Source organism: Sorangium sp. So ce145 (genome assembly GCF_051525985.1).
Classification (GTDB): domain Bacteria; phylum Myxococcota_A; class Polyangia; order Polyangiales; family Polyangiaceae; genus Sorangium; species Sorangium cellulosum_B.
The window spans coordinates 5,222,972-5,280,642 of sequence record NZ_CP150315.1; the positions used below are offsets into that span (position 1 = coordinate 5,222,972).

The 57,671-nt window shown below is 70.9% G+C and carries 47 protein-coding genes and 2 tRNA genes (1 of these 49 cut by a window edge); 31 read left to right on the top strand and 18 right to left on the bottom strand.

What is annotated here, in order from left to right:
* The first annotated feature begins 57 nt into the window (after positions 1-57).
* From WMF34_RS19355 to WMF34_RS19375, 5 genes are all read left to right on the top strand, one after another.
* Complete coding sequence (locus WMF34_RS19355; protein WP_012236375.1) at positions 58-804, top strand: nucleotidyltransferase family protein; 747 nt, start codon at positions 58-60, stop codon at positions 802-804.
* A complete protein-coding gene (locus tag WMF34_RS19360) occupies positions 801-1,796 on the top strand; it encodes a GHMP family kinase ATP-binding protein (protein WP_012236376.1) in 996 nt (331 codons plus the stop codon). Before WMF34_RS19355 ends, WMF34_RS19360 begins: the two co-directional genes overlap by 4 nt.
* A 65-nt stretch (positions 1,797-1,861) precedes the next feature.
* Entirely contained in the window at positions 1,862-2,482 is a 621-nt protein-coding gene (locus WMF34_RS19365) for a D-sedoheptulose-7-phosphate isomerase (RefSeq protein ID WP_012236377.1), read from the top strand.
* A gap of 7 nt (positions 2,483-2,489) precedes the next feature.
* On the top strand, positions 2,490-3,101 hold the full coding sequence (locus WMF34_RS19370; RefSeq protein ID WP_044965260.1) for an HAD-IIIA family hydrolase: 612 nt from the start codon (positions 2,490-2,492) through the stop codon (positions 3,099-3,101).
* Positions 3,102-3,179: 78 nt separating this feature from the next.
* The gene (locus WMF34_RS19375) at positions 3,180-4,181 is read left to right on the top strand and encodes an AAA family ATPase (RefSeq protein WP_012236379.1); all 1,002 of its coding nucleotides are present in this window, start codon (positions 3,180-3,182) and stop codon (positions 4,179-4,181) included.
* Here WMF34_RS19375 and dnaE read toward each other — a convergent pair.
* Positions 4,174-7,812, bottom strand: a complete 3,639-nt coding sequence (gene dnaE, locus WMF34_RS19380) for a DNA polymerase III subunit alpha (protein ID WP_437994152.1) — start codon at positions 7,810-7,812, stop codon at positions 4,174-4,176. The genes WMF34_RS19375 and dnaE overlap by 8 nt on opposite strands.
* A gap of 244 nt (positions 7,813-8,056) precedes the next feature.
* On the opposite strand from dnaE, the gene WMF34_RS19385 reads away from it, so the two are divergent.
* From WMF34_RS19385 to WMF34_RS19410, 6 genes are all read left to right on the top strand, one after another.
* Complete coding sequence (locus WMF34_RS19385) at positions 8,057-9,130, top strand: hypothetical protein (RefSeq protein WP_437994153.1); 1,074 nt, start codon at positions 8,057-8,059, stop codon at positions 9,128-9,130.
* A gap of 466 nt (positions 9,131-9,596) precedes the next feature.
* A complete protein-coding gene (locus tag WMF34_RS19390) occupies positions 9,597-10,220 on the top strand; it encodes an OmpA family protein (protein ID WP_012236382.1) in 624 nt (207 codons plus the stop codon).
* A gap of 183 nt (positions 10,221-10,403) precedes the next feature.
* Positions 10,404-10,847, top strand: a complete 444-nt coding sequence (locus tag WMF34_RS19395) for a c-type cytochrome (protein ID WP_012236383.1) — start codon at positions 10,404-10,406, stop codon at positions 10,845-10,847.
* A gap of 6 nt (positions 10,848-10,853) precedes the next feature.
* Entirely contained in the window at positions 10,854-11,303 is a 450-nt protein-coding gene (locus tag WMF34_RS19400) for a hypothetical protein (RefSeq protein ID WP_437994154.1), read from the top strand.
* 507 nt (positions 11,304-11,810) lie between these two features.
* Positions 11,811-11,990: a hypothetical protein gene (locus WMF34_RS19405; RefSeq protein WP_012236385.1), complete on the top strand. Its 180-nt coding sequence runs from the start codon at positions 11,811-11,813 to the stop codon at positions 11,988-11,990.
* A 93-nt stretch (positions 11,991-12,083) separates the two neighbouring features.
* Positions 12,084-13,175, top strand: a complete 1,092-nt coding sequence (locus WMF34_RS19410; RefSeq protein WP_012236386.1) for a TIGR04552 family protein — start codon at positions 12,084-12,086, stop codon at positions 13,173-13,175.
* Between the two features lie 213 nt (positions 13,176-13,388).
* Here WMF34_RS19410 and WMF34_RS19415 read toward each other — a convergent pair whose 3' ends face one another.
* Positions 13,389-14,129 (bottom strand): Crp/Fnr family transcriptional regulator, encoded by a 741-nt coding sequence (locus tag WMF34_RS19415; RefSeq protein WP_231864933.1) that lies wholly within the window; start codon positions 14,127-14,129, stop codon positions 13,389-13,391.
* A gap of 233 nt (positions 14,130-14,362) precedes the next feature.
* On the opposite strand from WMF34_RS19415, the gene WMF34_RS19420 reads away from it, so the two are divergent.
* From WMF34_RS19420 to WMF34_RS19465, 10 genes are all read left to right on the top strand, one after another.
* Positions 14,363-14,875, top strand: coding sequence for a DUF507 family protein (locus WMF34_RS19420; protein ID WP_012236388.1), 513 nt, complete (start codon positions 14,363-14,365; stop codon positions 14,873-14,875).
* 208 nt (positions 14,876-15,083) lie between these two features.
* Positions 15,084-15,401 carry a hypothetical protein gene (locus WMF34_RS19425; RefSeq protein ID WP_012236389.1) on the top strand — a complete coding sequence of 106 codons (318 nt, stop codon included), beginning with the start codon at positions 15,084-15,086 and terminating at the stop codon, positions 15,399-15,401.
* Positions 15,402-15,424: 23 nt separating this feature from the next.
* Positions 15,425-16,471 (top strand): SDR family oxidoreductase, encoded by a 1,047-nt coding sequence (locus WMF34_RS19430; protein ID WP_012236390.1) that lies wholly within the window; start codon positions 15,425-15,427, stop codon positions 16,469-16,471.
* Positions 16,472-16,498: 27 nt separating this feature from the next.
* Positions 16,499-17,368: a YicC/YloC family endoribonuclease gene (locus tag WMF34_RS19435; protein ID WP_231865047.1), complete on the top strand. Its 870-nt coding sequence runs from the start codon at positions 16,499-16,501 to the stop codon at positions 17,366-17,368.
* Between the two features lie 9 nt (positions 17,369-17,377).
* A complete protein-coding gene (gene gmk / locus WMF34_RS19440; protein WP_012236392.1) occupies positions 17,378-18,016 on the top strand; it encodes a guanylate kinase in 639 nt (212 codons plus the stop codon).
* On the top strand, positions 18,013-18,900 hold the full coding sequence (mtnP, locus tag WMF34_RS19445) for an S-methyl-5'-thioadenosine phosphorylase (RefSeq protein WP_437994155.1): 888 nt from the start codon (positions 18,013-18,015) through the stop codon (positions 18,898-18,900). Before gmk ends, mtnP begins: the two co-directional genes overlap by 4 nt.
* Positions 18,901-19,075: 175 nt before the next feature.
* Entirely contained in the window at positions 19,076-20,002 is a 927-nt protein-coding gene (locus WMF34_RS19450; protein ID WP_437994156.1) for a PfkB family carbohydrate kinase, read from the top strand.
* 133 nt (positions 20,003-20,135) lie between these two features.
* Positions 20,136-20,747 carry a hypothetical protein gene (locus tag WMF34_RS19455; protein ID WP_437994157.1) on the top strand — a complete coding sequence of 204 codons (612 nt, stop codon included), beginning with the start codon at positions 20,136-20,138 and terminating at the stop codon, positions 20,745-20,747.
* A gap of 138 nt (positions 20,748-20,885) precedes the next feature.
* Positions 20,886-22,529 carry a serine/threonine protein kinase gene (locus WMF34_RS19460; protein ID WP_437994158.1) on the top strand — a complete coding sequence of 548 codons (1,644 nt, stop codon included), beginning with the start codon at positions 20,886-20,888 and terminating at the stop codon, positions 22,527-22,529.
* A 359-nt stretch (positions 22,530-22,888) separates the two neighbouring features.
* Complete coding sequence (locus tag WMF34_RS19465) at positions 22,889-23,569, top strand: hypothetical protein (protein ID WP_437994159.1); 681 nt, start codon at positions 22,889-22,891, stop codon at positions 23,567-23,569.
* 88 nt (positions 23,570-23,657) lie between these two features.
* Here WMF34_RS19465 and proS read toward each other — a convergent pair whose 3' ends face one another.
* Positions 23,658-25,214, bottom strand: coding sequence for a proline--tRNA ligase (gene proS, locus WMF34_RS19470; RefSeq protein WP_012236398.1), 1,557 nt, complete (start codon positions 25,212-25,214; stop codon positions 23,658-23,660).
* Positions 25,215-25,483: 269 nt separating this feature from the next.
* On the opposite strand from proS, the gene WMF34_RS19475 reads away from it, so the two are divergent.
* Positions 25,484-26,380, top strand: coding sequence for an isoaspartyl peptidase/L-asparaginase (locus WMF34_RS19475; protein WP_044965262.1), 897 nt, complete (start codon positions 25,484-25,486; stop codon positions 26,378-26,380).
* A gap of 16 nt (positions 26,381-26,396) precedes the next feature.
* Positions 26,397-27,911, top strand: a complete 1,515-nt coding sequence (locus WMF34_RS19480; protein ID WP_437994160.1) for a phytoene desaturase family protein — start codon at positions 26,397-26,399, stop codon at positions 27,909-27,911.
* Between the two features lie 9 nt (positions 27,912-27,920).
* On the opposite strand, the gene WMF34_RS19485 is transcribed toward WMF34_RS19480, so the two are convergent.
* The gene (locus tag WMF34_RS19485) at positions 27,921-29,621 is read right to left on the bottom strand and encodes a sigma-54-dependent Fis family transcriptional regulator (RefSeq protein WP_012236401.1); all 1,701 of its coding nucleotides are present in this window, start codon (positions 29,619-29,621) and stop codon (positions 27,921-27,923) included.
* Between the two features lie 346 nt (positions 29,622-29,967).
* Positions 29,968-30,894, bottom strand: coding sequence for a hypothetical protein (locus tag WMF34_RS19490; protein ID WP_437994161.1), 927 nt, complete (start codon positions 30,892-30,894; stop codon positions 29,968-29,970).
* Between the two features lie 461 nt (positions 30,895-31,355).
* On the opposite strand from WMF34_RS19490, the gene WMF34_RS19495 reads away from it, so the two are divergent.
* The gene (locus WMF34_RS19495; protein ID WP_437994162.1) at positions 31,356-32,888 is read left to right on the top strand and encodes an alkaline phosphatase family protein; all 1,533 of its coding nucleotides are present in this window, start codon (positions 31,356-31,358) and stop codon (positions 32,886-32,888) included.
* 60 nt (positions 32,889-32,948) lie between these two features.
* Positions 32,949-34,604, top strand: a complete 1,656-nt coding sequence (gene murJ, locus WMF34_RS19500; protein ID WP_437994163.1) for a murein biosynthesis integral membrane protein MurJ — start codon at positions 32,949-32,951, stop codon at positions 34,602-34,604.
* On the opposite strand, the gene WMF34_RS19505 is transcribed toward murJ, so the two are convergent.
* Positions 34,573-35,169 carry a protein-tyrosine phosphatase family protein gene (locus WMF34_RS19505; protein WP_437994164.1) on the bottom strand — a complete coding sequence of 199 codons (597 nt, stop codon included), beginning with the start codon at positions 35,167-35,169 and terminating at the stop codon, positions 34,573-34,575. The two genes, murJ and WMF34_RS19505, sit on opposite strands and share 32 nt — an antisense overlap.
* A gap of 327 nt (positions 35,170-35,496) precedes the next feature.
* On the opposite strand from WMF34_RS19505, the gene WMF34_RS19510 reads away from it, so the two are divergent.
* Positions 35,497-37,056, top strand: a complete 1,560-nt coding sequence (locus WMF34_RS19510) for a L,D-transpeptidase (RefSeq protein ID WP_437994165.1) — start codon at positions 35,497-35,499, stop codon at positions 37,054-37,056.
* 59 nt (positions 37,057-37,115) lie between these two features.
* Here WMF34_RS19510 and WMF34_RS19515 read toward each other — a convergent pair.
* The 10 genes from WMF34_RS19515 to WMF34_RS19560 form a co-directional block, all read right to left on the bottom strand.
* Positions 37,116-37,192: transfer RNA gene (locus WMF34_RS19515), tRNA-Met, on the bottom strand.
* Between the two features lie 149 nt (positions 37,193-37,341).
* Positions 37,342-38,730, bottom strand: a complete 1,389-nt coding sequence (locus tag WMF34_RS19520) for a TonB family protein (protein ID WP_437994166.1) — start codon at positions 38,728-38,730, stop codon at positions 37,342-37,344.
* 67 nt (positions 38,731-38,797) lie between these two features.
* Positions 38,798-39,592: a TatD family hydrolase gene (locus WMF34_RS19525; RefSeq protein ID WP_012236408.1), complete on the bottom strand. Its 795-nt coding sequence runs from the start codon at positions 39,590-39,592 to the stop codon at positions 38,798-38,800.
* 8 nt (positions 39,593-39,600) lie between these two features.
* On the bottom strand, positions 39,601-42,003 hold the full coding sequence (locus WMF34_RS19530) for a PrkA family serine protein kinase (RefSeq protein WP_012236409.1): 2,403 nt from the start codon (positions 42,001-42,003) through the stop codon (positions 39,601-39,603).
* Positions 42,004-42,027: 24 nt separating this feature from the next.
* Entirely contained in the window at positions 42,028-42,549 is a 522-nt protein-coding gene (locus WMF34_RS19535) for a hypothetical protein (RefSeq protein ID WP_012236410.1), read from the bottom strand.
* A 162-nt stretch (positions 42,550-42,711) separates the two neighbouring features.
* The gene (locus WMF34_RS19540; protein ID WP_012236411.1) at positions 42,712-43,983 is read right to left on the bottom strand and encodes a serine/threonine-protein kinase; all 1,272 of its coding nucleotides are present in this window, start codon (positions 43,981-43,983) and stop codon (positions 42,712-42,714) included.
* Between the two features lie 13 nt (positions 43,984-43,996).
* Positions 43,997-44,752, bottom strand: coding sequence for a zinc ribbon domain-containing protein (locus tag WMF34_RS19545; RefSeq protein WP_012236412.1), 756 nt, complete (start codon positions 44,750-44,752; stop codon positions 43,997-43,999).
* A 35-nt stretch (positions 44,753-44,787) separates the two neighbouring features.
* A tRNA-Ile gene (locus WMF34_RS19550) sits at positions 44,788-44,861 on the bottom strand.
* A 302-nt stretch (positions 44,862-45,163) separates the two neighbouring features.
* On the bottom strand, positions 45,164-46,147 hold the full coding sequence (locus WMF34_RS19555; protein WP_437994167.1) for a formylglycine-generating enzyme family protein: 984 nt from the start codon (positions 46,145-46,147) through the stop codon (positions 45,164-45,166).
* Position 46,148: 1 nt separating this feature from the next.
* Complete coding sequence (locus WMF34_RS19560; protein ID WP_437994168.1) at positions 46,149-47,207, bottom strand: formylglycine-generating enzyme family protein; 1,059 nt, start codon at positions 47,205-47,207, stop codon at positions 46,149-46,151.
* 257 nt (positions 47,208-47,464) lie between these two features.
* Here WMF34_RS19560 and uvrA point away from each other — a divergent pair, with 257 nt between their 5' ends.
* The gene (uvrA, locus tag WMF34_RS19565) at positions 47,465-50,458 is read left to right on the top strand and encodes an excinuclease ABC subunit UvrA (protein WP_437994169.1); all 2,994 of its coding nucleotides are present in this window, start codon (positions 47,465-47,467) and stop codon (positions 50,456-50,458) included.
* Between the two features lie 126 nt (positions 50,459-50,584).
* Here uvrA and WMF34_RS19570 read toward each other — a convergent pair whose 3' ends face one another.
* The gene (locus tag WMF34_RS19570) at positions 50,585-50,947 is read right to left on the bottom strand and encodes a TraR/DksA family transcriptional regulator (protein ID WP_012236416.1); all 363 of its coding nucleotides are present in this window, start codon (positions 50,945-50,947) and stop codon (positions 50,585-50,587) included.
* Positions 50,948-51,409: 462 nt separating this feature from the next.
* On the opposite strand from WMF34_RS19570, the gene WMF34_RS19575 reads away from it, so the two are divergent.
* Both WMF34_RS19575 and WMF34_RS19580 read left to right on the top strand, forming a co-directional pair.
* On the top strand, positions 51,410-52,402 hold the full coding sequence (locus tag WMF34_RS19575) for an NUDIX hydrolase (protein WP_437994170.1): 993 nt from the start codon (positions 51,410-51,412) through the stop codon (positions 52,400-52,402).
* A 3-nt stretch (positions 52,403-52,405) separates the two neighbouring features.
* The gene (locus WMF34_RS19580; RefSeq protein ID WP_012236418.1) at positions 52,406-52,993 is read left to right on the top strand and encodes a response regulator; all 588 of its coding nucleotides are present in this window, start codon (positions 52,406-52,408) and stop codon (positions 52,991-52,993) included.
* A 40-nt stretch (positions 52,994-53,033) separates the two neighbouring features.
* On the opposite strand, the gene WMF34_RS19585 is transcribed toward WMF34_RS19580, so the two are convergent.
* The gene (locus WMF34_RS19585) at positions 53,034-54,845 is read right to left on the bottom strand and encodes an N-acetylmuramoyl-L-alanine amidase (protein ID WP_437994171.1); all 1,812 of its coding nucleotides are present in this window, start codon (positions 54,843-54,845) and stop codon (positions 53,034-53,036) included.
* Between the two features lie 213 nt (positions 54,846-55,058).
* Here WMF34_RS19585 and WMF34_RS19590 point away from each other — a divergent pair, with 213 nt between their 5' ends.
* Together WMF34_RS19590 and WMF34_RS19595 are read left to right on the top strand one after the other, a co-directional pair.
* A complete protein-coding gene (locus tag WMF34_RS19590) occupies positions 55,059-55,475 on the top strand; it encodes a YbjN domain-containing protein (RefSeq protein ID WP_437994172.1) in 417 nt (138 codons plus the stop codon).
* A 1,519-nt stretch (positions 55,476-56,994) separates the two neighbouring features.
* Positions 56,995-57,671, top strand: partial view of a hypothetical protein gene (locus WMF34_RS19595; RefSeq protein ID WP_437994173.1) — the beginning only. It continues 691 nt past the right edge of the window; 677 of the gene's 1,368 nt are visible here — the first part of the coding sequence; it begins with the start codon at positions 56,995-56,997; its stop codon lies beyond the right edge, outside the window.

The window sequence follows — 57,671 nt, forward strand, 5'->3', positions numbered from 1 at the left end:
TGCGGAGAGCGCTGGAGACGCCCCGAAGGCGACCGTCGTCTATGGTAGGTCCTCCCCGTGCGCGCCGACGCCTCACCTCCTCAAGCCGTGATCCTCGCCGGCGGACTCGGCACCCGGATGCGCCCCCGGACGGAGCGCACCCCGAAATTCCTGCTGCCCGTGGCCGGACGGCCGTTCGGGGCGTGGCTCCTGGAGCGGCTCGCCGCAGCGGGCTTTGGTGAGGTGGTCCTCTGCGTGGGCCACCTCGGCGACGCCGTTCGACGGGCGATGGGTGATCGGTTCGCGGGCCTGCCGCTCCATTATGCCGATGACGGCCCCGATCTCCTGGGCACGGCCGGCGCGCTGCGCCGCGCGCTGCCCCAGCTGGCTCCCATGTTCCTCATGACCTACGGCGACTCCTACCTCCCCTTCGACTACCTGGCCCCGCTCCGGGACCTCCGCACACACCCCGGCGCGCTCGGCACGATGGCCGTGTACCGGAACGAGGGTCGGTTCGATGCGTCGAACGCCGCGGTCTCGGGCGACCTGGTGGTGCGTTACGAGAAGCGGCGCTCGGGCGCGCCGCCCGACCCTGCGCTCGACCACATCGATTACGGCGCCACCGCGCTCCGCCGCGAGGTCGTCGAGGCGCTGCCAGCCGACGCGCCGCTCGGCTTCGAGGTCGTGCAGCGCGACCTCGCGGCGCGCGGCCTCCTCCGGGCCTTCGCGGTCGCGGCGCGCTTCCACGAGATCGGCTCGGAGCAGGGCCTCCGCGATCTCGAGGCCGCCCTCACGACCGCGGCCGCGACGGAGGAGCGGGGATGATCGTCTCTCGCGCCCCGGTCCGCTTCTCCCTCGGCGGCGGCGGGACCGATCTGCCCGCGTACTCCGGCCGCTTCGGCGGCTACCTCGTGTCGGCCGCCATCGACAAGTACATCTACGTGACGGCCAACAAGCGCTTCCACCGGGACATCCGCCTCGCGTACTCCAAGACCGAGATCGTCCCCTCGGTCGACGCGATCGAGCACCCGATCTTCCGGGAAGCGCTCCGGATGCTGGGAATCGAGCACTCGATCGAGCTCACGAGCGTCGCGGATCTCCCCGCGAACTCGGGGCTCGGCTCGTCGAGCTCGTTCACGGTCGCCCTCCTCAACGCCCTGCACACGTACAAGCGCGACTTCGTGTCGTCCGAGCAGCTCGCTCGCGAGGCCTGCTCCATCGAGATCGAGCGCCTCGGAGAGCCGATCGGCAAGCAGGACCAGTACATCGCCGCTTACGGCAACGTCACGGCGTTCACGTTCTCTCCGGACGGCTCGGTGCACGTCGAGCCCGTCCCCGTCCGCGACGAGGTGCTGGACGAGCTCGAGAGCAACCTGCTCATCGTGTGGAGCGGCGTCGAAAGGCCGGCCAGGATCGTGCTCTCGGAGCAGGGCCGGCGGCTGCAAGACCTGGAGCCCGCGGTGGTCGAGCGGATGCACCGCATCAAGGAGATCGGCCGCGACGTGCACCGCATCCTCGTCACGGGCAGGCTCGACGACTACGGCGAGCTCCTCCATGCCCACTGGACCCAGAAGCGTAAGCTCGCGTCCAAGATGACCGACGAGGTCCTCGACGAGATCTACGAGATCGCTCGAGGCGCGGGGGCGCTCGGCGGCAAGCTGATGGGGGCCGGCGGCGGAGGCTTCTTCATGTTCTACGTCCGGCCGGCGGAGCGGCGCCGGGTGCTGGAGGCGCTCGCCGCGAAGGGCCTGCGCGTCCTGCGCTTCCGCTTCGATCTCGACGGCGCGCGCATCGTCGCGAACCTGCACCGATCGTGAGCGGGCGCGCCGGCGCACCCCTCCTGCTGGGCATTTCAGCGGGACTCTGGCTATAGATCGGCCATATGCCTCAGAGCACGCACGACTTCGTCGAAAAGTACCTCCGCGAGACGTCCGAGATCGCCCTCGCGACGAGCCCCGACGACATGGCTCGCGTCATCGAGATCCTCTTCGATGCGTACCGGAGCGATCGCACCATCTACACGTGCGGCAACGGCGGCTCGGCGGCCAACGCGAGCCACCTCGCCTGCGACATCGCCAAGTTCACGTGGGTCGATGGCAAGCGGCGCTTCAAGTGCACCTCGCTCTGCGACAACGCAGCGCTCCTCAGCGCCCTCACCAACGACGTCGGCTTCAACCGGATCTTCCTCGAGCAGCTCGACGGCCGCATGGTCGCGGGCGACGTGCTCGTGTGCCTGAGCGTGCACGGCGGCTCGGGCGCCGATCGCGCCGGCCCATGGTCGCAGAACCTCGTCGCCGCCGCGGATTTCGCGAAGAAGACGGGGGCCAAGGTGGTCGCGCTCGTCGGCTACGACGGCGGCGCCCTGCGCCAGATGGCCGACGCCAGCGTGATCGTGCCGAGGACGCGGGCGGGCTACACGTCGACGCCGCACGTGGAGGGCTTCCACGAGGTCTACCACCACCTCATCTGCGAGCGGCTCCTCCAGCTCGTGGCCGAGAGCTGAGCGCCGCGTGGCGAGGCGCGGGATCCTGCTCGACCGCGACGGCACGCTCATCGACGTGGTGCGCGATCACGAGCTCGGCGTCGTCGTGACCGCGTTTCATCCGGATCAGATCCGCCTCCTCCCCGGCGCGATCGAGGGCCTGCGGCGCCTCGCGGACGCGGGGTACCTGCTGGCGATCGCGACCAACCAGCCGGGCGCGGCGAAGGGCCAGGTCCCGTGGGGGGCGATCGAGCGCACGAACCGCGCGCTCGTCGATCGGCTCCGCGAGGCCGGCGTCGCGATCGCGGCGCTCGCGGTGTGCCCGCACCACCCCGAGGGAGGGCCGGGCGGCGATCCGGCGCTCATCGGCCCGTGCGATTGCAGGAAGCCGCGGCCGGGCATGCTCACGGCGCTCGCGCGCGACCTCGATCTCGACGTCGCGGCGAGCTGGATGATCGGCGACGCGCCGAGCGACGTGGCGGCCGCGCGCGCGGCGGGCATGCGGGCGGGCCTCGTCATGGATGGACGCCGCTGCGAGCTGTGCCCGCTCCGCGGCGAGGCCGTTCTCCCCTGCCCCGATCGCGCGGCGCCGCGCCTCGATCTCCTCGCCGCCGAGATCCTCGCCGAGCCGCGCGGCTAGCGGGCTCTGGCGCGCCGCGCCGTGCCGCGCCGCGCCGCGACGCCCGATAGCCCGCGCGCGGCGTGCTACCGTCCCGCCGTGACGCCTCCTCCGGATCACGACGGCGGCGCGCTCGACGATCGGGGCGCCCGCGACGACACCCCGGCTACCGCGGCCGAGCTCGACGCCCGCCTCTCGGCGGCCCGCTACATCTCCGATCCGGCGACCTCGCTCGCGCTCTGGCTCGCCCTGCGGATGGAGCGGCCGCTGCTGCTCGAGGGGCCGGCCGGCGTCGGCAAGACCGATCTCGCCCGCGCCGCCGCCGAGGCGCTCGGCCGAGGGCTCATCCGGCTCCAGTGCTACGAGGGCCTCGACGAGGCGAAGGCGCTCTACGAGTGGGATTACGCGAAGCAGATGCTCTACACGCAGCTGCTGCGCGACGCCGTCGCGAAGGAGATCGCCGGCGCGGCGAGCCTCGCCGCGGCCGCGCGCGCGATCGCGGGGAGCGAGGCGTCGTTCTTCAGCGAGCACTTCCTGATCGCGCGCCCGCTCCTCGCGGCGCTGCGGAGCGCCGCGCCGGTCGTGCTCCTCATCGACGAGGTCGATCGCGCGGACCCTGAGTTCGAGGCGTTCCTGCTCGAGGTGCTCTCCGACATGCAGGTCACGATCCCCGAGCTCGGCACGATACGCGCCGCGCACCCGCCGCTCGTCCTGCTGACGACGAACGCGACGCGCGAGATGACCGAGGCGCTGCGCCGCCGGTGCCTGCACGCGTTCCTGGACTACCCGCCTCCGTCGCGCGAGGTCGCCATCCTGAAGGTCGCCCTCCCGGGGATCGAGCCCCGCCTCGCGGCGCAGATCGTGGCGTTCGTCGGCGCTCTGCGGTCGATGGATCTGCGGAAATCTCCCGCGATCAGCGAGACGATCGACTGGGCCCGCGCGCTGCTCCTGCTCGGCAAGCGCGCGGTGACGCCGGAGCTCGCGCGCGACACGCTCGGCGTCCTGCTCAAGCACCAGAGCGACCGCGGCGACGCGGAGGCGAAGCTCGGCGCCCTCGTGCGTGCCGCCGAGCACGCGGGCGCGGACGAGCCGGCTACCTGAGCTCGGCCACCTTCTCGCCGAACAGCTTCTCGAGCCGCCCGAGCATGGCGTCGTTCGGCTCGACGCGCAGATCACGCCCCAGCGACAGCACCGCCTCTGCGCCGTCGTCGAGCTGGATCACGAGCTGCACCGGGCACACCCCGGGGCTCGCCCGCAGGAGCGCCCCGAGCCGATCGATGTGCTCGCGCCTGGCGCTGCGCGACTTCAGCGTGATCGCCACGCTCCGGGTCTGCGCGAGGATGGCGTCGGCGAGCGGCTGCACCTCGTCGAGCAGCAGGGTCGGCTCGCGCGGCGCGGCCTCGGCCTCCTCGGCCCCCTCGTCCACCATCGGGAAGCTGATCTTCCCCGAGATCAGGACCGGCTCCCCCCGGTTCAAGAGGTCCGCATAGCTCTCGATCTGCTTCTCGCGCACCTTGACCTCGACCCGGCCCGTCGTGTCCTCGAGCACGAAGAACGCGATCTTGCCGCCGCCCCCCTTGAAGATGCGCTCTCGGTAGCCCTCGACCATCCCGCCGACGCGCACCCTGGCCCAGGCATCCATGCCGGCCAGCGCGCTCACCGCGGTCACGTCGAAGCGGTTCAGATCCACGCCGTACCGATCGAGCGGGTGCCCCGAGACGTAGAACCCGAGCGACTGCTTCTCGCGCGAGAGCGTCTCGCGCAGATCCCAGTCCTCGGCCGTCGGGTAATCGTCCAGCCTCACCTCGCTCTTGGACGCCACCGCCGCGAACAGGCCGATCTGCGCGCTGTTCCGCTCCTTGCTCGCGGAGCGCGAGCGCTCGAGCGCCCTGTCGATGCCGGCGAACGCCCGCGCCCGCGAGATGCCCCGCGCGTGGAGGCTCGCGTCGAACGCGCCGCACTGCACGAGCGCCTCGAACACGCCCTTGTTGACCCGCCGCGGATCGACCCGCTCGGCGAAGTCGAACAGATCCGCGAACGCGCCGCCCGCGTCCCGCGCCTCGAGGATCGCCTCGAGCGCCGACTCGCCGACGCCGCGGATCGCGCCCATTCCGAAGCGGATCTTCGGATCGTACGGGTCCCTCACCCGCGAGCCTCCGCGCCGGGTGCCGGCCACGCGCTTGCCGTTCGTCGCCGGCTTTGCGCTGTAGACGACGGTGAAGTCGGTCTTCGACTCGTTGATCTCGGGCGGGAGGATCTCGACCCCCCACGCGCGCCCCTCCGCGATGATCCGCACGACCTTCTCTATCTTGTCGCGGTCGGCCGTCATCAGCGCGCAGAGGAACTCGACCGGGTAATGCGCCTTGAGGTAGGCCGTCTGGTAGGTGAGCAGCGCGTACGCCGCCGAGTGGCTCTTGTTGAAGCCGTAGCCCGCGAAGTACTCGAGGAGTCCGAAGATGCGTTCGGCGTCCTCGGCCTTCACCCCGTTCTTGAGCGAGCCGTCGACGAACGTCGCCTTCTGCTTCGCCATCTCCTCGGGCTTCTTCTTGCCCATGGCGCGCCGGAGCAGATCGGCGCCGCCGAGCGTGTAGCCCGCGAGCTTCTGCGCGATCTGCATGACCTGCTCCTGGTAGACGATGACGCCGTACGTCGGCTGGAGGAGCTCGTCGACGAGCGGGTGCATCTTCTCGATCGGCTTGCGGCCGTGCTTGCAGTCGACGAAGTCCTTCACCATGCCGGTGCCGAGCGGCCCGGGCCGGTAGAGCGCCACGGCGGCGACGATGTCCTCGAAGGCGTCCGGCTTGAGGTCCTTGAAGAGCTGCTGCATGCCGCTCGACTCGAGCTGGAACACGCCGGTGGTCTCGCCCGACTGGAGGAGCGCGTAGGTGGCGGTGTCGTCGAGCGGCACCGTGTTCACGTCGAAGCGCTTTCCCTCCTTGGCCGCGAGGTCGGGCCGCGCGTTCACGAGCCGCACCGCGATGTCGATGACGGTGAGCGTCTTCAGCCCGAGGAAGTCGAACTTCACGAGCCCGGCCAGCTCGGCGTCGTCCTTGTAGTACTGCGTGACGAGCTGCTCGCCGTTCTTGAAGCAGGGGACGTGATCCCAGAGCGGCCCCTCGCTGATCACGACGCCAGCGGCGTGCATGCCCGCGTGCCGCGTCAGGCCCTCGAGCTTCTGCGCCTGCTTCAGGAGCTCCGCGACCGTGGGGTCGCTCTCCTTGAGGGCCTTGAGCTTCGGCTCGATCTCGAGCGCCTCGGGGATCGTGTACATGATCCCCGGGCTCTTCTGCGGGATGAGGCTCGCGATCTTCTGCGCCTCGTTCGCGGGGAACGCCATCGCCCGCGCGACGTCCTTGATCACGCTCCGCGCCTTGAGCTCGTGGAACGTCGCGATCTGCCCGACGGAGGGTTTGTCGGCCTCCTTGCTGTACTTCTTGGTGACGTAGGAGATGACCTCGTCGCGTCGGTCCATGCAGAAGTCGACGTCGAAGTCGGGCATGCTCACGCGCTCCGGGTTCAGGAAGCGCTCGAACAGCAGGTTGTACGGGAGCGGATCGAGATCGGTGATCTCCATCGCATAGGCGACGAGCGAGCCCGCGCCCGATCCGCGGCCCGGCCCGACCGGGATGCCGTGGTCCTTGGCGTACTTGATGAAGTCCCAGACGATGAGGAAGTAGCCCGGGAAGTCCATCTGGACGATGACGTTGAGCTCGACGTCGAGCCGCGCGCGGTAGGTCGCCTCGTCCACCTTCCTGCCCGTCTGCGCGATCTGGGCGAGCCGCTTCGTGAGGCCGTCGTGCGCCACGTGCCGGAAGTACGACGCCGAGTCCGCGAACCCGCTCGGCAGCGGGAACGTCGGGAGCATCGGCTTGCCGAGCTTGAGCTTCAGCGTCGAGCACCGCTCGGCGATCTCGAGCGTCGACCGCACCGCCTGCGGGTGGTCGCGGAACAGGTGCATCATCTCGTCGGCGGGCTTGAGGAACATCTCGAAGCTGCCGTGGTGCGCGGCGCTCGCCTCGGCGAACGTGCGGTTGGCCGCGATGCACGACAGGTAGAGCTGCCCTTCGCCGTCCTCGCGCGCGCCGAAGTGCGCGTCGTTGGTCGCGACGAGCGGAAGCCCCAGGTCGCCCGCCGCCCGCGCCAGGATGCCGTTGAGCACCGACTGCTCGACAAGCCCGTGGTCCTGCAGCTCGACGTAGAGGCTCCCCGGCTGGAAGCAGTCCCTGAGCCGGCTGAGCGCCTCGCGCCCCTCCCCCTCGCCCTGCTCGAGGATCCGCTGGGCGACGACGCCGCCCATGCAGCCCGTCAAGCCGATGAGCCCCGCGTTGTGCTGCGCCACCGTGTCGAGCCGCACGCTCGGCGCGAGCCCGCTCGCGGGATCGACGTGCCCCTGGGAGACGATGCGGACGAGGTTCTTGTAGCCCTCCTCGGACGCGGCGAGCAGCACGAGGTGATCGACGGGCGTCTCGTCCACGCCCGAGCGCGACACCTGCCCCGCGGCCGTGCCCCAGCTGCGGGCGACGTTGACCTCGCAGCCGATGATCGCGCCGATGCCCTGGTCCTTGCAGGCCTTGTAGTGCTGAATCGCCCCGAACATGTTCCCGTGGTCGGTCAGGGCGACCGCGCGCATTCCCAGCGATTTGGCGCGCGCGGCCAGGTCCTTGACGCGCAGCGAGCCGTCGAGGAGCGAGTACTGCGAATGCACGTGGAGGTGGATGAACTCAGCGGTCACAGCAGGCTTCCAGGGGGCTTCTCATCGTGGTGGTAGTCGGGAAAGACCGGTAATCGGGGAGAGTGCGCGGAGAGCGAGTTCGGGAGGCGCAGGGACAATCCACCAGCGCTCGCCGGCGAGCTCACATATAGCGCATTGCGCAGCGGGGATCGCCCTTGATGAGCCGCGCAGGCCGGCGCTAGCATGTGCGCCCGTCTGAGAGCACTTGCCTGATCCGGGGTGGGGTTTCCAGAAAGTGAGGTCGATGATGCGTCAATCCCGTATCGCCGTCGCGGTGTATTTGACGACCGCGCTCGTATCCGCTGCCGGTTGTGGCTCCGAGGCCACGGCGCCTGTCGTTCAAGACGTCGACCTCGGTCAACCGCCCGCGCCGGGGCCGGAGCAGGCGGGGGATGGCGAGGGCGTCGCGTTCGCGATCGACCGGCTCTTCCTCGGCGATACGGATCGCGACGGGAAGAAGGTGGCCGGCAGCTGGAAGCAGTACGGATTCAACCTCGACGGCAAGGTGTCCAGCACCGTATCACAGGACCTGTGCAAGCCGGTGGATGACACCACCCCTTCGGAGGTCTATCCGGACGGCGCCGACGGGATCGACAACGCCTTTGGCAGCAAGCTCGTCGGCCTCATCTCCAACCTCCTGACCGAGCCGTCGACCCGGGTCAGCGACGCCATCGGCAAGGGCGATTTCACGGTGATCTTCAAGGTCGACGGGCTCGGCGAGCGGTCGTCCTACAACCCCCTCACCGCGAAGCTCTACGGCGGCGCCACGCTGGGCGCGGCGCCCACCTGGGATGGCGCCGACCGGTGGCCTGTCGTACCGGAGCTCCTCGACGACGCTCAGGACGTCGAGAGCGCCAAGGTGGTGTTCCCGGCCAGCTACGTCGTCGACGACACATGGGTTTCGGGCCCGGATTCACAGGTCACGTTCCGGCTGAACCTGACGGTCTCGGACACCATCATCGGTCTCACGATCCGCAACGTGAGGATCGCGATGGATCTCGCGCCCGATCACAGATCGGTGGTCAAAGGGACCATCGCGGGCGTGCTCGAGACGGCTGTCCTCGTCGAGGAGCTCCGCGGCGTCATCGGCGCCGTACAGCCGAATTTCTGCGAAGGCCCCGCGCTGGAGACGATCCTCGACCAGGTCCGCCGCGCCTCGGACATCATGAAGGATGGCAGCCAGGACCCGAGCAAGGAGTGCGACGCCATCTCCATCGGCATCGGGTTCACCGCGAAGGCGGTCCAGCTGGGCGAGATCGCGCCGCCTGCCGAGACGACCGGCGTGCCGTGCCAGCCGGCGCCCGCAGACGAAGGCTGATCGCCGCGCGACTCCCATCCGCCGGCGGCCGCCGCGTCGCGCACGCCTCCCGAGATCCGCAGGCACCTCCCGGGTGCCCGCGCCCGCCGGAATCCCCACAGCCTGCGACGTGCAGCCTGCTCCGCTGGCTCCGACGACCCGCGAAGATCGTGCTCGCGCTTGAGCCGTCGCGCCCCCCGCGAGCGTCTCAAGGAGCGACCCCACCCGTCCAGGGTACGCGCTGAGGCAAGGGAGGTCTTGCCAGCGCGCTCTCTCGGTCCGCCCGCTGGTGGGCGGGCCGAGAGGCGCCCTCTTCCTGGTTTCGTTCGTCCTGACTTTTCGCTAGAAGTCGGCATCGCTTCGAGCGTCCACCACGCAAGTACCCGATGGCGGTGAAGATTCATGGCGAGCTCCCGTCCAAGGGCGTCCGCCCGGCGGGTCGCCGATGCGAGCTCTGGCTCGTGCCCCTCAGAGGAGAACAAGGTCCATGCGTAGATACGTCGCTTCCGTTCTGTGCGCCGTGATGATGATTGGCGCTGCCGCCGCGACGGCGGGTTGCACGGCCAGCGCCTCGTTCAACACCGGCAAGGAGCCGGTGGCCGAGCCCCCGCCCCCGCCCCCGCCGGAGCCGAAGCCCGAGCCGAAGGAGGAGAAGAAGCCCCGCCCGCGCTTCAAGCTGACGTTCAAGCTCAAGGGCAACGAGGTCTCTCTCCCCGGCCCGGTGGTCTTCGAGACGAACAGCGACAAGCTCCTGCCCGAGAGCGACGAGGTCCTCAACCTCGTCGACGAGTTCCTGAAGCAGCGGGAGGACGTCAGCCTGCTCCGCGTCGAGGGCCATACCGACTCGGACGGTGAGGACGCCGCGAACCAGACGCTGTCCGAGAAGCGCGCGATGGCGGTCGCTCGCTGGCTCGTCGCGAAGGGGAACGACTGCAAGCGCTTCATCGCCGTCGGGTTCGGCGAGACCAAGCCGGTCGCCGACAACAACACGCCCGAGGGCAAGGCCCAGAACCGCCGCACCGGGTTCTTCATCGCGGCCATCAAGGGCAAGGCGGTCGACAAGCAGCCCGTGGACGGCGGCGGCAAGGTCGCCGGCGACGCCTGCAAGTGACGCCGCTGCGCCCGGGCGCGCTTCGTGCCGCGCGCCGCGCTCACCGCGGGCCCGGGCACGCCGGGGCGCTCCCCTTCTGCTGACGGCGAAGCCCCGTGGCCGGCGCGCGCCGGCGGCCGACGCCCTGCGATCCTTCTTTTCTTGCCTCCCCCACCAGCTTCACTATCGGTACGTCTCCACGACATGCGGAGACGTCACGACAGGTCCCTGGGTCGCCTCCTTTCCATCGCCCTCCTCGCGGTCGGCCTCTTCGGCTGCACCTCCGGGGCGGGCGACGTCCGCCCGTGGACGCGGGACGACCACGATCCGCCGAACCCCGGCGAGGGGCAGGGCGGCAAGGTAGCCGCTCGGCCGGTCGCGTCCGATCAGACCGATCCAGGGCTGATCGAGCTCGCCTGGCAGCGAAACTGCTCCACCTGCCACGGCAGGGCCGGGCGAGGCGACGGCCCGCAAGGCCCGATGGTCCGCGCCCCGGACCTCACCGACGCGGCATGGCAGGATCGGGTGACCGACGCCCAGATGGCCGACACGATCAGGAAGGGCAAGAACAAGATGCCCGCGTTCGACCTGCCGCAGCCGGTGATCGAGGGCCTCGTGAAGCGCGTCCGCACCAACCGAGCGCGCTGAAGCTCGATGAGCTCGACCCCGCAGCACGATCTCGATGAAGCACCGGAGGAGAGGCCGGCGGAGCCGAAGGGCCGGCCGCCGTGGCTCCGGCGTCTCGCGCCAGCGATCCTCCTGCTGGGTGCGCTGGTTGCGGGGAGCATCCTCTTCAAGCGCCTGCCCGAAGAGCGGGAGGTCGAGCTGCGGCTCGACGACGCAGCGACGGTCGTGCAGCTCGACGTGACGTGGACGGATTCTTCTTCGGGTTCGGGCGACCGCGCGGATGACACGGCGGCGGTCATCGACAGCTCATGGCGATTCGCCGAGGGCACGGCCCCCCGGGCTGTCCTCACGAAGGTGTCGCTCCCGGACGGCCTCTACCAGGTGGAGATCACGGTCGGCAGGAAGGACGGGCGCGACGTGACGAGCCGGACCATCACGCTCGCGGACGAGTCCCGGATCACGCTGTTCGTGCACTGAACGGCGCCCCGCGCGTTCCCGCCGGCCCCACGGAGCGCGCTTCGGCCGGCGCTCCTGGAGCGAGCCCGACAGCATCCGGATGCGGCGGAGACCTGCCGCCGTTCGTTGCGGCCGCCCGGCGCACGAGACCGTTGACGCCCGGAAACCGACAAGCAAGGCAGCGCCGTGAGTTGGACGCGTGTCTCTGAGGTACCACCTCGCGTCCGGCAAGCCGCACGCAGCCCTTGACGAAAAACCTTCGCCCTTAATTATAAGTCATTGTTATTGCTTATATTTTCTTGCTTCCAGTGGCAACGTTTCGGGTGGGAATGGAATGTGAGAACGAATTCCCTTGATGCGTTCCCCCCGAAACCGCTACTTCTTGGCCCGCGGAAGCAGGGCGTGGCACCTTATCCTACAACAACTTACACGCTCTGACTGGGACGACCGTGGTGCATCGTGGTGCCCCCCCGGAGGGAGCGACCATGCGGCCTGTACAGTGCCGCTGGAGGCGGAGAAGGAGAACCGATGAGGATCACCCCGTGGTATCTGGCTGCGCTCGCCCCGTTCGCCGCCATTGGTTGCAGTGGCGCGTACCTCGGCCACGCCGCTGTCGTCGCATTGACGATCGGCATCTTCCTCGGGACCCTTTCGCTCGGCCGCACCCCGAGCTCGAGCCCCGCCCCGCCGAACGCCCCTGTCTCCTGACTTTCTCGCCCAGCTGCCGCCTGCTGCACCTCGACGCGAGGGTTTCCCGAGCGCGCGACAGCGCTGGCGCTTACGCTCGGAAAGCGTGAGGTCATGACGCAAGACGCCTCGGTCGGCCGGCTCAAGCGGCTCGAAGAGTTCACGCTCATGGACCTGGAGTCCGTGCACCTCATCCTGCGCGGCGACTCGGTCATCGACTGGAGGAGGCTCAACCTTCAGGGCGAGCAGGCGGCGCGGGATCTCTTGCTGGCGCAGGAGTTCCGCCCGGACGAGCCGGGGGATCGCGCCCACCTCGAGAGCGTCAAGAACGAGGCGATCGCGTACCTGCGCCGCCATTTCGAGTTCCCGATCCCGAGCCCGGTCGCGCGCGCCTCGGTCGAGGAGATCCTGCTGCTCGCCTCGGGCAAGGGGCACCGCCAGCTCTGCGCCTGCACGATCCTCAAGGCGATGCACATCATCCATCACCTGGCCGGGCGCGAGCTGCTCTTCTCGATCCCCATGTCGGACCAGGACGTCTTCCACCTCGTCGAGGAGAAGGTGTACCGGGTGATCGGCGGCATGCTCGCGGCGGGCTTCCCGATCACCGAGTTCATCGGCGGGCGGAAGAACAAGGACTCGCTCTACACGAAGCTCCTGTCGAAGACCGACACGACAGCGGCGGCCATCTACGACAAGCTCCGCTTCCGCATCGTCTGCCGCACCGTGGACGATCTGCTGCCGGTGCTCCTGTACCTGTCCGAGCGGCTGTTCCCGTTCAATTACGTCGTGCCAGGCGAGAGTACCAACACGATCCTGCGGTTCCGGAGCTACTGCGAGACGCGGCCCTTCCTTCAGCCGATGCTCGACGCGCTGCAGACCGACGTCGACGACGGGCTCACGGCAGGCGACAACAGCTTCAGCGATCGGAGCTACCGCGTGATCCATTTCGTCGTCGATCTGCCGGTGCGGCTCCCCGCCGAGATCCTCGACATGGCGCCGCCCGCGGCCTGGGCGCTCGGGCCGATCATCTTCGTCCTGTGCGAGTTCCAGCTGATCGACCGCGAGACCGAGGCGGCGAACGAGGTCGGCGAGGCGAGCCACGCCAGGTACAAGGAACGGCAGAAGCAGGCCGTCATGCGCAGGCTCAAGCTCGGGGTCCGCTCCACCCGCGACCCGGCGAGCGGCGGACCCAAGCGAGATCGCTAGGCGCCGCGGTCGGCGTGCGTCGCCGTCCAGACGCCGTAAAGACGAGGCCGCTTGACGAGCGGCACGCGTGAGCAGGGCGGCGAACGCCTGCGACGCCGGGAGCAGTCGGGCTATCGGAGCAGAGGCCGCCGAGCGAACAGCCTGGACGGTGGCCGACGGCGCTCGATCGAGGAGGCCTTCCGGCTCCTCAATGAGACCGCCGGACGAGCGGGCTCAGATGCGGCCCTTCAGCGCGTCGCGATCGAGGACGACGATCCGGCGGCGATCGATCTCGATCACCCCCTTGCGACGGAGATCGCCCAGGGTGAGCGTGACGGTCTCGCGCGTGGAGCCGATCATGCTCGCCATCTCCTGATGGGTGAACGGCGCGGAGATGAGCACCCCGCGCGGATCGGGGATGCCCCAGCGCGTCGCGGCCTTGAGCAGGAACTCACAGAGGCGGGCCTCCACGTTGCGGAAGAGCATGGACGCCAGGCGCTCCTCGGTGTCCGTGTGCCGCTCGACCAGCGTGGTCACGATGGCGGCGGCGAAGTTGGCGTCGGTCGCCATCAGGTTGCGCACCGTCGCGAGGGGGACGAGGAGCGCCTCGACGTCCTCCGTGGCGATCGCGCTCTCCCGGTGGGCCGTGACGCCCCCGAGCGCAGCCTCGCCTAGCACGTCGCCGGCCCCTCTGTAGCCGAGCGACAGGCTGCGCCCGTCGCTCATCCCACGCACCAGCCGGACTCGGCCGAGGCTGAGCATGGCAAGCGCGGTCGCTGCGTCGCCCTGCGTCACCAGGTGACGCCCTTTCGCGACGCGTTGGATCGTCCCTCCGTCCGCCAGCGCCGACTGCGTGGCCGGGGAGGCCGCGTTGCCGATCGCGCCGCGCCGGACAACCCGCCGTTTGCGGGAGTCCAGGTCGAGTCCGCCGTCGTTCCCGAGCGCGCCAGGCTGGACCCTGACGCTCCGTGCCATCGCATCCTTACCCATCATCATCGCGGCTGCTCCTGCGGTTTGCGGTGTCGCGGTCCTACTGTTCCGGGGGGCCCCCACCGGCTGGGGGGGGCCCGACTTGTGCCGGAACCTCCCACTTGCGTTGACATCCTGGATACCCGGCCCGTACCTTTCGGTTCGAGCCGGGCACGCCCCGTGAATGAACCCCTGCACGGGGGAGCCAGTTCGACCGCTCCTCCAGCTACGGACGTTGGATGCGCCTCTTTAGCGGCAAAATTACTCCCCTCACAGAAGAACTCGTCCGCGCGCTCGTGGACAACCGCGATATCGAGTGCGAATCGAAGAAAGAGGTCGCGCTCGACGTCGAGTCGGTCTTCACGAGCTACCTGCACGCAGAGCGGGAAGCGACCGAGCGGGCGAAAGAGATCCTCCAGGCACGCGGACTGCCTCAGGGCGAGTTCAACCGGGTCAAGCGCCTGGCCGCGGAGCAGAAAGGGATCAAGACCGGCGAGGAAACCATGGATTATCTCCTCGACCAGCTGCTCGAGATGCTGATGCACTCGAACAACGTCGAGGAGGTGTTCGTCGAGGACCACGACCTGCGCCGCCGGATAAGGCCCATCCTTCGGAAGTACCTCGAGATGGACGAGGCGCTCGACACCGAGGTGCGCGGCAAGCTCCGCCACGTGCAGGAGGGCTCCCGCACCTGGGAAATCGAATACCAGCGGGTCATGGGCGAGATCCAGCGGCGCAAGGGGCTGCTGTAATCGCCGCCGCCAGACAGGCGGGCTCTCAGCCGAGCAAGCAAACCGTCTGCGGCGTTTGCCGGTCCAGCGAGACGCCGTCCGCCCATGGCCTCGGTGCCCGATCCGCAGGGACATCGCCTGTGGGATAAACGCGCACCATCTGCGACCATGCCCGCGGCGGAGCGTTCCTTCTGCCAGATCGGGCTTCGTCGTGGTACCGGAGGACATCATGAGCTGGATTCCGAAGGTCGAGGCGAAGCGCCACTTCTGTCATAAATGCAAGAACGAGCTCATCTTCGAGGTGAAGCTCCAGCGCGCGGACACCTGTCCCCACTGCGGTGTCGACCTCCACTGCTGCAGGAACTGCGAGAACTGGGACCCGGCCGCGCACAACCAGTGCAAGGAGCACATCGCCGAGTACATCCCGGATCGGGAGAGAGCGAATTATTGTACTTTCTTCACGTTCAAGAACGGCGTACCGGAAGACAACTCGAAGCGCATCGCGGATTCTCGCTCCAAGCTCGACAACCTTTTCAAGAAGAAGTAGGCGCCCGCCGGGGGAGCACGCACATGTCCACGCCTCGCTACTTGATCACCGGCGGTGCCGGGTTCATCGGAAGCAACCTCGTCGCGGCGCTGACCGCCGCCGGCGAGCGGGTCCGCGTCCTCGACAACCTCGCGACTGGCCGATGGGAGAACCTCGACGGGCTCCCCCACCAGTCGCTGATCGAGCGCATCACCGGGGACATCCGGGACGCGGCGGCGGTCGCGACGGCGGCCAAGGGGGTCGAGGTCATCCTCCACCAGGCGGCGCTCGGCTCGGTCCCGCGCAGCGTCGAGTCGCCCATCGAGTCGAACTCCGTCAACGTCGGCGGCACGGTCACGGTGCTCGACGTGGCGCGCCGCCAGGGCGTGCGCCGGGTGCTCTTCGCCGCGTCGTCCAGCGCGTACGGCGAGACGCCCGTCCTCCCGAAGCACGAGGGCATGGAGCCGATGCCGCTGTCGCCGTACGCGGTCACGAAGCTCGCCTGCGAGCACTACATGAAGGTCTTCGCGGGCATCTACGGCATCGAGACCCTGAGCCTGCGTTACTTCAACGTCTTCGGGCCGAACCAGACGCCGGACGGCGCCTACGCCGCGGCGATCCCGCGGTTCGTCGACGCCGCCCTGCAGAACCGGCCGATCCCGATCTTCGGCGACGGCGAGCAGACGCGCGACTTCTGCTTCATCGAGAACACCGTCCTCGCGAACCTCCTCGGCGCGACGTCGTCGAAGAAGTTCAAGGGTGAGGTCATCAACATCGCCGGCGGACGCAGGATCGGGCTGAATGAGCTCTGCAAGGAGATCTCGCGGGCCCTCGGGCGGGACGTCGCCGTCGAGCACCTCCCCGCCCGCGCCGGGGACATCCGCCACTCGCTCGCCGACATCTCGCGCGCGGCCGAGCTCATCGGGTACGAGCCCCGCGTACGCTGGGAGGACGGCATCGTCCCCACGGTCACGTACCTGCGGACGCTCCGTGAGAAGGGCCCGGCGGCCGCGTCGGCCACGGTGACCTGTGGCAAGGTTCCGTTGCCCAAGGCCGAAGGGGCCTCGGACAGCGGACAAAAGGCGAGCTAGGTAGAGCGGGGGCGGCTCGTGCGGAGCATGACCGGCTTCGGGCTCGGTGACGCTTCGCTCACCGATGGGCGCGTCGTCGCCGAGATCCGCTCGGTGAACCAGCGCTTCCTCGACGTGCGCGCGCGGCTCCCGCGCGAGCTCGTCGATCTGACGATGTTCGCCGAGCAGGTGGCGCGCGAGCGCCTGCGGCGGGGGCGCATCGAGATCATCGTGCGCACCGAGGGCGCGGTGCTGGCCCCGAGCACGCTCGACAAATCGAAGGCGCGCGCGGCGTTCCGCGCCCTGGCGGAGCTCCGCGACGAGCTCGCGCCGGGCGCCGACGTGCCGCTCTCGCTGCTCTGCGCCGTGCCGGACCTCTTCGCGCCCGCCGGCGGCCACGAGATCGCGGCCGTCCGCGCGGCGCTCAAGCTGGCCATCGAGCGCGCGATCGACGCGATGGAGGGCATGTGCCTGCGCGAAGGCGAGGCGCTCGCCAGCGACATGCGCGGGCGGGTGGCCACGTTGCGCGCGCTCGCGTCCGAGGTCGTCGCGCGCGCGGACGAGGCGCGCGAGGCGCTTAGGCGCCGCCTGCGCGAGCGGGTCGAGCGCCTTCTCCAGGGGGTCGAGGCCGGCTTCGAGGCGACGCGGATCGAGGCGGAGGTGATGCTGCTCGCCGAGCGCAGCGACATCACCGAGGAGGTCACCCGCCTCCGGAGCCACCTCGACCAGTTCGGCGGCGCGCTCGCGGCCCCGAGCGGCGACCCTTGCGGAAGGAGGCTCGACTTTCTGCTTCAGGAGATGGTACGCGAGGCGAACACGCTGGGCTCCAAGGCGCAGGACGCCGCCATCTCCCATCACGTCGTGGCGATGAAGGTGGAGCTCGAACGCCTGCGGGAGCAGGTCCAGAACATCGAGTGACAGGAGAGCATGTCGACCGAAGCACTCAGTGACGACTTCCTCCTCCTCATCGTGTCGTCCCCGTCCGGCGCGGGGAAGACGACGCTCTGCGGGAGGCTGCGCAGCGAGTTCCCCGACCTGCGCTTCTCGGTCTCCCACACGACCCGGCGCCCGCGCCCGAACGAGGTCGACGGCCGGGAGTACCACTTCGTCGACCCGAACACGTTCGAGCAGATGATCCGCATCGGCGCGTTCGCCGAGTGGGCCAGGGTGCACGATCACCTCTACGGCACGAGCCTGAAGGAGATCGAGATCGCCCGCGCCACCGCGCGCGGGGTCCTCTTCGACATCGACCACCAGGGCGCGCGGCAGATCAAGGCGAGCCTGCCCGAGGCGGTCGCCGTGTTCATCCTCCCCCCGTCGCTCGCCGAGCTCGAGCGGCGCCTGCGCGGGCGCGGCACCGAGGACGAGCCCACGACGCTCCGCCGCCTCCGCAACGCGAAGGGCGAGATCGAGCATTACGGCTTCTTCGACTACGTGATCGTGAACGACGAGATCAACCGCGCCTACGAGCAGCTGCGGTCGCTCGTCTTCGCCGAGCGGTGCCGCCGCCAGCGGCGCGCGGCCCTCTGCGAGCGGCTGCTCTCGGAGCGGAGGTTCGAGCGATGAGCGCCGGCGCGACGCGCGACGTGCTCGCGATCATCGGCGGCAGCGGCGTCTACGAGATGGGGTGGCTGGAGGACGTCGAGGAGGTCTCGGTCTCCACCCCCTTCGGGCTGCCGAGCGACGTGGTGCTGCGCGGGCAGGTCAAGGGCGGCGACGCGACGGTGCTCTTCCTGCCGCGCCACGGCCGCGGGCACCGCTTCTCGCCGTCGACGATCAACTACCGCGCGAACATCTGCGCGCTGAAGATGCTCGGCGCCACGCACGTGCTCAGCGTGAGCGCCGTCGGCTCCCTGCGCGAGGACATCGCGCCTGGCGACCTCGTCGTCGTCGACCAGTTCATCGATTTCACGAAGCGGCGGATCTCGACGTTCTTCGACGAGGGCCTCGTCGCCCATGTGCCGTTCGCCGATCCGGTGTGCCCGATCCTGGCGAGCGCCGTCCACGACGCGGCGCTCGCCACCGGCGCGCGCGTCCACCGCGGCGGCACCTATGTCTGCATCGAGGGCCCTCAGTTCTCGACGCGGGCCGAAAGCCGCATGTTCCGTACCTTTGGCGCGCATGTCATCGGGATGACCAACTTGCCCGAGGCGAAGCTCGCCCGCGAGGCGGAGCTCCCCTACGCCACGCTCGCGCTCACCACCGACTTCGATTGCTGGCACGTCGGCGAGGAGGCGGTGAGCGTCGAGGCGGTCATCGCCGTGCTCAACCGCAATATCGGGTATGCGCGGGACGTCGCGAAGTCCCTTGCCCGCAAGCTCCCCGACGTGTCGCAGAGCCCGGCCCGTCACGCGCTGGAGAAGTGCATCATGACCGCGGCCGGCGCGTCATCGCCCGACGCAGAGGCGCGGCTCGAGTGGCTCATCGGCCCTCGGCGCAAGGCCGACTGAGCTGACCTCAGCGCCCGTCGGAGCTGCGCCTGCTCCTCCGCGCAGCGGGTGGGAGGGGGCGCGGGGGGCAAGGCGGGCTCTGCTGGCGTCGGGTGCGGCCGCGGCCCAGCGGCGCCGTCGCAGAAACGAAACGCGCGGCTAGCGGCTACGCACAAACCTGGCTAAGAGGCGTCCTGTGACGACCTCATCCGCGATCCTCATCATCGGCTCGATGGCGTTCGACGACCTCGAGCTCCCCTCCGGCAACGAAAGAGACGTCGTCGGTGGCTCGGCCACCTACTCGGCGTTCGCTGCCTCGTGCTTCGCTCCGGTGCGCACCGTGGCCGTGGTGGGCGATGATTTCCCCGAGGAGACCCTCGTGGCGATGCGAGCCCGAGGGATCTCGATCGAGGGCGTCGAGCGCGCTCCTGGGAAGACGTTCCGCTGGGCCGGGCGCTACGACGTGGATCTCATCCATCGCACGACGCTGGACACGCAGCTCAACGTGTTCGCGTCGTTCGCGCCGAAGCTGCCGGAGACCTACCGCGACACGCCCTTCCTGCTGCTCGGCAACATCCATCCCGCGCTCCAGCTCGACGTCCTCGAGCAGGTCCGCGCGCCGCGCTTCGTCCTCGCCGACACGATGAATTTCTGGATCGAGGGGGAGCCGAAGGCGGTCGCGGCGATGCTGCGCCGCATCGACACGCTCGTGGTCAACGACGAGGAGGCGCGCCAGCTCTCGGGCAAGTACAACATCCGCCGCGCGGCGAAGGAGATCCTGTCCCGTGGTCCGCGCCGGCTGATCATCAAGCGCGGAGAGCACGGCGCGCTGCTCTTCGACGAGGAGGGCGTGTTCGCCGCGCCCGGCTTCCCGCTCGAGGACGTCATCGACCCCACGGGCGCCGGCGACGCCTTCGCCGGCGGGCTCATCGGTTACCTGGCGTGCCAGCCGGAGATCACGCCGCTCGCGCTCCGGCGCGGCATGCTCCATGCGACGGCGACGGCGTCGTTCTGCGTCGAGGCGGTCGGCACGCGGCGGATCGCGACGGTGACTCGAGCCGACATCGCGGCGCGACTGACCGAGATCCGGGCGCTGTACGAGTTCGGCGCAAGCACCATGTGAGGCCCGCCCGGGGCCGGCGCTGGCGCGAGCGCCTGCCGTGTGCGGTCGCTGTTCACCTTCCGGCGCATAGCCGTGCTAGACGACCGTCAAAGTGAACATGAACCTCACCACCCGTACATTCGCAGGCATTGCCTTGCTGGCCCCCCTCGTCTTCGGCTGCGCGGCCCGTACGGCGCCGTTCGACGAGATGGACAAGGCGCAGATCACGGTCCTCCGCCTCCAGGGGCAGGAGCTGGCCCCGACGCCCGTGGCGACGACCGGAGCCCCCACCCTCATCCCGGGCATCCCGCCCGAGCTCCAGCAGATGGGGCAGGCCGCCCTGCAGGGGCTGCAGCAGGCGCTGCCCGGGCTCATCCCGCCCAACCTCATTCCGGGGCAGACAGCCAGCACGCCGGTCCTGCCCGCGCAGCCGCGCTTCAAGAACTTCGTCATCCTCCAGCAGCGTCAGCTCACGACCAGCGACGCCGACGAGGAGCTCAAGGACCAGATCCTCGACGTCTTCGGCGACGAGGACAGCTTCACCGCGGACCGCGGCAACTGCTTCTATCCCGGCCTGGGCATCTCGATGGTGCGGCCGAACAACCCCACGCCGGTCGACCTGCTCGTCTCCTTCTCGTGCAACCAGGCCATGGGAGACGGCTTCCGCTGGCCTTACGCGACCAACGGCTTCTCGGCCGAGACCCACCAGAAGCTGAGCGAGATCTACCAGCAGCTCTGGGGACAGGCGGTCCCGCCCGGCGCGTGATCCCCTGCCGCGGCGAGGAGCTCCGCTGGTCTAATTTGTAATCAGCACCACACATCGTGACCACAGGGTCCGGATGGCTAGACTTGATCGAGCTTCCGAGGTCCCCGCGTATCGGTCAGGAGCGCGCCGCACGACGTCATGAACCCCCAACCCCAGCTGCTGCCGGGAAAGGAGCTCGGGCACTACGAGCTCCTCCTGCCCATCGCGCAGGGGGGTATGGCCACGGTGTGGGCCGCGCGCCACAAGGGTCGTCGTGGCTTCCAGAAGACGGTCGCCATCAAGACGATGCTGCCGTCGCTCTCGGATGATCCCCAGTTCGAGAAGATGTTCCTCGAGGAGGCGCGGCTCGCCTCGGGGATCCATCACCCGAACGTCGCCGAGATCCTCGACCTCGGCGAGCAGGACGACGTCCTCTACATCGTGATGGAGTGGGTCGACGGCGAGGCGCTGTCGGTCATCGCGAAGGCGGCAAGCAAGAGCGGCGTGGCCATCCCGCTGCGCATCGCGCTCCGCGTCCTCGGCCGCGCTTGCCTCGGCTTGCACGCCGCACACGAGCTCCGGGACCCGCAGAACGAGGACCTGCTGCTCGGGCTCGTCCACCGCGACGTGTCACCCCAGAACATCCTCGTGACGTACGACGGCCACGTGAAGCTCGTGGACTTCGGGGTCGCCAAGGCCACCAACCGCACGCACAACGACACGACCGCGGGCCAGCTCAAGGGCAAGGTGCCGTACATGTCCCCGGAGCAGGCGCGAGGCGAGCGGGTCGATCGGCGCACCGACGTCTTCGCGATGGGGATCGTGCTCTACAAGTTGACGACGGGAGAGCACCCCTTCGCCGCAGAGAACGATCTCCTCACGCTCAAGTACATCACCTCGCGACCGGCGCCCTCGCCTCGCCTGAAGAACCCGGATTTCCCGCCCGAGCTGGACCAGGTCCTCATGAAGTGCCTGCAAAAGGAGCCGGAGCGGCGATACCAGACGATGCTCGAGCTGGAGAGCGCCCTGGAGGCCGTGCTGGCCAAGGAGCCGACGGTGACGGACCACGACGTCGGGGCGTTCGTGCGCAGGCTCCTGGGAGAGCGCAACCAGCGCCGGCGCGCAGCGCTGCGCGACACGGTCCGCATGCTCGACGAGCGCGCCTCCCACCCGCCCGAGGTGATGCTCGTTCGCGACAGCATCAGCGAGCTCTTCTTCACGCAGCTCCCTCCTGGTCACCCGAGCGCCCAGCTCCCCGCGCCTCGCCGGAGCACCCCGGCGCCCTCGCGACAGGCGCTGCCATCGTTGCCATCCGAGTCGCTGATCCCGAGCTCGCCTGGCCAGGACACTCAGCTGGGCCCGATCGAGGTCCCGGCGGCGCGCCGCCGCTCGGGGACGCGGGTGGCAGCCGCTGCGCTCGCGCTCATCACGTTGCTGGGCGCAGGGGTGATGTGGTTCCGGCGGCCCGCGCCGCAGCAGAGCACGTCCGAGGAGCTCACGGTGCACGCCCACGGCGCTGGCCCGGCGGCGACCGCAGCCACGACGGGCGCAACGCCAAGGCCGGACGGCGCGCCCACGCTCCTGGACGACCACGGCGGCGTGGGTGCTCGGTCCGCCCCCGAGGCGAGCGCCCCGGAGGGGCGCGGGGCGAGCGCTCCGGACCCGACGGCCAAAGGCACGACGGCCGCCGCGACGCCGAGCGCGACGGCTGCTGGATCGAGCGCCACAAGCGCGCGCAGAACAACCCCGGGCAAGCGTCCCTCGACGAAGTGGGTACCGACCGTGACCAACCCCGGGTTCTGAGCGGCCGCAGGGCGCGGCAGCTCCGCGACGCGCTCCTCCTGGCAGCAAGCCTGGGCGTCGTAGGCGGCGCCCTGCTGTTGCGGCGGAGCCGAGCGTCCAGCGCCTCGCCAGCCCCGGCGCATGCGAGCGCGTCCGCGGAACCGTCGCCCCTGCCCAGGGGCGGTGAGCCCGAGCGCGCGGCGCTTGTTCAGCACGAAGCGCAAGCGGGGTGCGGCTTTGCCGACCAAGGGTTCGGCGTCTATGAGCGATGGCGCCCGCTTCCGCTCGGAAGGCTCCTCGTCCCGCCGGCGCACGCGATTCGCTCGGATGGCGGCTACGATCTTCTGATCCACTTCCACGGCGCCGAGCCTGTCCGGAAGGTGCTGGCTCCCAGGGGCATGGATCTGGTCATCGCCGGGGTCGACGTGGGGACCCGCTCGAGCGAATACGCGCGCGCGCTCGAGGGCGGCAGCTGGGACGCGCTGCTCCAGGCGATCGACCGCGAGGTCGAGAGCGCATCCGGGAGCGCGGGCGCGCGCATGCGCCGCCTGGTGCTGTCGTCCTGGAGCGCTGGGTCCGGCGCGATCGGCAGGATCATCGAGCGCGGGAGCAGCCACGTGGATGCGCTGATCCTGCTCGACTCCCTCTATGGCTCCTACATGCCGGGGCAGACGTCGCTCGCGCAGGGGCAGCTCGCCCCCTACGTCGCGCTGGCCAGCGCCGCCGCGCGCGGCGCGCCGGTCTTCTACCTGACGCACACCGAGATCCCGACCAGCGGCTACGCGTCCACGAAAGAGGCGGCCACGTTCCTTCTTCGCGAGCTCGGAGCCACGCCCATCGCGGTGACCTCGAGCGGGGACGAGGCCCCCTCCGCCGCGCCCGGCGCGCCGGGCGATGGCGCAGCGGAGGCAGGAGACGCGCTGCGGCTCACCCGGATGTACGACGGCGGCAGCCTCTACGTGCGCGGCTACGCCGGAGCAGGCCCCGGGGAGCACTGCGCGCAGCTGCGGCTGCTCCCCGCGATCCTGGCGGAGCACGTGCTCCCGGCCCTTCGCCGTTGAGGCACCGCTGCTTCGAGGAAGCGCGCGGCGTCTTTTCGGTGCGGAGACGCGCCGACGCGCCGGCGCGCGCCCTGCGAACCGCCGCGGCTCAGTACGACTTCGCGAACACCACGCGCCGCGGGCTGGGCTTGCCGGTGAAGATGCACTGCCCTTCACCGGTCAGCGCGTCGGCCCACGGCGCCCCTTCGAACCCCCCGGTCGGGATGCAGCGGATGGTCACCTTGTGCGCATCCTTCACCGCCGTCTCGATCTCCGGATCGCCGGACCAGTGCGCCAGCGCGAACCCGCCTTGCGCCTCCTTGCCCCCGGTCGACGCGAAGAACGCGTCGAAATCTGCGCGGCTGTTGATCACGTGCGTGTTGCCGTCGCGCACGGCGAGCGCGCGCGCGTAGAGGGTCGCCTGAATGTCGCCAAGGATCTCCGTGACGCGGCCCACGAGCTCCCCGCGCGCCATGCTCGACTTGTCCTTCGGCGAGCGGTCCCTGCGCATCACCATGGCCACGCCGGCGTCGACGTCGCGCGGCCCGATCTCGATACGCAGGGGGACGCCCTTCTTCACCCACTCCCACTGCTTGTCGCCGCCGCGGATGTCCCGCCGATCGATCTCGACCTCGACGCGGCGCTCGCCGAAGCGCTGCGCCCGGAGCTCCTTCGCGAGCCCGTCGATGTACTCGTCGATCTTGGCGCGCGTGTCGTCGCCCCGGTAAACGGGCAGGATCACGACGTGCGCGGGCGCGAGGCGCGGCGGGAGCACCAGGCCGTCGTCGTCGCTGTGGGTCATGATCAGCCCGCCGACGAGGCGCGTCGATACGCCCCAGGACGTCGTCCAGGCGTGCTCTTCGGTCTCCTCCTTGGTCTGGAACTTGATGCCGCTCGCCTTCGCGAAGTTCTGCCCCAGGAAGTGGCTCGTCCCGGCCTGCAGGGCCTTCCGGTCCTGCATCATCGCCTCGATCGCATAGGTGTCGACCGCCCCGGGGAAGCGCTCGCTCGCCGTCTTCGGCCCCTCGAGGACGGGCATCGCCATGAAGTCGCGCGCAAACGTCGCGTAGACCCCGAGCATGCGCAGCGTCTCCTCGCGCGCCTCGGCCTCGCTCGCGTGCGCCGTGTGCCCCTCCTGCCACAGGAACTCCGCCGTCCGCAGGAACAGGCGCGTCCGGAGCTCCCAGCGCACGACGTTCGCCCACTGGTTGATCAACAAGGGGAGATCCCGGTAGCTCTGCACCCAGCTCGCGAACGCCGCGCCGATGATCGTCTCGGACGTGGGGCGCACGATGAGCGGCTCCTCCAGTCGGGCCTGAGGGTCGGGAATGAGCCCGCCGCCAGGGCCGGGGACGAGCCGGTGGTGGGTGACCACGGCGCACTCCTTCGCGAACCCCTCGACGTGCTCCGCTTCCTTTTCAAGGAACGACTTCGGGATGAACAGCGGGAAGTAGGCGTTCTTGTGCCCGGTCGCCTTGAACATGCTGTCGAGCTCGCGCTGGATGTTCTCCCAGATCGCGTAGCCCCACGGCTTGATGACCATGCAGCCGCGGACCGGGGAGCTCTCCGCGAGGTCGGCCGCGCGCACGACCTGCTGGTACCACTCCGGGTAGTCCTCGTTGCGGGTGGGCGTAATGGCGGTCTTCGGCGCTTCGTTCTTGGCCACGGTCTCTGCTCTCCTCGATGGGCGGCTTGGGCGGCGGCCTTCGACCGGGCCGCCTTCGTCCCGCTGCGGACGGTCGGCTGGCGCCGGCCCCGCTCCGGGCTGAGCGCGCGACGTATCAGGAGCGCGGCAGGGTGTCGAGCGCAGCGGTCCCAGCGCCGGAGCCACGCCGCCCTCCCGCTGGCCGGAGCGATGCCGCTCGCCCCACCGGCCGCCGCGCGCCAGGCTGCCTTCGCGGCGGCGCGCCGTCGTGGTACGCGCAGGAGAACGACGTGAACTACGTCATCCTCACGCACGGCGGGGTGACCGCGCCGCAAAGCGGCTCGGAGAGCTGCGCCAGGGCCGCCGACGAGGCGCGCCGCGCGCTGGACGAGGGCGGAGAGGCGCTCGCGGCGGCGATCGGCGCGACCGTGCGCCTCGAGGACGACCCGCGCTTCAACGCCGGGACGGGCTCGAACCTCCGCCTCGACGGGCGGACGGTCGAGATGGACGCGGCCGTGATGGCCAGCGACGGGCGGTTCGGCGCAGTGGCGTGCATCGAGCGGGTGAAGAACCCCGTCCTGGTCGCCGCGAAGGTGATGGAGACGCCGCACCTGCTCCTCGCCGGCGCCGGCGCGACGGCGTTCGCTCGCCGGCTGGGGTTCGCCGAGCATGAGCCGATCACCGAGGAGGCGCGCTCGAAGCACGCCCGCGCCCTCGCAGCGCTGCGCGGCGAGGGCGGAGACGACGAGACCACGAACGACGCGGCGCGCTTCCGCGCGCTCACGGCGACGCGGTTCTGGAACTTCGACGCCGAGCCGATCGAGTGCGACACCGTCGGGGCCGTCGTGCGCGACACGCACGGCCGGTTCGCCGCCGCGGCGTCGACGGGCGGGTCGACCTACTCGCTGCGCGGCCGCGTCGGGGACGTGCCGCTCCTGGGCGCGGGGATCTACGCTGGCCCGCACGGCGCCGTGGCGGCGACCGGCGTCGGCGAGGAGATCGCGCGCCGCTTCCTCGCGCGGACCGTCTATGACTGGCTCGCCGACGGCGTCGCGCCCGCGCGCGCCGCGCAGCGCGGCGTCGCGATGTTCCCCGACGTGCTCGCCGTCGGCGTGCTCGTGGTGGGGCGGAGCGGTCAGGCGATCGCCTCGAACCGCGCCATGGCGAGCGCGCAGCTCGTGGGCTGAGGAGCAGCAGACGACGATGCAGAGTGGAGACCCTGATGCGATCGTGGTGGGCGCGGGACCGAACGGCCTCACGGCGGCGGCGTACCTCGCCCGCGCGGGCTTCTCGGTGCTCGTGCTGGAAGCCGAGCGAGAGCCGGGCGGCGCGGTCCGCACGCGCGAGGTGACCCTCCCCGGGTTCCGCCACGATCTCGGCGCGGCGTTCTTCCCCTTCGGGCAGACGAGCCCCGCGCTGGTGCCGCTCGATTTGCCGGGGGCCGGCCTCGTGTGGCGCCACGCGCCGATCGACAGCGCTCACCCGGCGCCCGACGGGACGTGCGCCTCGATCGCGCGGGACGTCGAGGCGACGGCGCGCTCGCTCGGCGAAGATGGCCCCGCGTGGCGCCGGATCGCCGGCTGGCACGCGGCCACCCGCGAGCGGCTGCTGAACGCGCTCCTGTCCACGCCGCCCGCCCTCGGGCCGCTGCTCCGGCTCGGGCCCCTCAACCTGCTCCGCCTCGCGCAGGTGGCCCTCTCGAGCGGACGTGGCTTCGCGACGCGCACCTTCCGGACAGAGGCGGCCCGGCGCGTTGTCCCCGGGCTCGCGCTCCACACCGACGTGGGCCCGGACGATCCCTGCGGAGCGATCGTCGGCTTCATGCTCACCGTGCTCGCCTCGAGCGGCGGCTTCGCGGTGCCCGAGGGCGGCGCCGGCGCGATCACGAGCGCCTTGCTCAGGCGCGTCGAGGAGCGCGGGGGCGCCCTCCGCTGCGGCGCCCGCGTCGACCAGATCATCGCCCGGGAGGGACGGGCGGTCGCGGTCCGGCTCGAGGACGGCCAGGAGCTCCGCGCCCGCCGTGCGATCGTCGCCGACCTCGCCGCGCCGACGCTCTACCTCCGCCTGCTCGCCTCAGAGCTGGTTCCCGAGCGGGTGCAGCGCGCCATGCGCCGGTTCCGCCAGGGGTTCGGCACCTTCAAGATGGACTGGGCGCTCGACGGTCCGACGCCGTGGTCCCACGAGGACGCCACGCGCGCGGCGGTCGTGCACGCGGGCGACAGCCTCGACGACCTCTCGGCCTTCACGCGGCAGGTGCGCGCCGGGGCGCTCCCCGAGCACCCCTATCTCGTGATCGGGCAGCAGTCGCTGGTCGATCCGACGCGCGCGCCGGCCGGCCGCCACACCCTGTGGGCCTACTCCCGCGTCCCCTCCTCCATCGAGGGCGGCTGGGCGGGCTCGCGCGAGCGCTTCGCCGATCGCATCGAGGCGCGGATCGAGGAGCTCGCCCCTGGCTTCCGGCAGAGGATCATCGCCCGGACGATCTGGGCGCCGGACGATCTCGAGGCGATGGATGCAAACCTCATCGGCGGCGATCTCGGCGGAGGCTCGGCCGACATCCGGCACCAGCTCATCTTCCGGCCGGTGTTCCCCTATTTCCGCTACCGCACGCCGCTCCGCGGCCTGTATCTGGGCTCGTCCTACGCGCACCCCGGCGCCGGCGTCCACGGCGCGTGCGGGCGCAATGCAGCCCTGGCGGTGCTGCAGGACGAAGGCTAGCGCGCTTCGCTACTTCGACCGCGACGGCGGGCCGTCCCGGTAGTCGGAGCGCTTCAGGCCGTGGCTCGCGATCTTCTCCTGGAGCGTGCGCAGCGGCATCCTGAGCCGCCGAGCGGCCATCGCCAGGTTGCCGTTGGTGCCGCGGAGGGCATCGAGGATGATCTCCGTCTCCAGACGGTCCATCTGCGCCTTGAGCCCGATCGTCGGCGCGGAGCTGGGCGGCCCCGCGAGCTCGACGGGAGTCCGATCGGGCGGCGGCGTGGAGCGTTTGGGCGCCGAGAGGGAGTGGATGCTCTCCGGCAGGTCGAGCGGGGTGATGACATGCCCCCGCGCGATGACGACGGCGCGCTCGATGGCGCTGCGCAGCTCGCGTACGTTGCCTGGCCAGGGGTACTGCTCCAGGAGCGCGAGCGTCTCCGGATCGAGCGAGCGCACGTTCCTGCGGTGCACCTCGCTCGCCTGCCGGAGGAAGCGCTGCGCGAGCGGTCCGATGTCCTCCCGCCGCTCGCAGAGCGGCGGGATGCGCAGCGGCGCCGCGTTGAGCCGGTAGAGCAGATCCGAACGGAACGTGCCCGCCTCGCACATCGCCTCGAGATCGCGGTACGTGGTCGCGACGATCCGCACGTCCACCTCGATCTCCTTGGTCGAGCCGACGCGGACCATGCGACCGGTGTCGAGGACGTGCAGCAGCGCGGCCTGGCAGGAGGGCGGGAGGTCGCCGACCTCATCGAGCACCACGGTGCCGCCCGCGCACGTCTCGAAGACGCCCTCTTGCGCGTGGACCGCGCCGGGGAAGGCGTCGGCCTCGTGGCCGAAGAGCGTGCTCTCGAGCAGCTGGGCGGGCACGCCGCTGCATCCGACGCGGATCATCTGCATCTTGTGGCGGGGGCCAGCCTCGTGGATCAGCCGCGCGAGCACGTCCTTGCCGGTCCCCGTCTCGCCCTGGAGCAGCACGGGCGCGGACGAGCGCGCGAGGCGCATCGCGGTCTCGAGCACCGGGCGCATCGCGGGGCTGCGCATCACGAGCCCCTCATCGCCGACCGTGCGCAGCCCGCCCACCGGCGTGGGTCCGCCCACCAGGTTCTCGATGCTCGGCATCTTTCTCCGCTCGGAGGCGCCACGACGCCCGTCGAGCGCGTCGAGGTTCAGCACCGGCAGCTCGGCGCTCGCGATCACGCGCAGCGACGCCGTGATCTCCCCGAGCATCACCTCGTCGCCGGGCTTCAAGACGCCGTGCTCGACGCGCTGCCCGCTCAGGAAGGTGCCGTTCGTGGAGCCGAGATCCTGGATGAGCACGTCGCCGCGCTGGAACGTGAAGCGCGCGTGGCGTCGCGACAGGCTGCGCTCGGGGATCGCGACGTCGGCGCTGGGATCGCGGCCGATGACGACGCCGACCCCCTCGAGCAGCCGCACCGTCTCGGCGCCTTGCCGGTGGTAGATGATGAGCAGCACGTGCGGCTGCGTCCCGCGCTCGCGGCTCAGCTGCGTCAACGCATCACGGACCTGCGACATGGCGATCGGGTCCGTCACGCCCAGCTGCGACTCGACCTGGACCTCCTGTGCTCCGAGGTCGTCGTGCAGCATGGATGGCCGTGCGACCTTGGGCTCCACGGGCAAGTCGACGCCAGCGTGGCCTTCCTCGGACGCGCCCGGCTCGCGGACGTCCGGCGAAGACAGACTCGTCGGAGCGGCCGGACGCGAGTGATTCATGCGTTCTCTCTCATGCGTGCCCGAGGAGCCTCCGGCTCCAAATGTTGGCCCGCGAGCCCTGCTCGCGCTCGTCCCGTTATCCTATGACCATAAGCCAGAGGTTGCCCGGCGCGCAAGGCGCGAGCAGCACTTCGTCGGCGCTGCAGCGGTAAGCTTTGGTTTCTCTGCTTCCCCTGCTTCCTCCGCTACCTCCGCTACCTCCGCTTCCCCTGCCTCCCCCGCTTCCTCCTCTCCCTTGCAGCCTCGCTGCCTTTGCCTGTGCTGCCTCTACATCCCAGTTCTTTCTCTTTCGTTTCTGCAGTGTAGCCCTCGGACGCATCCTCTGCAGGCCACCTCGGCGCTCCGCTCAGATCTGACGCACAACGCGCTCGCCAGAGGCGAGCGATCGCGCGGATGGCTCCTCGACGCTGCCGTGTGCGCTGAAGCGAGAGCACGGGAGGTCCTCGAGCGATGGGAGCTCCGCATAGCCGCGGGGACCGGCGATCTCGTTGAAGCAGCGCCCGAGCCAGCCCGGAATGACGAGCGCATAGGTGCGCGCAAGCCGTCGAGGATCGTCCAGTGTGCGCAGCATCGCAAGGTAGGTCACTTCTCCATAGGTCGCCTTGAAGGCAGCCGCCTGCTCAGGGCGCGCCAACCAGCTCATGACGCCGGCGCGATCCGCCTCTGGGTGGAACTGGACCGCCTCGACGCCGGGCGCGACCTGCAACCCGAGGATCGCCCGCCCCTTGGAGATGCCGTCACGGCTCTCACGAGCGAGGAGCTGGCCGCCGAGGGAGCTCAGCTGGCGCTCGTCGAGGTTCACCGCCTCCCAGTTGCGGTGCTCGAACGCGAAGAGCCGGTCCCCAAACGGCGCCAGCAGCGGGTGTTGCTGGCCGACGGGGGTCGTGTAGATCGGCATGACGCCGAACTTGCGATCGGCGCGGGGCACGACGTCGGCCAGCTTGTAGTGATGGACGACGAGCTCGAACGAGTAGCAGATCGCGAAGAGCGCACGCCGGTGCGCGCCCCCCTGGATCGCCGACTCGACGACGCCGTCCACGAAGCGCGCAAAATCCCGCGTCCAGGGCTCGCCCTCCCCATCAAAGGGAGAGCCGGGCCCCCCTGACGCGAGGTACAGATCGCAGTCCGTAGGGATGGGTGCGTTGGTGTCTCTGGGAGACACCTCGACGACCTCGCAGGATAGGCCCGGATTGCGCGCCTGAACGCGTTCGAAGAACCCCGCGGCGAGCCCGCGTAGACAGCGCATCGCCTGGTTCACGTGGCCATTGTTCATGTCCACGATGCACAACCGCAGCGGCCGGCCGTTCGCGACGGTAGCTTGCCGGCCGGGAGTAGGTGGAAGTGGATTGGCGCTCATCGGAAGGTGGCAGTTTGCAGACGTAGACCCCCGCGTTTTCTACCCATACCACCCCGCCGACCTCGCGAAAAGAATGGATTTCTCCGGTACGCCGGTTACGCCGGTTACGTCGGCTGCTCCCGCTACTTCAACTTCATCGACTGATCCCTTTACGTTTTTACGTTCACGTCGGCCACATCCGTCACATCCGTCATGTCTGTCACATCCGTTGTGCTTGTTGCGTCCATCACACCAGGTATGTCCATTACAGCGGTTACACCAGCTTCAGTTACGTCCGCTACACCCGCTTCATCGATCACGCAGCGGACGACTCGTCGCCTCCTGGAGGAAACCAAAACTCCTTCCTCGGACCCGCGTTCGTGGGAATCCTGTGCGTGATGAACAAACGGAATGGTTCGACCCGTGATCCTCTGACCCGGCGCCATGTGCTGACCGGGCTCGGCGCTGCGCTCGGCGCCTCGGCCTTCGGATGCAGCACCCCAGAGGGCGCGATGTTGCTCGGCAACGCCCCGCCAAGCGCGGGCAGCGCCGACGAGAGCGGCGGAGCCGGCGGTGCGGGTGGCTCAGAAGGAGCGGTCGGCTCAGAAGGAGCGGTCGGCTCAGGACGGCCGGAAGGTGGCGAGGCCGGCGGCGCTCCGGATCGCTGCGCGGAGACGGGAGGTCTGAGCCCGGCGGAGCTGCTGGCGCCCATCAACACCATCGTCGTTCTCTGCATGGAGAACCGCTCCTTCGACCACTATCTCGGCTCGCTGCTGCTCAAAGAGGGCCGGCAGATCGACGGCCTGACAGGCGGAGAGTCGAACCGAGCGCTCGATGGGACGCGGATCTCGCCCTTCCAGCTCGACAACTTCACGCCCGCCGACCCGCCGCACAGCTGGGACGCCGCCCACACGCAGTGGAATCAAGGGATGAACGACGGGTTCGTCATCGCGCACGCAGGGCCGCACCAGCGCGACGTCATGGGCTATCACGTGCGGGAGCATCTGCCGGTGCTCTACGCGCTCGCAGACGCGTCGGCGATCTGCGAGCGCTGGTTCGCCTCGGTGCTCGGCCCGACCTGGCCGAACCGGCTCTACCTGCACGGCGCCACGTCGAGGGGCGTCTCGAGGAACGTGCCGGTCACCGGCTTCACGAGCGTGTTCGAGCTGCTGAACGACGCAGGGATCTCGAGCAGGAACTACTTCCACGACGTCCCGTGGTGCTCGGGTGCGTACTTCAAATTCAAGGGCGTCTCCGGGATCGAGCGCTTCTTCGAGGACGCGGCCGCGGGGCTCCTCCCCTCGTTCTCCGTCATCGATCCCCAGTTCTTCGGCGCCACCGCGAACGACGATCACCCGGACCACGACGTGCAGCTCGGGCAGGTGCTCATCGCCAGCATCTACAACGCGCTGGCGAAGAGCCCCCAGTGGGGCCAGTGCCTCCTCGTGATCACCTATGACGAGCACGGGGGCTTCTTCGACCACGTCGCGCCGCCGTCGACGACGGACGACGATCCCTTGTTCACCCAGCTCGGGTTCCGGGTGCCGTCGATCGTGGCGGGCCCGTTCGTCCGGAGGGGCTGCGCGGTGAGCACCGTGCTCGACCACGCGTCGGTGATCCGCACGCTGGAAGCGCGCTTCGATCTCCCCTCGCTGAACGCGCGCTCCGCCGGCGCGAACGATCTCTCGTGCTGCATCGATCCGGCGCTCCTCCGCGCTCCTCAGGAGCCGATCCTGCTGCCCGAGATGGACATCTCCCTGTCGCGGCTGCGCTCGCGCACCGAGTCCGGGATCTCTCAGCCAGAGCTGTGGGAGGCCGCGGAGCGCGGGCTCATCCCGCGGCACCTCGATCGCCGGGGCGAGGGTCCGGCCATCGCCCGGCGGGTGCTGGCGCACGCGGAGCGGCTCGGCACGGCGAGGCTCAGGGACTGACGCGCCGGCCAGCCGGCGCCGAGGTCGCCCGGGGGCGGGAGGTCTGATAGAAGCGCCGCCGTGCCGCCCGATCTCAATCCGCCCGCCGCCATCCAGGCAGGGACCACGCCGGCGAGCGCGGCCCCGGGCGCGCCCCCGGCGACCAGCGCAGGCCCGCCGGCGGCCGGGCAGGAGAAGGCGACCAGCGCGGCGCGCTCGTCGGCGATGGTCACCGCTGGGATCATCCTCTCGCGGCTCGTCGGGCTGCTCCGCCAGCGGGTGACGGCGCACTTCTTCGGGACATCCGAGCTCGCCGACGTGCTCGCCGCGGCGTTCCGCGCGGGGAACATCACCCAGAACCTGCTTGGCGAGGGGACGCTCTCCGCGACCTTCATCCCCGTCTACGCGCGCCTCCGCGCGGCCGGCGACGCGCGACGCGCGGCGCACTTCGCGCTCTCTGCCCTCGGGATCCTGCTCGTCGCCGCCGCGGCCGCGTCGCTCGCCGGCGTGCTCGCGGCGCCGTGGCTGTCCTTCCTGGTCGCGGCGGGCTTCGACGACGACAAGCTCGCCAGCACGACCCGGATCGTCCGGATCATCTTCCCGATGACCGGCCTGCTCGTGCTGTCCGCGTGGGGGCTCGGCGTGCTCAACGCGCACCGGCGGTTCTTCCTCCCGTACGCCGCGCCCGTCGCGTGGAGCGCCGCCCAGATCGCGGGGCTGCTGGCGTGCGGCGCGTGGCTCGGCATGCGCGGGGAGCCGCTCGCCGAGGCGCTCGCGTGGAGCGCGCTCGCGGGCGCGGCGCTGCAGCTCTCGCTGTTGCTCCCCTCGGCGCGCTCGCTGCTCGGCGGGCTCAGGCCGCGCCTCGACGCGAGTGATCCGAGCGTCCGAGAGGCCGGCAGCAAGCTGCCCGCCGCGCTGCTCGGCCGCGGGATCATCCAGGTGTCCGGGCTCGTCGACACGCTCCTCGTGAGCTTCCTCGGCGCCGGCGCGAACGCGGCCTTCAGCTACGCGCAGACGGTCTACCTCCTGCCGATGAGCGTCCTCGGCGTCGGCGAGGCCGCGGTCGCGCTGCCCGAGATGGCGCGCGACACGGCCGAAGCCGACGTCGCGCGGCGCAACGAGGCGCTGTCGCGCCGACTCGGAGCGTCGCTCGCGCGGATCACGGTGCTGACCGTGCCGGCCGCGGCCGTGTTCATGGTGCTCGGGCGGGAGCTCATCACGCTGCTGCTGCAGACCGGGACGTTCGACAGGGCGTCGACGGCGCGGGTCGAGCCGCTCGTGTGCGCCTACGGGCTCGCGCTGCTCGGGAACGCCGCCGGGCGCGTGCTGATCACCGCGTCGTTCGCGCTGGGGGACACGAGGACCCCGGCCCGGTACGCGCTCTATCGCGTGGTCGTCAGCACCGCCGTCGCGCTCCTCCTGATGCAGTGGCTCGACGTGCTCGGCGTGGTGCTCGGCGCCGTCATCGCGGGATGGGTCGAGGCGATCGCCCTCGGGCGCCGCGTCCGGCGCGAGATCGGCGGGCTCGGGCTGGATCAGATCCGGATCGGCCGCGTGGCCTTGCTCGCGGCGATATCGGTCGGCTGCGGCGCCGCGTTGAAGGCGGCGCTGCCCGAGGCGGTGGCCGCGGCGCCGTGGGGTGCCGCGCTCATCCTCGCTGCGTGCGGCGGCGCCTTCGCCGTCGCGGCGCCGGCGCTCGGGCTCTTCAGCCTGAAGTCCCTCCTCCGCCGGAGGTGATCACGGGCGGCGCCGCGCGCGCACGGTGCCACGCGACGTAGCGCTCGACGAACGCGCGCTGCACGGGGCGCAGCGCGACGCGCGGGCGCCGTCGCTCGATCAGGGCGAGCGCCTCGCCCACCTCGATGCCGCCGCGGGTGGCGAGGTAGCAGAGCGCGAGCGTGACGCACCTGCCCACGCCGCTCGCGCAATGGACGTGGACACGGTGGCCAGCGACGATATGCCGCTCGAGGAACGCCACGCCGCGCGCGGCCTCCTCGAGCGTGGGAGCGCACATGTCCCAGCAGGGGATGCGCAGGTACTCGACCCCCGCCGCGCGCAGCGCGAGCACCGGATCGTACAGCTCGCGCGACACGTTGATCACGGCGCGGACGCCGAGGCGACGAAGCTCGACCACGTCGCCTGGAAGAAGGAACCCCCCGATCAGGAGGTTCGGGCTCACCCACGTGCGCCACGGGTGCCGCGGCCGGAGCGACGCGGAGGCGCGGCGCAACGCCAGGAATGCATAGAAAACGAGGGCATACGGCGCGAGCAGGAGGAACATCAGCGCAGGGCGAAGGCGCACGCGCACCTCATGGCGTCGACGCTCGCGTCGCGCCAGCGGCCGGGCGGCACGCGGCCCGATGACGCGAGCCAATGACGCGAGCCGATGACGCGCACGCGCGCCAACGACACACGCGCGCCGAGCGCACCGACGATGCGCAGGCGGCGCCACGGAACTTGGCCCAGCGCGCGCGAACCGGGCATGCGTCGGCAGATGCCGCTCGCTTCCTTGCCGACGGATCCCTCCCGCTCGGTCTCGCCTCCGCGCCTCCGGACGCCGCTGCCCAGCGCGCCACGGCGCTCCGACGGCGGCCCCCGCTCGCGACCCGCCGATGGGCGGCTCGCCAGCTTGCTCGTCGCGCTGGCCGTGTGCGGATGCAAGCCGGCAGGCGCGGTGGTGGAGCTGTCGAAGGAGGGGTCGAGCGACGATGCGCTCGAGGTCGCCGCGCTGCCAGCGGACGGGCCCAAGCTGGTCGCGCTTCGCGCAGGGACGCCCGTGCTCGCGCGTCCGCAGGCGGGCGCACGCAAGCTCGGCGAGCTCTATCCTGGCGCCTCCGTCGTGAGGTCCTCGGAGCCGTACGGACGCGCGGGGTGCAGCGGCGGTTGGTATGCGATCCGCCCCCGCGGGTTCGTCTGCGCGGGCGACGGCGCGACGCTGAACACCGACGTGCTCGCGCTCCTGCCGGCTCTGCCCGACACGTCGCGTCCACTCCCCTATCGCTACGGCCGCGCGCGAACCCAGGGCGCCCCGGCGTATTTCGGGGTGCCCAGCCGCGAGGAGCTGCAGCGCGCCGAGCCGGATCTCGATCGCCATCTCGAGCGCGTGCAGCGCAGCGACGCGCAGCTCGGCGCGTCGGCCAACGACGTCCCGCTGGACGCGCGCGGCGTCTCCTCCGGGCCCCCGGTGCTGCTGCCGCGAGGCGACGGCATCGGCGAAGACGGGCGCAGGACCGAGGCCGGATACTTCCTCTTCCCGATCGCCGATGCGATCGCGCCGCTCCCGCCCGTCGCCGCGCTCGGCATCGACATCGGCGGAAAGGACGGCGCCCGCGTCGATCTGCGCGCCGCGCTGAAGACGGTGGCGCTGCGCAAAGGCAGCGGGGTCGCGATCACCCGCACGTTCACGGCGGGAGCGACCGACGGACGCAGGTTCGGCGTGACGCCGGAAGGACGGCTCGTCCCGACCGACCGGCTCCAGGCCGCGCTCGGATCACCGTGGCACGGCCTCGATGTCGAGAAGCACGGGCTGCCTGTGGCGTTCGTCCACCGCCACGACGTCCACACGTGGTCGCTCGGCCGCGGCAAGGCGACCGCGAACGACGAGGAGCTCGAGCGCCGCACGGGCGTGCCGCTCACGGGCAGGTTCAGGACGGTGGACGGCGTCCGCTTCGAGGAGGCGCGCGACGGCTTCTGGCTGCGCGCGCAGGACCTTGTCGTCGTCGTCCGTCGCACCAAGCTCCCCGACTTCGCCAAAGGCGCGCAGCGCTGGCTCGACGTCAGCCTGGTGAACCAGACCCTGACGGCCTACGAGGGGCAGAAGCCCATCTACGCCACGCTGATCTCGTCCGGACGCGACCAGCTGCGCGACCCTGAATCGACCGCGTCCACTGCGCGCGGCACCTTCCGCGTGCGGAGCAAGCACGTCACGCGCAACGTCGATCCGCGCGAGGTCGCCGACAGCTTCGACGTCACCGACGCCCCGTGGGTGATGGCCCTCGCGCCGGGCCAGGCGATCACCGGCATGTACTGGGGCGCCGGGGTCGGCGAAGCGCAAGGCTTCCACGACATCGCGCTGACGCCCATCGATGCGCGGCGCATCTTCCTGTGGGCCGAGCCGGAGCTCCCCGAAGGCTGGCACGCTGTGTACAGCAACGACGAGGAAGGAACCCTCGTCCACGTGCGGCCTTGATGTTCACGCAACCACCGCTGGCCCTCCGAGGGAGGCCAGCGGCCGACTGTCACCATTGCTGGTGCCGAAGGAGGGAATCGAACCCCCGACCCGGCGCGTATGAAACGCCTGCTCTAGCCAGCTGAGCTACTTCGGCAAAAGTGAGGGCGGACTAGTACCGCCCCGTCTCCGCTCTGTCAAGCGAGGTCGTGCGCGTTACGACGCGTGTTCGTCGCGGTCGTCCCCGACTTCTCGTTCATCACATTCATCCCGGTCATCACGGTCATCCCCGAAGATTGCTCTGGATCACCGTTCGCGCTCTCGGTGCTTCGGCAGGACCGCGGGGTTCCTCGCCTCGAACGGCATCGACCACCGGAAGCTCTCGCCGAGCTCGGGCGGCACCGGGGGGTACGGCGAACCGCGCAGCACCGCGCGCCGGCAGTTCTCATCGAACTCGGGGATGCCGCTCGGCCGCGTCACCGACGCGCTCCCCACGGTCCCATCCGCGCGGATCACGAAGGTCACGATCACGGTCCCCTGAAGCCCCTCGCCTGCGGCCCACTTGGGAAACGCGTCGGCCCACAGCGGGTGCAGCTTGGCCATGACCTGCCGCATGTAGTGGCTGCGCCTGCGATCGAGCGGATCGTTGTCGAGCAGCCGGCCGCGCCCTGAACCGAGCGCGCTGGAACGCGCACCGCGGCCCGCCACGCCACCCGCGCCGGTCGCGCCCGGTCCTGCCTGTCCGCCTGGCCCGAACCCACGCGCCCCTCCGGCCGAGCTGGCGTGAACGAGCGACTGGATCGCCGTCGCCACCTCCTGCTCGCTGTCCACCGTGTCGTTCGGGTGCCCCACGGCGTCGGCGGGGACGGACGGCGTGCCCACCGCGACCATCGGCCGCGCCAGCGGAACCGCCGCGCTCTCCCGGTGATCCTCGCCGGGCCGCCCGTCGCGAACGCCCAGCCCCGCGGACGCGCGCTCGCCTCCCTCGACGGCACCGCCGGTGGCGCGCGGACTCACCCCCAGGGAAAGCGACGCGTCGCGCGCAGCGGACACGTCGGTCGCGCCGTCGATGCCCGCAGGCTGGGCCGCAGCGCCGAGCACGCCGCCGCGACGCTGGGGCGCGCCTTCATCGTGCGCCCCGAGCGACGGATCGCGCTCGGCCGACGCGCGTCGCTCGGCCCGACGGCCGACCCGCCCCGCCGCGAGGAACGTGAGCTCCATGGGCTCCCGGCTGGCGCGCCAGTCCTCGCGCGAAGCGCGCTGGGACGACGAGCGGATGCGCTGGATCTGGCTCCTGTCGAGGCGCGAACGGATCTCTGGAGACAGAAAGGTCGCGTCGTCCCTGTCGGCGAGGTTCAACGCAGGCAGCTCCGCCGCGTCGGTACCGCCACGCCCGCTCGTCCCCGTGTCCGGCCGGGGCGCGTCTTCCCCTCCGCCGCGCGAAAGGCGGACGGCCAGCTCGGACGCGGTCGCCGCAGCGCGGTCGAGCGTGCCGTCCGTGACGACGGGCAGATCGATCTCGATCGGCGCGCTCATCGCGGCAGGCGACCCGACCGTCCGCGCGCGCGCTACCTCCCGCCCCGAGAACGAGCCTGCGACGACCAGCGCGCCTGCGCCCACCAGCCCTGCGTGGGCTGCGACGGAGAGCGCCCACGCGGATGCGATCCGGCGGCCGTCGCGAGACCTCTGCGCCATCGTGCTGTCACTATGCCTCGAAACGTGCCTGGGGCGAGCCCGCAGGCGCGGACCGCGCGCGCTCGTCTCAGCCGGTGAGCGCGCCGTCCTGCGGAAGCCGCAGCCGCCTGCGGGTGTTCTCCGCCGTGCGCGCGGCCAGCGCCTCGAAGGGCTCGCCCCGGAGCTCCGCGACGAAGCGCGCCGTGTGCAGCACGTGCCCTGGCTCGCACCGTTTCCCCCGGAACGGCACCGGCGCGAGGTAAGGGCTGTCCGTCTCGACCAGAATCCGATCCCCCGGAGCCCAGGCGGCGACCTCCTGGATCGCGCGCGCGGTCTTGAAGGTCACGATGCCCGAGAACGAGAGGTCGAAATCGAGCGCGAGCGCCCGCTCGGCGAACGCGCGATCCTCGGAGAAGCAATGGATGATGCCGCCGACGTCGCTCGCCTGGGCGCGCTCCAGGATCGCGAGCGTGTCTTCTGGCGCCTCGCGCGTGTGGATGACGATGGGCTTCTCCACCCTCCGAGCGAGGGCGACGAGGTCGGCGAAGACGCGCTGCTGTGTGTCCTTCGGCGAGTGCATGTAGTGGTAGTCGAGGCCGATCTCGCCGACGGCCACGACCTCGGGCAGGCGCGCGAGGACCTCGAGCTCCGCGAGCATCCGGTCGTCCAAGGCGGAGGCATCGTGCGGATGGACGCCGACCGCGGCGTGCACGTCGGCGCGCCGCGCCGCGAGCGCCGCGGCGAAGCGCGCCGCGGAGAGATCCGCGTCGACGCCGACGACCACGAACGCGTCCACGCCGGCGGCCCGCGCGCGGTCCAGGACGGCGTCCGCTCCCTCGCGGAAATGACGCGGATCGACGTGGCAATGCGAGTCGATGATCATGCTTCGCTTCAGGTGACGAGCTCGGCGAAGCGCGCGCGGAGCAGCGCGCTCGCGGCGTCGAGCGCGCAGCGGTCGCAGTAGCCCATCCCGCGCAGCCGCTCGAGCGCGCGCGTCGCGTTCCTGCGCTCCTCCTCGCGCAGCTCGCCCCAGCCCTTCTCGGACTTGCCGTCGCTCTGCGCGTCGCGCAGGAGCGCGACGAGATCGCGAACCAGGAGCGCCACGCCCTTGCGCCGCTCCGTGAACACCGCCTCCCGCAGCTTGCGGATCTGCTGCGGGAACACGACCGCGTTGACGATCTTCTGCCCTGGGTGGTCGATGGCCCACGCCGCGATGGCCGAGATCAGGCCGCGCCGGTGATCGTCGTGCTTCGTGCGGACCCCGAGGAGCGCCTCCACCTCGCGCATCATGCGCTCGTCAGGGTTCTCGAAGTCGCCGGTGTGCGGGTTCCTGATCTTCTCCCCCTTCACCCAGACGCCGACGTGGGAGACGTACCGATCGAACAGCTCGGCGTAGCGCGTCTCGTCGACGAGGCCGCTGGCCGTCCGCATCTCCTCCTCGGTCGTGTCGAGCAGGCGCGTGCGCACGACCTCGCGGAAGAGCCGGTGATCGTGGTAGCCGCCCGCGAGCTGCTTCTCCTTGAGCCAGTCGTACTCCGCCTGCCGCTTGCAGAGCGCGTCGAGCTCCGAGAGCACCGCGAACGGGGAGAGGCACGCGTGGTCCTCGCTCTGCGCCGCGTCGAGCAGGAGCGTCCGCACCTCGCGCGGCGAGACGCCGAGGCGCCCCTCGAAGTCCACGGACGCGTCGCTCTCGTGGTAGATCGCCTCGATGCCCGCGCGCAGGACCTTCTGCGCCTCGGCGTCGAACCGCTCCGGCGCCGTGCCCGTCGCGAACAGCTCCATCTTCTCGACGGCGGTGAGGCTCGAGACGAGCGGCGCGAGCGCGTCGGGGTACCGCTTCGCCTCCGGCTGCCGCATGCGGGTGAGCACGGCGAACTGCGCGGCGACGCGCGTCGCGTGCGGGGCGACGTGGCGGGTCACGAACGGGACGATCTGCGTGTCGTAGATCGCCTGCTCGTCGGGGTAGCTCCGGAGGTAGGGCGCGCGCAGGAGCTCGAAGCGCCCGCGGAAGCTCGGGAACTCCGGGTGCTCCCGGAAGGCGTTGAGGTGCACGTCGTTGGCGCTGCCGATCATCACGACGTTCGTCTGCACCGTCTGCTGCGGCAGGCTGACCTCCCCCGTCTCCAGCGTGAGCTGGAGGTACCGGAAAGCGTCGAGCGGCCGCTTGAGGAGATCGCTGAACTCGAGCACGCCCCCGGCGGCCTCGATCAGCTCACCGTGCGCCTCGAAGAGCGTCGTCGCCTGGAGCGAGGTCGGGAGCGAGGCGAGCGAGCGATCTGCCGTGATCTGCCGCTCGCCGGCGTCGACCGAGAGCTCCGGGCCGATCGTGACGGCGCCGACGCGGTAGCGGCGGGAGATGAAGTACCGCTCGACCTGGACGTGCCGCAACGTCTCGACGAGCGAGCCGCCGCTCGCCACGAGGAGCGCCTCGAAGACCTGCTGGTTCTTGTGCGACAGCTTGCCGCTCATCAGCCACTCGGGCGGCGGCTCCGTCGCGCCGGCGTCCTCGTAGAGCCTCAGGATGAGCGCCCGCCGCTCTCGCACCGGGAGCAGGAACAGCGGGTGATCCCTGAGCTCGATCACGAGCCGGGCGTCGATCTGATCGTCCTCGAGGTGGGCGTAGCTCGTGCCGTCCGCGGCGCTCGCCTTCACGTCGCCGCCGAAGCCGATCGAGCCGCGCATCGTCTTGCGGCTCGGGAACACCCAGTGGAAGCGGTAGACGGCCCCCTCATCGAGGGTCGAGTAGTGCTCCAGGGCGCGCAGGATGCAGGCGGCGAGCGTGCTCTTCGCCGAGCCGTTCGGCCCGTGCATCAGGACGAGCCTGTTGGCCCTGCCCTCGCGCACGAAGTTGCAGAGCACCCGGTAGACCTCGGCCTGGAGCTCTTCGTGGCCGATCAGCGCGAAGTCCCGCCCGTGGTAGGAGGCCGCGGCCGGCGCGCCCTGCTGCGCGGGCTCGGTTGCGGGGAGCTCCCACGGCAGATCGAAGAGCTGGAACCGGGTCAGCTCCCCCCAGGGCTTCTTGACCGTCCGCGTGCCGAAATGGTCGAACATGTCGCGGACGTAGCGAGCCGCGTCGCGTCCGAAGCGGACCGGATTGGAAGCGAAGAGCTCCAGGTACTGCTGGAACGAGAGGACCCGCTGCTCTTCGTTGAAGCGCCTGGCCATCGAGGAGGCGATGGCGTCGAGCTCGGAGAGGGCCTTTCGAGCCCGCTCAGCCGCACTGCCTTGGACCGTCTGGCTGGGGCCGACCTCGCTGGGCTGGCCCCCCCGGTAACCGGAGGTGTCGTTGTTCACGTGCGGCTGAGTTTACCGTTCCGCCTACTGCACGTCGACGACCGCCTCGAGCTCCTGCTTCTGCATCAAACAATTCGCGGCGCTGCAGATGCTGAAGGAGAGCACGCCCGCCACCTTGGTCTTGCCCTTCTTGGCCGCCACGAACGGGACCTTGAGGACGCCCTTGGTCTCCTCGAACGCGCCGTCCTCGCGCTTGAGCAAGGGCTTCGGGTACGAAACGCCCTCGGCGGCCGCCTCGGTGACCTTGAACTTGATGGGGTATTTGTCGTTGATGTGGTAGTCGCCCTTGGACAGGAGCGACACCTCCACGAGCCCCTCCTGGCCGGCCTTGTACGTCCCTGTCGGCTTCATTTCGAGGGTGTAGACCGCATCCTCGACCTTCGATTTTCCGCCCTGGGGTGGGGCCGCAGGTGCTGCCTCGGTGGCGCCGCGAGAGGTCGCCGCTTCGCTCTGGCTACAGCCGAGGAGGGGGAGCCCGGAGAGCGCGATCAGGCACATCGCGGCGGAGAGGGGCTTGCCGGTCCGAGTTGAAGGATGAGTGCTCATGGTCAACACAAATAACACAGCGGCGGCGCCAGCGCGAACGCGGGGCCCCGGCGCCCAGGACGATGGCGCACTGAACCGGAGCGCGCGTGCGCCTTGCGTCTTGCGCCGCCGCCGCGGCGCGTAAGGCGCAACGTCGCACGAGCGCACGGCACGGCGCCGCCGTCAGCGCGAAATCAGCAGCGCGACGAGCGCACAGAGCAGCACTGCCGCGCCGGCCACCGCGGGGATCACCCACCGCGGCAAGCGCTGTGGCACGCCCATCACGATGTCCTCGGCGAACGCCTCGGAAGCGTCCGGCGAGCGCGCGATGACCGCGGCGGCGCTCGACCCGCCGCTAGCACCGGCGGGGACCGCGCCCACGCTCGCCGAGGCATGCGGCTGGCGGGCCAGGACCGACGGCGGCGCGGCGCGGATCCGGGCCGCGAGCTCCTTCTGCGGTAGGTACGCCCAGTCGCGGTGCGACCCCGCGAGGCCGTACGCCTGGCCCACGCGATCGGCGAGCAGGCCGACGGAGGGCAGGCGCGCCTCCGGGCTCTTCATGAAGGCCTCCTCCATCACCGGATCGAGCGAGGCCGGCGCCCCGTACGCCTTGCCCGCCACGCTCGGAGGCAGCGGATTGTTGCCCATGATGGCCACGAGGATCATCGGACCGGTCGGCGCGTGGAACGGGACCTGCCCCGTGACGCACTCGAACACGATCGCCGCGACCGACCAGACGTCGGCGCGATGGTCGAGCGCGAGCAGCCCCTGCGCCTGCTCAGGGGACATGTAGAAGGGCGACCCGATCGTCGTGCCGACGACGGTCAGCTTCTTCGCGCCCTCGCTGTTGTCGCGCACGCTGCCGAAATCGAGGATCTTCACCATGTCGCCGTCGTGCGTGCCGACCAGGAAGATATTGTCCGGCTTGAGATCGCGGTGCACGACCTTGCGCTTGTGCGCCTCCTCGAGGCCGAGCGCGATCTGCGACAGCATCCGAACCAGGCGCTCGGGGGGCAGCACCTTGTCGCGCTTGAGGACCGTCCGCAGCTCCTCGCCCTCGAGGTACTCCATGACCAGCGCGAAGCTGTGATCCTCGGTCTTCTCGAAGGCGAGCACGTCGACGATCTGCTCGTGGGGCAGCGACGCGCTGACCTCGAACTCGCGGTGAAAGCGCTCGACGCTCACCTCGTCGAGCGCGACCTCGGGGTGGAGGATCTTCAGGGCGACGCTGCGGCCGGTCCGAAGATCGAGCGCCTGGTAGACGCGCCCCATGCCCCCGTCGGCGACGATCCGCCAGATCTGGTAGCGCCCGCCGCACAGGGTCGCGCCGACGCGCCTGTCCTCCGGGTGGACCGGCGGCGCTACCTCAGCGACCGGGATGAGGCGCTGCCCGTCGACCGGACAGAAGCCGCTGTCGTGCGAGAAGAGCCTGAAACAGGCGGAGCACGTCTTCAAGCCGCACCCGGGATCAGGCGCGGGAGGGGTCCGCGGCCGGCGTGCTGCCCGTCGCGGGCTCCGGCGGCATGTAGTAGAGGATCCGGTTGCAGTTCGGGCACCGCTCGAACTCCTCCTGGCGGCGCATCTTCTGGAACATCATCGGCGGCACGGACAGGTGGCAGCCGAGGCATGTGCCGTCGTAGGTGCGCGCGATCGCGACGGGCCTGCGCGTCCGGATCGACTCGTAGCGGCGGTACAGGACGACCGGCAGCTTGCCGACCACCTGCTGGCGCGCGTCGGCGCGCTGGGCCCGCTCGGCCTCGAGCGCGGCCAGCGACGCCTGCGTCCCCGGCGCGCTGCCGTCGATCGCCCCCGCCAGATCGACGCGCTTCGCCTCCGCCACGTCGATCGCCGAGCGCGCCCCCTCGGAGGCCGAGTTCAGCCGCTCGATCTCTTCCTCGCGATCGCGGTGCAGCTTGCGCAGCTCCTCGATCTCGCGCTGCGCCGCGTTGGACTCGCGCTCGTTCCGGGAGCGCTGCAGCTTCTCCCGCGAGCGCTCGATCTGGCTCGACATCTGGCGGAGCTCGACGTGCTGCTCGGAGCGCGTCTTCTCTATCTGCGCCAGGGTCTCCCGATCGCGCTTCAGCCGCTCCTCTAGCCCCTTCAGGTCGGACCGCATCCCTTCCAGGCTGCCGCGCTGTTTGTCGAGCTGCTCATCGATGCGGCGGATCTCGCTGTCGATGGCCGACAGCTCTTCGAGGAATGCGATCTGCTCGCGGATGCTCACGTGCTTCCTTGTCTCCTTCTGTTTCGTGGCTTTCGTGGGCCCACCTGGACTCGAACCAGGAACAGCCCGGTTATGAGCCGGGGGCTCTGACCGATTGAGCTATAGGCCCTGGTACAAGGGCGAACCCCGATCGGGGCCGCCCACTTTCGCACCGGCGGACAACGTAGTCCAAGCGGCGCGCAGTTGGAAGGGGAGCGGTTCGGCCCGACCGGGTTCCACGATGGCGCCACGGCGGTCAGGGGTGGCTCGGCCGTGAGGGAAGCCCGTCCGCGGACGGGGCGCAGCGCGAGGGGGGCCTCGCCGGGCATGGCGCGGGGACATCGCGCCGGCGTGCGCGGTCGGTCGACGCCAGAGGCGACGCCAGAGGCAGCGCCGTGGGCCATGGCAGAGGCCCGCTCGGGCTGCGGCCCCTCACGGCCCCTGCCGCCCGCCCGGATCGACCATCGGGCTGCGGCGCGGGATGCGCGCTGTTTTTGCCGCCGGGGTCACGGCCTTGCCCCCGTCGAGCGCGTCGGAGCAGCACCGGAACCCGACCTGATAGAAGCGGAACCACCGGTTGTGCGTCGACGTGACCGGGCGGCATCGCGAGCGGATCGGCCCCCAGTAGCCCCCTTTCAGCGTCGATCGAAACGGCTTCTCGTCCAGCGTGCCGAGCTCATTGTTCACCCACTCGTCGACGTTGCCGGTCATGTCGCGCACGCCGAAGGGGCTGACGCACCGGTGCATCTCCCCGGACGCAACCCGGCGATCGAGCCGCTCGACCTCCGCCGAGATCTTCCATGGGTCAGCGAACGTCTCGAGCACCGGCATCGAGATCTTCCTGTCGATGTTGCAGGCGTCGGGATCGCGAGCGATCCCGTAAGGATAGGGCCACATCTGCGGCCCCTCGCACGCGAACTCCCACTCCTCGCCGGAGCAGAGCCGCTTGCCCTCGATCTCGCAGGCGCGCTTCGCCTCCAGCCAGTTGACCATCACCACCGGGCGGACGCCCTCGATGTTCGGGTACTCGAAGACGTCGATGCAGAAGCGCCGGTGCTGGAGGCGCCCCTCGCAGAGGACCTCCGGCTCGAACCGGGCGCAGATGTCCTTCTCCTCGTCGATGTAAGCGGCGCAGTGGTGCCCGACGTACGGGCAATAGATGCCGTCGACGAGCACCATCCCGCCGAGGCACGCCGTGCGGCTCTCCGGGTCGACGCGCACGTACGCGGGCAGCGGCGGCGGCGCCGGAGGCGCCAGCGCGGGCGGGGCCGGCTCCGGCGGGGCGACGCTCGCCGCCGGGGCCGCGCTCGCCGCGTCGAGCGGCTCAGGTGGCCTCTGGAAGCGGGGGGCAAAGAGGAGCGCGCTCACCAGGGCGGCGACGACGAGGGCGGCGATGAAGGCGATGCGCTCGCGCATGTCAGTCGTACACGCCGTCCTTCTCGCGGTCGCGCTCGATGAAGGGCCGCGGCGGCGGGGTGACGACGCCGTCGACGGTGTCCGCGCAGCAGCGGAAGCCGACCTGGTAGAACTTGAACGTCGGCCCGTGCCCTCCGGTCGTGAGGCGGCAGGTGTTCCGAACAGGACCCCAGTAGCCGCCGTTGAGCGTGGCCGGGCGCGACGTGCCCGGATCGTCGGCGAGGTTGTCGGTCCACTCGTCGACGTTGCCGGAGAGGTCGTACGCCCCGTAGGCGCTGATGCAGTTCGGGTGCGATCCGATGGGATCGGCCTGCCACAGCCGGGCGATCTCGCCCTCGCGGGTCGCCTCGTCCACCATGGCGTCGATGTCGAACTCGATCGCGGCGCGGTCGATGTTGCAAGGGCTGGGCGTGCGCACGAAGCCCCAAGGATACGGCAGGCGCTTCGGTCCTTCGCAAGCGAGCATCCACTCGGAGCGCCGGCACAGCCGCCTGCCGATCGAGGCGCAGAGCGACTTCGCTTCGTACCAGTCGACGTAGACGCGCGGGAGCTCGCCCACCCGGTTCGGCCACTCGTGGCGGTCGATGCAGAAGCGCCGGTGATCCACCGGAGCCCGGCAGCGGGCGCCGCGCCCGTACTCGGGGCAGCCATGGCCGGCTCCATCGCCGCTGCGGGTGCAGACATACGGGAGGGATGGACAGAAATCGCCCTCCACGAGGCTCATATCGGCGGGACACGCAGCGCGCGCCACCGGATCCGCCGCGAAGGGATCGACCAGCGGGGCCGCCGCGGCGGCCTGCCGGCTCGCGCTTCGCGGAACCGGGGCCGCGCCGGGAGGTGAGCCCGGAGCGGGCGCTGCTGCCTCCTCCTGACCAGCGGCCGTGGCGGGTGCAGGCGTGGACGATGCCGGTGCCGCGGGCCCGGCAGAACGCGCCGCAGCGGGGCCGGGCTCGGAGCGCCCGGACGGAGAGGGCGGCGCGAGCAGCAGCGCGTCGAGCTCAGGGGCGTACCGCGCAAGGAGCGCGACAACGCCGAGCGCAGCGCCGGCGCCGACCGCCATCAGGACACTCCTTGCACGCGCTTCCACCTGCGCGCCCTCTCATAGTCCAGCTCGCAGCGCAGCGACGTGAGAAGAATTGCAAGACAACCGGAAGACCTGGCGCGCGCCGTACGCGGCGCGTCGCGGCGCGCGACGGGGCCACCAGGGCAACTGGGGCAACTGGGGCAACTGGGGCAACTGAGCCGACAGAGCAGCGAGCGGCGAGCAGGAGCGGCGCCACGCCCGGTTCCGTGTGTGATAGCTCTCCGGTTCCCCCTATGGATCGACTGGTCGTTCGAGGCGCCCGGCAGCACAACCTCAAGAACGTCAGCGTGTCGCTTCCGCGCGACCGCCTGGTGGTGATCACCGGTCCGAGCGGCTCGGGCAAGTCGTCCCTGGCGTTCGACACCATCTACGCGGAAGGGCAGCGCCGCTACGTCGAGTCGCTCTCCGCCTACGCGCGGCAGTTCCTCGAGCAGCTATCCAAGCCGGACGTCGAGTCGATCGAGGGCCTCTCGCCCGCCATCGCGATCGAGCAGCGCGCGCTGGCGAAGAGCCCGCGATCGACCGTCGGCACGGTGACCGAGATCTCGGACTACCTCCGCCTGCTCTTCGCGCGCGTCGGCACCCCGCACTGCCCCGCGTGCGGCAAGCGGATCGAGGCCCAGACGGTGCAGCAGATCGTCGACCGCATCCTCGATTTCGGCGACAAGACGCGGGTCACGATCATGGCGCCCATCGCGCGAGGGCGCCGCGGAGAGCTGAAGCTCGACATCGAGCGGCTGCGCCGGGAAGGCTTCGTGCGAGCGCGCATCGACGGCGAGATCGTCGATCTCGGCGACGAGATCGTCCTCGACCGGACGCGCGCGCACGACCTCGACGTGGTCGTGGACCGGATCGTGGTCAAGGACGGCATCAAGGGCCGGCTCACCGACTCCGTCGAGCTCGCGCTCAAGCTGGGCGAGGGCAGGCTGCTCGTCGACATCTCCAGCGACGGCATGAAGATCGAGCCGCTCTGGATGAGCGAGCGCTTCGCGTGCATCGACTGCGGCATCTCGCTGCCGCCCATCGAGCCGCGGATGTTCTCCTTCAACGGCCCGCACGGCGCGTGCCCCGCCTGCGACGGCATCGGCGCGAGGACCCGCATCGATCCGGACCGCGTGGTCCCCGATCCTCGGCGCACGCTCCGCGAGGGGGCGGTGGTGGCCTGGGGGCGCCGCGGCTCGCTCTCGCTCGCCACGGAGACGGAGCGGGCCGTCAGCGCGCTCGGCTGCGATCCGGACGTCCCGTGGGCGAAGCTGCCGGCGGCGGTGCGGCAGGCGATCCTCGAGGGGAGCGACGCCCAGGGCGCCGGCGGCCGGGGGAAGAAGAGGGCCGCCTACGAGGGGATCATCCCGCGGCTCGAGCGCCTGCTGAGCAGCGGCGAGCCCGCCCTCGCCGACGAGGAGGAGGCCGATCCCGACGAGGACAGCGCCGCGCTCTCCGACGAGATCGGCCGCTTCGTCATCACGCGCGTGTGCGACGCCTGCGACGGCAGGCGCCTGCGCCCGGAGGCGCTCGCCGTGCGCCTCGGGGATCGCAACATCGCGGACGTCGGCACCCTGCCGCTGCGCACGCTGCGCGTCTTCCTCGAGGGCCTCATGCCGCCGAAGGAAGGCGCGCCGCAGGCCGCAAAGGGAAGCGCGCAGCGGGCCTCCGCCGATGGGCAAGCCGCGGGCGAGGCCCACGTCGACGGGGCGCTCGCGCCGCGCGAGCGCGCGATCGCCGAGCCGCTGCTCCGGGCGGTGATCGCCCGCCTCGGGTTCCTCATCGACGTCGGGCTGGACTACCTCACGCTCGACCGCTCCGCGCAGACCCTCTCCGGCGGCGAGGGCCAGCGCATCCGCCTCGCGACGCAGATCGGGGCCGCGCTCGTCGGCGTGCTCTACGTGCTCGACGAGCCCTCGGTGGGCCTGCACGCGCGCGACAACACGCGCCTGCTCGAGGCGCTCCGGCGGCTCGTGGACCTCGGCAACACCGTGGTCGTCGTCGAGCACGACCGCGACGCCATCCTCGCGGCCGACCACATCGTGGACATGGGCCCGGGCGCGGGCGTGCACGGCGGCAACGTGGTGGCACAGGGCACGCCGGAGGAGCTGAGCGCCGATCCGGCGTCGATCACCGGCCCGTACCTCAGCGGCAAGAAGCAGCTGGCGATCCCCACGAAGCGCCAGCGCCCCGACGGGCGCTTCATCCGCGTGAGCGGCGCGCGGGCCCACAACCTCCTCAACGTCACGGCCGAGATCCCCGTCGGCCTCTTCTGCACGGTCACCGGCGTGTCGGGCTCGGGCAAGTCGAGCCTCATCGTCGACACGCTGCTGCCGGCCGCGAAGAACGAGCTGTACAGGAGCTCCGCCCCGATCGGCGCGTGCGACGGCATCGAGGGCCTCTCGCACATCGACAAGGTCATCTCGATCGATCAAGCCCCGATCGGCCGCACGCCGCGCTCGAACCCGGCGACGTACACGGGGGTCTTCGGGCTCCTCCGGGAGCTCTACGCGGGCCTCCCGGAGGCGAGGACGCGCGGGTACAAGGCGGGCCGCTTCTCGTTCAACGTGAAGGGCGGCCGCTGTGAGGCCTGCCAGGGCGACGGCGTGCTCCGGATCGAGATGCACTTCCTGCCCGACATCTTCGTGACGTGCGAGACGTGCGGCGGCCGCCGGTACAACCGCGAGACGCTCGAGGTGCTCTACCGCGGGATGTCGATCGCCGACGCGCTCGACCTGACGGTCGAGCAGGCGATCGACCAGTTCGAGGCGCTCCCCCGCGTCCGGGAGCGGCTCGCCGCGCTCGCGCGGGTCGGCCTCGGCTACATCACGCTGGGGCAGCCCGCGACGACGCTCTCGGGCGGCGAGGCGCAGCGCGTGAAGCTCGCGCGCGAGCTCGCGCGCAAGGCCACCGGCCGCACGCTCTACGTGCTCGACGAGCCGACGACGGGCCTGCACTTCTCCGACATCGAGGTGCTCACCGCGAGCCTGATGAGCCTGCGCGACGCCGGGAACACCGTCCTCGTGATCGAGCACAACCTCGACGTGATCGCCTGCAGCGACTGGGTGATCGACCTGGGCCCCGAGGGCGGCGAGCGCGGCGGGACGATCGTCGCCGCCGGCACCCCGGAGGACATCGCGCAGGAGGAGGCGTCATTCACCGGCGCGTACCTGCGCGAGGTGCTCGCAGCGTCGAAGCGCCGCACCCCGCAGCAGCCGCGCGGCCGCGCGGCCGCCCGCAAATAGCAGAACGGGCGTGGCCCCGCCCGGTCCGCGCGACGTGGACCGGGAGCAGGAGCGCACGCCCGACGGCGCCGAGGCACCCTCGCGCAAGGAGGCGACCGACGGCCGGCCTCCTCGCGCGGCGCAGCGTCAGCCGTAGTCCTTCTCGACCCGCTCCTGATCCTCTTTGCAGCGGATGCACAGGGTCGTCTCGGGGCGCGCCTCGAGGCGCTTCGCCGAGATCTCCTCCTCGCACTCCTCGCACTTGCCGAACGAGCCGTCCTCGATCTTCACGAGCGCCTTCTGGATCTTGTCGAGGAACGACTTCTCGCGGCCACGGAGCCGGAAGGTGAACGACTGCAGGTACTCGCTCGACGCGAGGTCCATCTCGTCGGGGAGATCGTTCGCGTCGAGCATCATGTCCTCGGTCAGCGTTTGCTTGGCCTTCTTGACGATCTCGTCGCGCTTCGTCTCAAGCAGGGTCTTGAACTTTTTCAGCTGGGCCTTGTTCATAGGTCCTCTCGCGTCGAATGCGCCGTTCGGCGCTGCCGTCTGAGCTCCCTGGCGCATGCAAGCCGCGGGGCGCTGACCCCGGCTGCCGGGACTTACGGCTCCGCGACATGTCCGGAGAGGCCAGACAGCCCCCCGAAATTGCGAGGCGCGGGATTCTAAGCGTGGGAGCCGAGCCCGTCAACGACGCCTCCGTCGCAGGCAGAGATCGCCTGAGCTCACCGCGGCCGACGCCTCTCGACTCGCCATGGGTCGCCATCAAGCGCCATCAAGCGCCATCACGCCCGCGACCGACCGCACGCTGCGGCATCGGTTTGCATCGGTTGTCGGGACAGCGTGGAAAGCATCTGCGGGAAGTCCCCGAGCCGCCGGAAAAGGCGGCGGACTTGGCCTCAAACCCGCATGCTCACCCCAGAGCACGCCGGAAATGAGACGCAGCGGACGGTTTGACGAAAGGCAGCTCACGTGGAACAAATTTATCCCATATTGCTGGATTTCGATCAGAACCGAACCCCGGTCCGTCCCCGCGATGCCTCCACGGTGATCGTCCTCCGTGACGGTCGCGCTGGAATCGAGGTGTTCTGCGTTCGCCGCCACGCGAGCTCGAGCTTCATGGGGGGCGCCGTGGTGTTCCCTGGTGGGAAAGTGGACGCGCAGGACGGCGCGGAAGTCTGGAGGGATCGGGCGACCGAGCCACCGGCGCGCGCCGCTGCGTTCGCGACGGGCGAGACGCCGGCGCGAGCGCTGTGCGTGGCCGCGTGCCGCGAGACGCTGGAGGAAGGGGGCATCCTGCCGACCGATCTTCCGCTGTCCGGCGACGAGGTCGACGCGGTGGGGCGGGAGCTCGCCGCCGGGGCGCCGCTCGATGCGGTCCTCGCGCGGCGCGGCCTGAGGCTCGCGCTCGCGGCGCTCGTCCCGTGGGCGCGGTGGATCACGCCCCTCGCCGAGGCGCGGCGCTTCGACGCGCGCTTCTTCCTGCTACCGCTGCCGCCAGGCCAGATCGGGCGACACGACGGGCACGAGACGACGATGAGCTTCTGGGCAGCGCCGTCCGAGGTCCTGGAGCGCGCCGCGCGTGGGGAGATCCTTCTCGCTCCGCCGACTTCACGCACGCTCGAGCTCCTCGCCGCGGTCGCAGACGTGCGCAGCGCCGTGGCGCTCGCGGAACGCCAGCCGCTCTTGCCGATCTGTCCGCGCTTCGTCCCGGGCGATGGGGCCGAGCCGCCCTACCTGGCGCTGCCAGGCGACCCTTCGCACGAGGCCCGCGATCGGCGCGCCGAGGGGCCGACCCGTTATGTCCTGCGCAACGGGCGCTTCGTCGCCGAAGAATGCTGCGCACATGGATCCCTGATCCACATCAAACAGGAACGAGAGCCAGATCCACCCGTGCCGACCAGCTTCGACGCCCCCCAGACGAATGCCCCCTCCGTGCCGGCGACGCCTGATCTCGAGGAGTGAGCCATGGAAACGAACCCGAAAGAGAACACGACGCAGCCCGAGCTGTTCACCGCGAGCGACGTCGCGCGCTTCTGTCAGGTGGACCTCAAGACCATCCACAATTGGGCGGACAAGGGGGAGATCCGCCACTTCCGCACGCCCGGACGGCACCTCCGTTTCCGGCGGCTGGACGTGCTCGATTTCCTCCGAAAGTACGGCTACCCGATCCCGGAGATCCTCCGGATGGGCAAGCCGAAGGTCGTCGTGGTCGACGACGACCCCTCCGTCCTCGCCGCGCTCCGCAAGACGCTGTCGCGGAGGTTCGACCTGACGACGTTCCAGGATCCGTTCGACGCGCTCGTCGCGGTGGGCAACCTCCAGCCCGACGCGCTCATCCTGGACATCATGATGCCGGGCCTCGACGGCGTGCGCTGCCTGGAGCGGCTCCGCTCCATCGACGCGACCTCGCACATCCGCTGCATCGTGTACTCGAACCACGAGGACATGAAGAAGAACGCGACCGAGGCCGGCGCCTACGACTTCATCAAGAAGGGCGAGGCCGGCGAGCTGCGCGACTCGCTCGAGCGGCTCATGGGCCTCGAGCGAGGGTGACGCCTGCGCGGGCGACGCCCGCGCACGCCAGCGGCGCCCCTCACTTGCCCTCGCGGTAGGCGCGGATCGCGTTCACGATGGCGTCCGCCATCTTCTGCCGGAAGTCGGCGGTCGCGAGGCGAGCCTCGTCCTCGGGGTTCGAGATGAACGCGGTCTCGAACAGCGCGGCCGGCATGTCGGCGCCCGCGAGGACGAAGAAGCCCGCGCCCCTGACGCCCTGATCCTTCGTGTCGGGGTAGCGGGGCGAGAGCGAGGCGAGCGACGATCGCTGGAGGAGCTCGGCGAAGTGGCGCGAGCGGGCCGCCATGTCGCCGACGTTGAGGTTCGACAGGATCGCCGCCACCTCGAGGCGGGCGCCGGGATCACCTGGGTCCACGCCCTGCCCTCCCCGCCCGGCGCGGGCGGCGTTCTCGCGCGCCGCGAGCTGCGCCGACGTCGCCTCGCCGTCGTGAGGGGCCGCGAGCGAGAACGTCTGGACCCCACGAGCGCGGCCGTTCTCGCTCGCGTTGCAGTGGATCGAGACGAACAGGTCGGCGTGGAACGCGTTCGCGCGCGCGGTGCGGAGCTCCAGCGGGACGTAGGTGTCGCTGTCCCGCGTGAGGAGCGTCTCGATCTTGAGCTCGCGCGCGAGGAGCGGGGCGACGCGGTGGGCGACGTCGAGCGTCACGTCCTTCTCCTTCAACCCGGTGGGGCCGACGGCGCCGGTGTCGTTGCCGCCGTGCCCCGGGTCGATCGCGACGCGCCGGACCTCCCGCGCGCCGCCGGGGTTGTCCTTGTCGTCGCGCAACGGAGGGCGGGTGCTCACGTCGACGACGATCCGGAACGGATCGGGGAGGTAGAAGATCCGGCGGTGCAGGTTGGCGGCGAGATCGAGGACGACGCGCGTTCCATCCGGCTGGACGCCGACGCGCACCCGCCGCAGGACGCCGCCGACCTCGATCTCCTTCGCGATGCCGCGCGACGTCGCCCTCGCGATGTCGACGAACACGCGCGCGTCCTTGCCGGCGCTCTCGTCCGCCGCGAGCGTGCCGACGTCGAACGTCGTCGGCGCGGAGAGCTCGACCACGACGCGCGCCCCCTTGTCCGAGCCGTGCCGCTCGATCGAGGTGATCTTCACCGGGCCGGTGGGCGCCGCCGGCGCACGGGGGGCCACGACGACATCGCCGGTGGCTTCGGCGGTCGTCACCTGCACCGGCGCCGCGCCCGCGGCGCTCGCGGGCGCGGCGGGGGAGCCCGGCGCCGGGCCCGGTGCGAGCGCGAGCGCGACGCCCTCGACCCGGTGTCCCTCCTGCTCCAGCGCGCGCAGCGCGTCCCCGCTGGGCCGGTAGGCAGCGGCTTGCGCGAGCGCGAGCGCGAGCGCGCCAAGGCACTGCGAGCGCGGCGCGCCGCCTGACGGCGCGGGCGGGGCGAGGGCCGCGTAGCGCCGCGAGACCAGGTAGAGCTCGCGGTACGCGACGGCCGCGTCGTGAGCGAGCTCGCCGGCGAGCAGCGCGCGGCGGCGCTCGGCCTGGCACGCGCGCTCGACGTGGGCCGGATCGGCCGAGGCGCGGAAGGCCGTCGCCGCCGCGCTGTAGAGCTCCATCGCCTCGCGCGCGTCGGTGACCGCCTGATCGAGGCGGAAGAGCCGCACGCGAAGGTCGCCGGCCAGCTCCGCGAGCGAGGCCGCCTGCGCCGGCGCCCCGGCGCGCGATGACGCGATGGCGACGGCATCGGCGAGGGCGACCGTCTCGGCGCGGGGTGGGAGGAGTGCAGCCGGATCGAGCAGCGCGGCGGCGCGCTCCTCGTCGGAGATGCCGGCGGGCGCAGCCGGCGTGCCGCCCTCCGTGCTGCACCCGAGGGTGGCGTGCGCCACCACTGCAAAAAGCGCGATCGCCGCGAACGCCGGAGCGCTACGATGCAACCACGCTGGGCTGGTGTGCTGTCGGCTCGCCAGTTCAGCCCCGCGCGCCGAGCGACTGGCGATGCGTCCAGGAGGTTTCACGTGCCCGACCTCACGCCCACTTCATCCACAGGACCCCTCTACGCGGACCGCGCGTCGGGGGAGAGGTTTGCCGACGCGACGAGCATGGTCAACGCGTATCTCGCCCGGTACAACGCGAGCTCCCAGGGCGGGGCCAGATCGCCGAGCGGCGCTGGCGCCAGCACGCTCGACGAGACGGGGTACGCGCAGCTTCAGCGCGGGAGCGCGACCATCGGCGTCAACGTGCTGGAGGCGCAAGGCGTCCTGATGGTCTTCTCTCCCATCATGGCCGTGCCCCTGAGCGGGCGCGAGGCCTTCTATAGGCGTCTCCTGGAGCTCAGCTTCGTCATCACCTCCGACGCGGCCTTCGCGATCGACAAGGCGCGCAACGAGGTGGTGGTGCGCTGCCTGCGGCGCCTCAGCGCGCTCGAATACGAAGAGTTCGAGGATATCGTCACGACGGTGAGCCAGGTCGCCGACACCTGGGATGACGCGCTGCTGCGTGAGGTGCGCGGCGGGTGAGCCGTTCGCGGTGGTTCCGGGGGCGCCCCCGCCGCGCGCGGCAGCCCGTGATGCGCCGATCCGTCGCGAGATTGCGGTGCAGCAGACGCGGGTGGTAAGTTCCTCACCGCGATGACTGCGGGGGAGCAACCGACGACCGCGGAACCTGGTGAGCGCTCCCTCTCTGCGGAGGAGGCGGAGCGGATCGCGTCGTCGATCCGGCCATCCTGGGAGGCGTTCGACGAGCTGTCGGGCGCCCGAGGCGACGCGCGCGGCGGCGCCGTTGCTCAGGAGCCCGGCGCATCCGCTGCGAAATCGTCGGAAGCCCAGGCGGCCTCCCCCGCCGAAGCGCCGGCGGTGAAGCCTGGCCCCGCGGTGGCGCCTTCTCCTGCTGCACCTGCGGCGCCCACGACGGGCGTCATCGAGGCCCCGCCAGCCGGCGCGTCCGGCGTGTCCGACACCGTGATCGAGGGGGTCCCGACCATCGCCATCGGTGAGGACCCGCCGGGGCCGCCCGCGGCGGGGGCCACGTCCCGCGACGCGGGAGCGGCGGGGGCCGGTGAGCAGGCCAGCCCCTCGCCTCAGCCGCTCATCGACGCCCGGACGGCCGGCGGCGCCTCGGACGCGGGCGCCCCGATCGCGCTGGAGGGCGGCGCGGTGACACGGGATCAGCCTCCCGCGCCGGCGGGGAAAACACAGGTAGGGATGGGTGAGCCGGCGGCGGCGGCCGGCGCGCCAGGCGCCGCGGCCGGGGCGCACGCCGCTGCGCCGCAGCCGCGGGTGGACCGGTCCCCCTCCCCGCCCCCGGAGGACGAACCGCCGTCGGCACGGCCGGCGCGCAGAGGCTCCCGCGCGGCGCATCCGGCGAGGGAGAGCGCTGATTCCGTGGCCGCGTCAGGCGTCCGCACGGAAGACCACGATCCGATCGAGATCCCCGTGTCCACGCCGAACAAGACGGCGCTGCGGGTCGTGCTCGCCCTCGCGGGCGTGGCCTTGCTGCTCGTCGTCGTTCGCACCTTGCGTCAAGACGACGCCGGAGAGGATGCCGGGCCCCCGGCGGCATCGCCGACGGCGGAGACATCCGCCGCAGCGACCACACCCCCCGCCGCCTCGCAGGCGCCCCCCGCCGCCTCGACCGCCGCCACCGCTACGGACGACGGCGCCTCGCCGGCGCCGAGCGCCTCAGCGTCGCCTTCGGCTCCCACCGCGACGACATCTGCCGCCGCGGCGGCGCCTACCTCTGTCACGACGCCTCCTGCGGCCACGGCGCCTGCATCTGCCACGGCGCCCGCTTCCGCCGGGAGCGCAGCGACGCCCGCGGTGCCACCGACCAGGCCGAAGGCAGCCCCCCCTGCACAGAGGCCCGCGCCTCCAGCACCGGCGCAGCGTGGCACGAGTTCGACCGGAGGCAGCAAGGGCGGCGGCATCATCCGCGATGCGCCGTTCTGAAGCGCACCTCTTTACTCGCCTCGGCAGCGAGGCCTGCTGCAATCGTATCCTTTCGCGGACGCCGACGAGGCGAAGCCCGATCTGAGGAGCCATGAAAACACGCGCCTGCGCCCCAGTCCTCCTGCTCTCGCTGATCGCTCCCGCCGTGCTCACGGAGGCCGGGCTCCCCCCTTCTCTCTTCAGCGAGCCGCTGAGCTTCGCGCAACCGTCCGATCCCGTGACCGAGGTCGCGCGCCAGCGCTACGAGGAAGGGGTCAAGGCGTACGACGCCGGTCGGTTCGAGGAAGCACGCACCGCGTTCCTTCAGGTCTACGCGCTCAAGCGACACCCGGCCGTGCTGCTCAACCTCGGACAGAGCGAGCTTCGCTCCAATCACCTCCAGGACGCCGGCAAGCACCTGCAGCAGTTCCTGCGCGAGCACGCCGCGGCTACGCCGGAGCAGCGCGCCGCAGCGGAGAAGGCGATCGCCGATGTGAAACGGAAGAGCGGCTTCCTCGTCGTGAGCGCCGACGCGGTTGGCGCGGACATCAGCGTTGACGGCGTCCTCATCGGCAAGGCGCCGCTGCTCGATCCGGTGTTCGTGACGCCCGGCAAGCACACCTTGTTCGCGACCTACCTGGACCGATCAGCGACCACGCAGGTGGACGCGAAGATCGGCATCGCCACGCCGGCGACGCTCACCCTGGGCACGAGCGGTGCGACGCCCGCGACGCCGCCTGTCGGCGCGCCCACCCCGGCGACGCCGACCGCTGCGCCCACCTCAGCCCC

Bases quoted from the DNA above. Each gene is read 5' to 3' on its own strand.
- WMF34_RS19385 (WP_437994153.1), top strand. From the start codon at position 8,057: ATGATGCGTCAATCCCGTATCGCCGTCGCGGTGTATTTGACGACCGCG.
- WMF34_RS19400 (WP_437994154.1), top strand. From the start codon at position 10,854: ATGAGCTCGACCCCGCAGCACGATCTCGATGAAGCACCGGAGGAGAGG.
- WMF34_RS19535 (WP_012236410.1), bottom strand. From the start codon at position 42,549: ATGAGCACTCATCCTTCAACTCGGACCGGCAAGCCCCTCTCCGCCGCG.
- WMF34_RS19415 (WP_231864933.1), bottom strand. From the start codon at position 14,129: ATGGCACGGAGCGTCAGGGTCCAGCCTGGCGCGCTCGGGAACGACGGC.
- WMF34_RS19485 (WP_012236401.1), bottom strand. From the start codon at position 29,621: ATGAATCACTCGCGTCCGGCCGCTCCGACGAGTCTGTCTTCGCCGGAC.
- WMF34_RS19570 (WP_012236416.1), bottom strand. From the start codon at position 50,947: ATGAACAAGGCCCAGCTGAAAAAGTTCAAGACCCTGCTTGAGACGAAG.
- WMF34_RS19365 (WP_012236377.1), top strand. From the start codon at position 1,862: ATGCCTCAGAGCACGCACGACTTCGTCGAAAAGTACCTCCGCGAGACG.
- uvrA (WP_437994169.1), top strand. From the start codon at position 47,465: ATGGATCGACTGGTCGTTCGAGGCGCCCGGCAGCACAACCTCAAGAAC.
- WMF34_RS19590 (WP_437994172.1), top strand. From the start codon at position 55,059: ATGGTCAACGCGTATCTCGCCCGGTACAACGCGAGCTCCCAGGGCGGG.
- WMF34_RS19430 (WP_012236390.1), top strand. From the start codon at position 15,425: ATGTCCACGCCTCGCTACTTGATCACCGGCGGTGCCGGGTTCATCGGA.
- WMF34_RS19390 (WP_012236382.1), top strand. From the start codon at position 9,597: ATGCGTAGATACGTCGCTTCCGTTCTGTGCGCCGTGATGATGATTGGC.
- WMF34_RS19490 (WP_437994161.1), bottom strand. From the start codon at position 30,894: ATGAACAATGGCCACGTGAACCAGGCGATGCGCTGTCTACGCGGGCTC.
- WMF34_RS19405 (WP_012236385.1), top strand. From the start codon at position 11,811: ATGAGGATCACCCCGTGGTATCTGGCTGCGCTCGCCCCGTTCGCCGCC.
- WMF34_RS19395 (WP_012236383.1), top strand. From the start codon at position 10,404: ATGCGGAGACGTCACGACAGGTCCCTGGGTCGCCTCCTTTCCATCGCC.
- WMF34_RS19560 (WP_437994168.1), bottom strand. From the start codon at position 47,207: ATGGCGGTCGGCGCCGGCGCTGCGCTCGGCGTTGTCGCGCTCCTTGCG.
- gmk (WP_012236392.1), top strand. From the start codon at position 17,378: ATGTCGACCGAAGCACTCAGTGACGACTTCCTCCTCCTCATCGTGTCG.
- mtnP (WP_437994155.1), top strand. From the start codon at position 18,013: ATGAGCGCCGGCGCGACGCGCGACGTGCTCGCGATCATCGGCGGCAGC.
- WMF34_RS19435 (WP_231865047.1), top strand. From the start codon at position 16,499: ATGACCGGCTTCGGGCTCGGTGACGCTTCGCTCACCGATGGGCGCGTC.
- WMF34_RS19520 (WP_437994166.1), bottom strand. From the start codon at position 38,730: ATGGCGCAGAGGTCTCGCGACGGCCGCCGGATCGCATCCGCGTGGGCG.
- WMF34_RS19410 (WP_012236386.1), top strand. From the start codon at position 12,084: ATGACGCAAGACGCCTCGGTCGGCCGGCTCAAGCGGCTCGAAGAGTTC.
- WMF34_RS19525 (WP_012236408.1), bottom strand. From the start codon at position 39,592: ATGATCATCGACTCGCATTGCCACGTCGATCCGCGTCATTTCCGCGAG.
- WMF34_RS19425 (WP_012236389.1), top strand. From the start codon at position 15,084: ATGAGCTGGATTCCGAAGGTCGAGGCGAAGCGCCACTTCTGTCATAAA.
- WMF34_RS19495 (WP_437994162.1), top strand. From the start codon at position 31,356: ATGAACAAACGGAATGGTTCGACCCGTGATCCTCTGACCCGGCGCCAT.
- WMF34_RS19555 (WP_437994167.1), bottom strand. From the start codon at position 46,147: ATGCGCGAGCGCATCGCCTTCATCGCCGCCCTCGTCGTCGCCGCCCTG.
- WMF34_RS19580 (WP_012236418.1), top strand. From the start codon at position 52,406: ATGGAAACGAACCCGAAAGAGAACACGACGCAGCCCGAGCTGTTCACC.
- WMF34_RS19460 (WP_437994158.1), top strand. From the start codon at position 20,886: ATGAACCCCCAACCCCAGCTGCTGCCGGGAAAGGAGCTCGGGCACTAC.
- WMF34_RS19360 (WP_012236376.1), top strand. From the start codon at position 801: ATGATCGTCTCTCGCGCCCCGGTCCGCTTCTCCCTCGGCGGCGGCGGG.
- WMF34_RS19480 (WP_437994160.1), top strand. From the start codon at position 26,397: ATGCAGAGTGGAGACCCTGATGCGATCGTGGTGGGCGCGGGACCGAAC.
- WMF34_RS19420 (WP_012236388.1), top strand. From the start codon at position 14,363: ATGCGCCTCTTTAGCGGCAAAATTACTCCCCTCACAGAAGAACTCGTC.